This window comes from Stenotrophomonas sp. CFBP 13724 (assembly GCF_014841975.1).
GTDB lineage: Bacteria > Pseudomonadota > Gammaproteobacteria > Xanthomonadales > Xanthomonadaceae > Stenotrophomonas > Stenotrophomonas lacuserhaii.
The window spans coordinates 56537-114207 of sequence record NZ_JACYUW010000002.1 but is presented as its reverse complement, the minus strand read 5'-3'; the positions used below and the strand labels follow the sequence as shown (position 1 = coordinate 114207).

Here is a 57671-nt window from a genome sequence, read left to right as displayed (position 1 = left end):
CGGCCGCCGACTCAACGTGCGGGAACTTCGCTGCGGAAGCCCATCGCCTCGCGGTAGCGCGCGTACAGTGCCATCACTTTTTCCACGTAGGCGAGCGTTTCGGCATACGGCGGCACGCCGTTGTAGCGGCTCACCGCGCCGATGCCCGCGTTGTAGGCCGCCGCCGCCAGAACGTGATCGCCCTTGTAGCGCCGCAGCAGCGCGCGCATGTGGCGGGCACCGCCATCTATCGACTGCGCGGCCGACAGCGGGTCCTGCACGCCGTAGTCGCTGGCGATGTCCGGCATCAGCTGCATCACCCCCTGCGCGCCCTTGGGCGACACCGCGGCCGCATCGAAGCCGCTCTCTGCATGGGCGATCGCACGCAGCCAGGCGTCCTCCACGCCCGTGGCCTTGGCCGCCGCCTTGAACTGTTTCGCATGCGGTGCCAGCTGTGCCGCGCCGACGCGCCCCAGCCCGGCATGCGCCGGCTCGCCAGGCGGGGTGGCCACGGTGAACTTCAGGTACACCCGCGATCCGGGCAGGTTGCGGGTGGAGTAGACCAGCCTGCCGTCCTGCTCGCGTTCGTACAGGGTGCCGCTGAACACCCCCATGTTTCCCCACAGGTTGGGCGCCTGCACGGCGCTGTCATCGATCTCTCTGGCCGTGCAACGCGATCCTGGCTCCGGCGCGGTTGCCATGCTCACCGTGTTGCCCTGCACGCAGCGGTACACCGTGCGCGCCTGCGCCGGCCCGCACGCAACGGCCAACAACAGCACACAGAAGCAGGCAGGCACGCGCATCGGCAGGAGCATCAGCAGGGAGGTCGGCGGCATGGTGTTCCGCGGACGCGGAATCCCCAGTGAAGACGCCGGCTGACGTTTCTGGCCGCCTTGGCCGACGCCCTGCGTGGCAGACAGCCCACACCGGGGGCGCGCCCGCCGGCCGCCCCCAATCCACCACAGCGTTCCGCTACGCTGGTGGGCAAGGCACACCTGCAGGCAGTGCCTGGCCCAACGCCTCCCCTTGGACACGGAGCTGTCGATGAACCGCCCGCGCATGCTGCTGTTGACCGCCCTGGTGGGACTGCTCGCCGCTGCGCTGCCGTTGGCGATGATGACCTGGCTGAGCTGGCATCACGCCGCCAACACGGCACAGGCCCAGCTGCGCGAAACCGCCGAACGCGCCCTGGAGCGGGCCGACCACTCCTACCTGCAGGCGCTCTCTGCACTGCAGGCCATGCAGCACACCCCGTTGGCGCCCTGCAGCCCGGAGCACATCCAGCTGATGCAGACCCGGGTGGTCACCACCTCGTCGGTGGACCAGATCAGCTATTTCCAGCAGGGGCGCGTGCGCTGCACCTCGTGGGGCCGTCCGGTCGCGGTATTCGCGCCCGGCCAGCCGGACCACACCACCGCCGACGGCGCCACCCTGCGGTTGGACCAGGAACCGCGCGCACCCTACGGACGGTGCATGTTGTCGTTGCGGCTGGGCGACTACGAGGCGTTGATGGATCCGTTCCATTTCGTCGACCTGATCGGTACGCGCGACATCCGCATCGCCGTCGCCACCCCGGACGGACGGTTGATCGCCCAGCAGTCACTGCCCGACCAGGCGCTGCTGCAGTCGCTGCTGCGCGACCCACGCACCGGTGATGACGGCACGCTCCTGTTCGCCAGTGCACGCAGCGAAGCGTGGCTGGCCATCGTGACCACGCCACGCACCGGGATGGCAGGGATCTTCCTGCAGCAGGCCTGGGTGCTGGTGCCGATCAGCCTGCTGCTGGGCGCAGCGGCGATCGCATGCACCATCGCCCTGTCGCGGCGGCGCTATTCCCTCAAAGGCGAGCTGAGCCATGCCATCCGCCGCAACGAATTGTACGTGGTCTACCAGCCGATCATCGAGCTGGAAACCGGCATCTGCGTGGGCGCCGAAGCCTTGGTGCGCTGGCGTCGCGCCGACGGCAGCGAAGTCCAGCCGGACCTGTTCATTCCGTTGGCCGAAGCCAGCGGGCTGGTGGGGGCGATCACCGACGAAGTGATCCAGCGGGTGATCGTTGACATGCGCGACCTGCTGGTCGGCGACCGCAGCGCGCACATCGCCATCAACCTGGCACCGGAAGACATGATCAGCGGCCGTGCGCTGAAGGTCATCGCCGCCAAGCTGGCCGGCACCGGCATTGCCAACCAGCAGATCTGGCTGGAGGCCACCGAGCGCGGCTTCATGGACATCGAAAAGGCGCGTGCGGTGATCTCCGCGGCGCGACATTCCGGGCACGCGGTGGCCATCGATGATTTCGGCGTGGGCTACTCCAACCTGCAGTACCTGCAGCAGCTGCCACTGGACGCGCTGAAGATCGACAAATCGTTCATCGATGCAATCGGTACCGACAGCGCCACCAGCCCGGTCACCGGCCACATCATCGACATGGCCAAGACGCTGGGGCTGTTCGTGGTGGCCGAAGGCGTGGAAACCGAAGACCAGCTGGCCTACCTGCACAGCCGGCAGGTGGAATTCGCCCAGGGCTGGCTGTTCGCCAAGGCACTGCCGCGCGAGGAATTCATCGCCTTCCACAAGCGCCGCCAGGAACTGTATGGCGCGGCACGCGAAGACATGCAGAACACCCAACGCCAGCCCGGACAGTAGCCGTCTTCATACGGTTCATGCGGCCGTCCTATAATCGGCGTATCCATTTGGAGGCTTACGCCAATGCGCCACTGATGCCGCCGTCTTCGTCGACGGCCTGATTCTTCTCCCGCCCCTGTACGCAGGGGGAGTCGATGGCATCTGTTGGAGGTCTGCATGACCACGCATCCGCTCACGCTTGAACGCGTGACCTGCCGCCTGCCTGATGGGCGTGCACTGTTTACCGAGCTGTCTTTCACTTTCGATCCTCTTGCCACCGGACTGGTCGGCGCCAACGGGGTCGGCAAGAGCGTGCTCGCGCGCGTGCTCGCCGGCAGCCAGGCGCCCACGTCCGGCCGCTGCCATGGCGGTGGGCGGGTGTTCCTGCTGCCCGCGCTGAGTGGCGCACCCCAAGGACGCGTGGCCGACCTGGCCGGTGTCGGCGATGTGCTGGATGCGCTGGAGCGGATCGGCGCAGGGCAGGTCGACATCGAAGACTTCAACCGCGTCGGGGAGCGCTGGGACCTGCGCGAAGAACTGCGCCTGCAGTGGCAGCGCAGCGGGCTGCCCGCCGACCTGCAGCCGGAGGATCCCGCCGCGCGCCTGAGTGGCGGGCAGGCGATGCAGGTGGCGTTGTCCGGCGCATGGGCCAGTGGCGCAGACTGGTTGATCCTGGACGAACCCAGCAACCACCTTGACGCACGGCGGCGTGCCCAGCTGCGCGAAGCACTGCAGCGCTGGCGCGGCGGGCTGCTGGTGATCAGCCATGACCGCGAACTGCTGGGCCAGATGGCCTGCATCGTCGAACTGGATGCGCACGGGCTGCAGCGTTTCGGCGGTGGCTACACAGACTACGTCCACGCCAAGGCCGTGCAGGAAGCCGCCGCGCAGGCGCAGCTGGACCATGCGCGACAGCAACACCGGCAGCAGCAACGGCATGCGCGCGCACTGCACGAACGCGCCCAGCAGCGGCAGTCGCGCGGCGCACGCAGCGCACGCGATGCCAACCAGGCACCGATCCTGCTGGGACTGCAGAAACAGCGCGCACAAGCCAGCGCCGGACGGCATGCGCAACTGCAGGCGCAGCGCCTTGCCGACAGTGCGGACCGCCTGCGCGAGGCCAGCGCCGGCGTCATCCCGGGCACGCAGCTGGTCGCCTTCGCACCGCCCAGCCCGCACGCCAGCCAGCAGGTCGTGCGGCTGCAGGGCATGCAGCTGCCGCACGGCTGCCGCGCACCGCTGGACCTCATCCTGCAGCGCGGCCAGCGGCTGGCCGTGGTGGGCGACAACGGCAGCGGCAAATCGACCCTGCTGCGGGTGCTGGCCGGCCAGCTGGCGCCGCGTGCCGGCAGCTGTGATATCGGCGTACCGGCGGCCCTGCTGGACCAGGCGCTGGTGACGCTGCACGCGGGCAGCAGCGCGCTGGCGACGCTGCAGGCGGCCTGCCCGGCCACGCCGGTGGCCGAACTGCGCACCCGGCTCGCCCTGCTGGGCCTGGATGCCGCGCGCATCGAACGGACCAGCGCCACGCTGAGCGCCGGCGAGCGACTGAAAGCGGCGATGGCGTGCACCCTGTATGCCGACCCCGCCCCCGGCCTGCTGCTGCTGGACGAACCGGGCAACGCGCTGGACCTGGACGCGCTGCACGCATTGGAGACCCTGCTCGGCCAGTTCACCGGCACGCTGGTCATGGCAAGCCACGACCCCGCGCTGCTGCAGGCCATGCAACCCACCCACGTGCTGCAGATGAACGAAACCGACTGGACCCTGCGGCCGTGGTGAGAGGAGGCTCGTCGGCACAGTGTTACTATGTAACACCAAGTTCCTGTTCCCGCCTCCGATGAAATCCAGCCAAGCCGCCCTGCTCGACGCCAGCGCCGTCGCCCTGTCCAGCCTGTGCCTGCTGCATTGCCTGGCCCTGCCGCTGCTGGCCGCCGCGCTTCCGCTGTTCGGTGCGTGGGCCGAAGCGGAGTGGGTACACGCCGTGTTCGTGGCCATCGCCCTGCCGGTCACCGGCTTCGCACTGTGGCGCGCCCACCGCCAGCACCCGCTGCCGGCCACGGCCTGGTTGGCCGCAGCAGCCGGCCTGGCGCTGCTGCTGGCGGGCGCTTTGGAGTTCCCCAGCCACGACAGCGAAACGGTGGTCACGGTGATCGGCAGCCTGCTGCTGGCCGCCACCCACCTGTGGAACGCGCGCCGCCGTCACCGCCAGTGCTGAGCAAGCGGTTACTGTAGGCGGCGGCCATCCGGCCGTGCAGGCAACGGAGCGCAGGCGATGTCAGCAAGAGGAAGTGCGATCAAACGCGGCGTGGTGCCCTGGTTCGGGCTATGCAGCTGGCTGGGCATGGTGATCGGCGTGCTGATCGAACAGGCGGCCCGCGCGATGGGCGCCAGCGGCAACAGCGCCACCGCGGTGGGCGTGCTGGCTGCGGCCATGTGCGGATTCTGCGCGGTGTTGGCCTCGCGCGTGCGCGATGAGCGCTGGCCGTGGCTGGCACTGGCCGGCGCGGCCTTTTCCGCGGTGCCGCTGGCGCTGTTCCTGGTGTCGATGATCCTGCACTGAGCCCCGCACCGGTAACGCGATCACCCGCTGCGTCCTACACTAGCGGCCCTGATTGCCACGCGAATGCCCCGTGCCCCACTATTCCGGCCCCCTGTTGACCCGCGAATCCGCCATTGCCCTGCAGCGCGCGGCCGATGCCGGCGCGCCCAGCTGGGCCGGTTCGTTGGACCTGGGACGCAGCGAAGAAGACGTCGGCCTGTCTGCCGATGGCTTCGTTTTCCGTGGCCAGTCCTACCCGTGGCCGGGCAAGGTAAAGGACCGCACGCTGTATTACTGGGACGGCGAGGAGTTCCTGCCGATCTCGCGCTTCAGCGCATCGCTGATCAAGCTGGTGCCAACTGAATGGGGCGCGCCGACCTTCGAAATCGACGGCATCAAGATGCTGCCCAGCGCCAAGTTGTCGCCGTTCGACGATGCGCGCCGCAAGGTGGACCTGATCGCCCCGGCGGGCAAGACCGTATTCGATACCTGCGGCGGACTGGGTTACTTCGCTGCCTGCTGCCTGGACGCCGGCGTGGCGCAGATCCGCTCGTTCGAAAAGAACCCGGACGTGCTGTGGCTGCGCACGCTCAACCCGTGGTCACCGGATCCGGACGCGGCCCGTGCCGGTGGCCGCCTGCAGTTGGCGCAGGGCGATGTATCCGAAGAAATCGCCGCGTTGCCCAGCAACAGCGTGGACGCCATCCTGCATGACCCGCCGCGCTTCGGCATCGCCGGTGAACTGTATTCGCAGGTGTTCTACGACCAGCTTGCACGGGTGATCCGCAGCGGTGGCAAGCTGTTCCATTACACCGGCGCACCGAACAAGCTGACCAGCGGCCGCGATGTGCCGCGCGAAGTCGCCAAGCGGCTGGAAAAGGCCGGTTTCAAGGCCGAACTCGCGCTGGACGGCGTGCTGGCGACCTATCGCGGCTGAGCCTTTGGGCCGCGTTAACCTCGCTGTCGGATCCTGCCGTAATCTTGGCAGGACACCATCGCTACAGAGCACGCCATGACCGACGCCCATGCCCAGCCCGCCGATGAAGCCGAACGCCAGCGCGCGCTGGACGCGCTGCACATCGTCGGCAGCCTGCCCGAACCGGCCTACGAAGACATCGTCAAGGTCGCGGCGGCGGTGTGCGGCACGCCGATGGCGCTGGTTACCCTGATCGATCGCGACCGCCAGTGGTTCAAGGCGCGCACCGGCGTGGAGGGCCACCAGACCGAGCGCAACGTCGCCGTCTGCGACCATGCGATCCGCCAGCCCGAACACCTGATGGAAATCGGCGACCTGCAGCAGGACGCGCGCTTCGCCGACAACCCCGTGCTCAAGGAAATGGGTGCGCGGTTCTACGCGGGCATGCCGCTGGTCACCGACGACGGCGCTGCGGTGGGCAGCGTGTGCGTGGTCGACCTGAACCCGCGCGAGCTCAACGAAACCCAGCGCGAGGCGTTGAAGGCGCTGGCGCGGCTGACGATGGCGCTGATGGAAGCGCGCAGCCGCGAACGCGAGCAGGCAGTGGCGGAAATCCTCAACCAGGGGCTGGAGATCGAAGCGGGCTCGGCACCGGAAGCGGCGGGCCGGTATTCGGTGGTGATCCTGGAGCTGCAGGACCTGGATGCGCTGTCGGCGCGGCTGGGCGAACGCGCACTGGAACGCCAGCTGCAGCAGTTGGACCAGCAGCTGGAGCAGTGCCTGCAGCCCGCACGCGGCGACAGCATCAACCGGGTCACCGGCAGTGGCGAGTTCATCGCGGTGCTGGGCGTGGAGCAGGACGCCGATACGCTGGCCGCGCTGCAGAAGGTGGCCCAGGACCTGCGCCGCACGCTGGGCGCATCGCTGCTGATGGGCAGCGCCGGCACCGACAGCGGCGAGCCTACGTCGGCGGTGTTCCTGCGCGCGGACAAGGCGCTGAGCGCGGCGAAGGACAGCGTGGCGGTGTCCTGATGCTGCATGCCTGACACATGCCGCGCTGCGCGCTCGCCGAGCGTGGCTCGGCGCTACCAGAGCCACGCTGCCCGGCTCGGCGGTTATTCGTAATTTACCTTCGCCAACGTCTTCACCCACGCCGGCACTTCCGGCTCACCCGCGTAGAAGGTCTTCGGCTGCTTCTCGGCCATCGCCCAGCGGTGCAGCCAGCTCGGCCCGTAGCGGCCGTCATACCCGGTGGTGCCGCGCGCGTACGCAGCATCCTGCATCGCCTCGTCCAGGCTGACGAAGCGATAACCACGCCGCTGCGTCGCCGCCACCAGCTCGGCGAAGGTCGCCGCGTTGAGCTCATTGGCATGCATCAGCCACACCTGCGGCAGCGCATAGTCCAGCAGCGCCACCGACTGCGCCTCGTAGTAATCCAGCTTGTTCAACATGTACGGCACGTAGCCGCGGCGCAGCTGCCGCAGCACGGCCTCGCGCGCCGGCGTGTCGGCCTGCTCGTTGAGCACGTTGGCATAGGCGAAGGCCCATACCCACTCTCCGTTGTCCACCGTGACCGGCGCGATGCGGTAGCCATGTTCGGCGAAGAACACGTCCATGCGCGCACGGTCTTCCGCCGTGCGGCCGGCGCGCAGGTACGGGTGGCGCATCCACGTCGGCACCTGCCCGCGCTCGGCCAGCAGCGGGCGCAGCACCCGCTCACCGCGAAGGAAATCCTGCTGGAACGCCTCCACGCCCTCGGCATTCAAATCCATGTGTGACCACGTGTGGTTGCCCAGCGCATAGCCCGCATCCAGCCAGTCGCGCAGCATCTGCACCCGCTGCGGCTGCACCACGCCGTCCACTTCCAGCTTGTTCTCGTTGACGAAGCCGACCACCGGCACGTTCGCCTGCTTCAACTGGCCCAGCAATGCCTGATGGCGCGCCTGCAGGTCCGCCGGCTGGATCTCGTCCAGTCGCGCCCATGGCAGGTCATCGATGGTCACCGCAATACGGCGGTCGATCCCGGCCGCATGGCCGACACCCGCGATGGCAAGCAACAGCAACGCAAAGAAACGTGAGGTCATCAAGGTCATCGGGGCCACGGCGCACGGGTAGTCGAGCAGCCCATGACTCTACCGCTGTTTGGCCGCCCACATGTTGTCCACCAGGTTCGGATACGGTCGCCCGTTCTCCTCCGCCCGCTGCCGCGCGGCGGCCTTCTGCGCGTCCGTCAGCGGGCGCGAGGCCTGCCCCTTGGGATTGGGCTTCTTCCAGGGCGGCGTGGTCGACTTGCGCATGACAGGTTCCCGTGGCGTGGACGCAACAACGCCCGGCGTTGCGGCCGGGCGTCATCGCAGGCAAGGGGCAAAGCTTACTTCTTCAGGAAGTTCAGCAGGGCCAGGTTGAAGTCATCTGCATGGCTGACATTGCAACCGTGCGGGGCATCTTTCAGCACCACCACTTCGCTGCCGGCGATGGCTTCGTGGGTGCGCTTTCCGGAGCCTTCGAACGGTACCGTGCCATCGCTGTCGCCATGCAGCACCAAGGTCGGCACGGTGACCTTCTTCAGGTCTTCGCGGAAGTCCGTGGTGCCGAAGGCCTTCTGGCAGCCCAGCGCTGCGGTCTGGTCAGACTGGTGGGCCAGCGCCACCGCTTCCAGGCGCTGTGCCTCGGTGACCTTCAGCTTGCCGTTGGCACTGAAGAACTTCTTGGTGAAGTCATCGAAGAACGCCTCGCGGTCCTTCGCCAATGCGCCGGCCATCTCATCGGCGGCTTCCTTGGTCAGCGGGCCGTCCGGATTGTCACTGGTCTTCAGCAGGTACGGCGGCACCGCAGCGGCAAATACCACGCTGTGCAGGCGGTCCTGGCCGTGGTTGGCGATGTAGCGCGCCACTTCGCCACCGCCCATCGAAAAGCCGACCAGCGACACATCCTTCAAGTCCAGATCTTCGATGACGCCGGCCAGGTCAGCGGCCAACGAGTCGTACTCGTAGCCGTCAGCCGGCTTGTCCGAACGGCCGAAACCGCGACGGTCATAGGCGATCACCCGGTAACCGGCATCGCGCAGCACCGGCACCTGGGCCTTCCAGGATTCAGCCGACAGCGGCCAGCCGTGGATCAGGACGACCGGGCGGCCAGTGCCACCGGAATCTTCAACGTGCAGACGGACGCGGGACGCAGTCATGGCAACTCCATGGAAGGGGAAGGAGGGTCAACGCTAAGGGGCCGGGGCTTGGGCCGTCGTGAAAGATCGCGGCGCCGTCGTGACATGGCCTGCACGGCGCGGACCGGCGCACCTGATCGCCCGCACCGCGCGCATGCCCCCACGCTGCCCTATCATGACAACACCGTTGAAACACCGATCCCGCAGGACCGCAGTACGCATGACGCAGCACTGGACACCTTCGCGCCTGGCCCTCGCCCTGCCCCGCGCTGCCGCATGGGAACTGCACCTGGACGGCGAGGACGTGGTGATCCACCTCGGCGACGCCGTCCACCGGCTCACCCTCGGCTTCGATGCGCGATTGACCGTGAAGCGCGGCCTGCTGTGGGCCAGCGTAGTGATGCAGCGCCGCGAAGGCCCGACGATCACCCTGGACGGCCTGTCCCACGCCGACGCCGGCACCCTCAGCAGGGCCCTGGACACTGCCGAACAGGCGCAGGAACAGCGCGAGCGCGGCCCCGCCTTCCTGCATATCCTTGACCTGATGCGCCAATGGAATGGCGATGCCGAGGAACTGCTGACCGAACGCCGCGCGCAACGGCGCTGGATCGGTCACGACGACCAGCAGGCGTTGCTGGACGCGCGCCCGCCCATGGGCCTGTCATCCACGGAACTGCATGCCCTGTTCCATGACGCCGACTTGCCGCTGGACGACGAAGAACGCGAATCTGCCCTGATCGAACTGGAGCTGTGGGAACAGGACTGGAACGCTGCCTGCGAAGCCGTCAACGCGCAGATCCTCGCCACCGAACGCAACGCAGCGCGCCCCCTGCTGGACCGCGTTGAAAGCCGCCCGCTCACCGACGAACAGGCGCACGCGGTGATCTGCTTCGACAACCGCGTGCAGGTGGTGGCCGCCGCCGGTTCCGGCAAGACCTCCACCATGGTCGCCAAGGCCGCCTATGCCATCCAGCGCGGTTACGCCGAGCCCCGTCAGATCGTCATGCTGGCCTTCAACAAGGAAGCCGCCGGCGAACTGCAGCAACGCACCGACCGCGCGTTCGCCCGCCTCGGCATGGGCGACAGCGTGGTGCAGGCGCGCACCTTCCACGCGCTCGGCCTGGCGATCATCGCCAGTGTCACCGGGCGCCGGCCGGAGGTGCCCGACTGGGCGGTGGATGCCACGCTCGGCTTCCATCGACTGGCCGACCTCATCGACCAGCTGAAGGACCGTTCGCACGCCTTCCGCACCCGCTGGGACATGTTCCGGCTGGTATTCGGCCGCGACCTGCCGGCGCAGGGCGGCGCGATGGATGCCGACGGCTGGGACAAAGACGGCAGCGGTTACGTCCGCACCCTGCAGGGCGAGCGTGTGCGCAGCGTGGAAGACTGCATCCTGGCCGACTGGCTGTTCTACAACGGCGTGCGTTATGCGTACGACCGCAGCCAGCGCTTCGACGCACGCGATGAGGCTTTCCACGCACCACCCACGCAGTTCTATTACCCGGATGCCGGGCTGCATCACCGGCATGGCGGCGCGGACACCGATCCGCTGCCGCACACGGAAGGCCGTCATCTGGACACCAGCTCGCACGACCTGCGCATGGGCTGGGCGTTCGATGATCTGGACCAGGCACTTGCCGCCGGCGGAGTAGTGGTCGATCCCAACCCGGATCGCGACATCCCCGAAGAGGGCCAGAAGCCGATGCCCGACGCCGAGCTGATCGGCCTGATGCGCACCTTCATCAGCCATGCCAAGAGCAACTGCCTCAGCCTGGATGACATGGCCGCACGGCTGCGCGAAATGCCCGACGACCAGTTCAAGGAACGCTACCGCCGCTTCCTGGAGATCGCCGGACCGGTGCTGCAGGCGTGGGATGACGCGCTGGATGCCGAGCACGCCATCGACTTCGAGGACATGCTCAACCAGGCCGCCGAGCACCTGGAACAAGGCCGCCATGCATCGCCGTATACGCTGGTGATGGCGGATGAATTCCAGGATGCCTCACGCGCCCGTGCACGCCTGTGTCGTGCGTTGGTGCAGCAGCCTGGCAGCTATTTCTTCGCGGTGGGCGACGACTGGCAGTCGATCAACCGCTTCGCCGGTGCCGACGTCTCGGTGATGACCCGCTTCAGCGAATGGTTTGGTCACGGGCAGGTGCTGCGACTGGAGCAGACCTTCCGCTGTCCGCAGGCCCTGTGCGATGTCTCCAGCCGCTTCATCAGCGCCAACCCGGCGCAGATCCGCAAGCACGTGTGGTCAAGCACCCCGAGCCATGGGCCGGTGTTGCAGGCATTCCAGGTTGCCGCGCGTGATCAGCTGACGGATGCCGTGGGCCAGTACCTGCAGCAGCTTCACCAAGCGTGCCTGAGCGGTGCGATGCCAGCGGGCCGCGACGGCAAGCTCAGCGTCTTCGTGCTGGGCCGCTACAACGCCGACCGTGCCTACCTGCCCGGCAACTGGCGCTCACGCTTCGGCGCCACGCTGGAGGTCAGCTTCCTTACCGCCCACCGCAGCAAGGGCATGGAAGCGGACGTGGTGATCCTGCCGGCGCTGCTGGACCGCGCCTTCCCCAACCTGCGCGCGGACGATGACGTGCTGTCGCTGGCGATGCCCCGTGGGGACCCGTTTCCGCTGGGCGAAGAACGACGGCTGTTCTATGTGGCGCTGACACGGGCACGACGATCGGTGGCGATGTTCACGGTTTTGGGCAAGCGCTCGGCGTTTCTGGACGAGCTGGAACGGGATGGCGCGGTGCAGGTCACCACGCTGGATGGAAAGCCGGTGAAAGAACAGCGATGCCCCGCGTGTGGTACCGGCGTCATCGTGAAGAAGACCGGAAAGTACGGTGACTTCCATTCGTGCTCCGGCTATCCGCGCTGCGAGCACAAGCCGCGGCTTACCGCGTAGAAACGACGGCGCGGTAGAGCCGACTTCAGTCGGCTGGGGCTTTGCGCGAAGACTCCTTCGTTTGGGAGAGTGCGGACTGAAGTCCGCACCTACCAAAGCCCGGGTGTGATGGGAACGCCATCAGTGACGACCAACGGTCGTCACCCACCCCCGCTTGCGGCATCACGCGCAGAAGCTTGACGGCCAGCGGCCGTCACTACCGGGTTACAGGGCGATGCGGGCTACGCTTTCCTGTGCGCCCTTCTCTTCCTTGTCGCCATTCTTGATGCTTACGTACAGCACGTTGTTCGTGGCATCCAGTGCCAGGCTGTTCGGGTGCGTGGGCACCGACCACTCGCCGGTCTTCTGGTAGCTGTCGCTGTCATAGCCGGTCACCGTGCCCGCTTCGCGGTTGGTTACGTACAGGCGCTTGCGCGGTGCATCCAGCAGGATGCCCAGGGTGCCGGCGTCGGCCGGGATGCTGGCCAGTTCCTTGCCGGTGGCGCGGTCCAGTACCAGCACGCGCTTGCCGGGGTGCGTGGACGCGAAGCCTTCGATGCTGCTGCCCTGATACTTGCGGATCATCTCCGAACCCTGGTCGGTGATGAACAGCCGCGGGCCCGCCGGGTCCAATGCGATGTTCATCGGCTGCTCGGCGGTGACCTTGTAGCGCTGCTCCACCTTGCCGGTATCGGTACCGACCACCACCACTTCACCCAGCAGGTTGCTGGTGTACACGCGCTTGTTGGCGGCATCCAATGCCAGGCCAGGTGCCTTTGCGTTGCCCAGGCCGGGGATTGTGTCCAGCAGCTTCAGCGACTGCGTGTCCACCACGAACAGCACGCTGCCCTCGCCGGAGTGCCCGGTGACGTACAGGCGGTGGTTGGCGCCGTCCACCACCAGCTCGCGCAGGTCGTGGGTGTAGCTGGCCTTGCCGTCCTTGCCCACCTTCTTTTCCATCAACTGCACGATGCCGAGCGCCTTTCCCTGCGCGGTGTCGACCACCGTCACCGAGGTGTCCACGGTATTGCCCACGTACAGGCGGTCATTGGCATCGTCCAGCACCACGCCGAAGCCCTTGCGCTCCAGCGGGATAGTGGCCTGCACGGCCAACGTGACCGGGTCCAGCTTCAGCACCTGGGCGGGGCCGGCACCATCGCCGAAGCCGCCCGAAGAGGCCACGTACACCGCGTTCTGCCGGGCGCTGTAGGCCAGCTCGTACAGGCCCTGCGCCACGGCACTACGCTGCACGGCAGCAGCACTGCTGACGGCCGGCGTGGCGGCGTAGGCAGCGGGTGCGCCCATGCCGATGGCAATCGCCACGGCAAAGGCAGCAACCGTGCAGCGACGGGCCATGCCCGGGGCTTTGGAGGAGATCGAATTCATTGCAGCGTCCTTGTGTGAGTCAGGAAAGATCCTTGGCTCGCGCGGCCGCGTATGCAGTGCAGAAACACCGAAGCGGCCGGCCACACGACGACGGCGTGGGCAGGCTGGCTGAGATGACATGGTAACCCAGCTCCGTGGACGCGGCCTCCCCTGCGGCGGCCGACTTTAGTCGGTCCTCGGCACATGCGCGACACCCTTATTCCTGTGACCAGCGCCCCCCTTGAAGTGAGGCAGGGCGCCAATCGCACCGCGAGACACGCGTTGAAGGTGCCTTCCACGACGCTTCCCACGCACCTGTTACGCCTATCGATGACCAGCAGGTTTTCGTCCATCAAGCGATCTCCATAGTCCATCGGACCAACCTGAGTGGAGATTTCCCATGGCACGTCCGTCAGTAAATCCCCAAGCGCTGCTGATTCCGATCCTTTTCGCCGGCCTGCTTCCCTGCGCGTACGCGGGCAATCAATCCAGTAGCGCCGTGGTGGTGCTGGGCACGCAGGCCTACCGTTGGCCATTGAGCCAATTGGCAGGTGACGAAGCACCGCCCGCGCGGGGCCCGGTGGAGCTCACGCTCATCGCGCCGACCATGGGTCCACGCGTCACTGCCTCGAACCTACAGGGTGCGGCCGCGGTGCAGGCGATGCTGGCCGAGGTACCGATCACCATCGAGTCTCCCGAGGGCGTATCGGCGACGGCGATGCTGGAACGCAAGCTGGTCAATGACGGCAGCAGCGCAGCGGGTTCCCTGGAGCGGCGCGACCCACGCGAGCGCCTGGAACTGCGCCTGCAACAGCCACCGCAGTGGGGACTGGCGCCCTACACAGTCAACGAACAGCTGATGGCAGCCTACGCCCACGATTACCAGGCCCGCTACAAAAAGGCGCTGACACGCACGCCCGGGCATGAACCGGACTGGTACATCGCCAAGTCCACCGATGGCAGGTTGGGCACCTTCATCTCATGCGATCCCGCCAGGGCCCTGCAGCCCTCGCTCAGCGGCCGCAACGACCCCACCATCGCCGCAATGGACCCCGCGCAGCTCGCCGGCTGCATCCACTACTTCACCGATGCCAAGCGGAATCTGTTCATCCAGATGAGCTACCAGCACACGTGGCTGAAGGACTGGAAGCAGATGGAGGACGGCGTGCGTGCCCAGATTGGCCGCGCAGAAGTGAAGTAGTTGACACGAAGCAAGGCGTCCCCTGACGATCAGCGACATCAGCCGCAGATACGAAGGAACGTGCATGCCTTGGTCAATCGAAGTTTCCATGGCGGGCTCAGGTTCTCCGTGACAGCAAGATGGATCTCTTGCAGCGCAGTAACGTAGATACGTTCAAGGCGAACCACCGATGACCACCCACGGCAGGCGAAAGGCGATCATCCATCTATTCTTCTTCGCAATCTTTCTTGGCGGCGGGATGCTGTCCTGGATGCTTCCCGCGTCGCTGTCAGGACTTTCGCTGATCTTTACGCTGGCCCGGTTCCCAGTCTGCCAATGGATCTCAGCCAAGCTCGTCGCAGCACTGGGATGGAACGATGACCCGAATGAGCATCGGCAGCGCCTGTAGTGCCGACCTTGGTCGGCACAGCTTGAAGAACCTAAATACAGCGGACTGAAGTCGCCTCTACATGACCCCATTCGCGCAGGCGAACCTCACCCCATCCGCTGCACGGCGGCCAGCTGTTCCTGCACCTGGCTCTGTTCCTGCATAGCCACCTGATGCTGTGACTGGTTGATGTGCTGCGCCTGTTCCATCGATTCATGCACGGGCGTCTGCGCGGCGACGGCGGTGGGCATGCTGGCGCGCAGGTGGGCGGGATCTGACGGATCACCCTGGACCACGAACACATTGGTGCCTGCATGACCCTGTTCGTTGGCTTGGCTGAGCAGCACGTGGTCCACGCGGGACAGGCCGTTCTCCTTGGCCAGGCAGAACAGGCTGCCACACATGCGTTCGCTGTTCTCATCCGGCGTGCGGCCATGGGCGGCATCCAGGGAGGCCACACCGCGGTTCACCTGATCCATCATCGCGCGGTCATTGTCGGACAGCAGGAACTGCTTCCAGTCGCGTTCCGGCATGGGGTTGCGTTCGACCTTGTTCAGATCGCTGTCCGGGAAAGGCGCCTTGATGCTTTCGATGGCGGGGATGTTCTTCGCGGGCTGCATGATGCCCTCGAATTCTTTGAAGGGAACCGGACCCACGTTCGCGTGAAGTCCTGCGTGATTCAGTGCGCCCCAGGTGAAATCCGTACAGCCGTTGGAGAAGGCGTTGTAGCTCGGGTCGAAGCCGAGACGCGTCGGCGCCCTGCCAAACTCCTGAATCTTCTCGTACTGCTCTCGGGTCACCTCGATCGTACGTGCGTAGTACGGATCTACGTAGGTGTCCACGTCGTCAGGAGATACCCTACCCAAGTAACCCTCCGGCGTACGGCCGCCAGGCTGCCAACCCATGCTCCGAGCTTCTTCGCCATGCGACACCTTCAGGTACATATGGCCCGTCAGCGAAGTTTCACGAGGCGCATCTGGTCGCTCGGGATTGATCAGCGGAGTGCCGGGGGCGGCCGCGTAGATGGTCACGGTGTAGCGATCGTTCTGGTCCATTGATTACTTCGCTCTTGCGTTGTAGCCGATTATCAGTTCCGCCGGTCGTCCCTGCAGCAGGGGCCGCGGCTCCAGAAGTTCCAAGCGCAGGTGATACCTACCAGGCGCAGGCGCCGAGGCTCGGGCAAAAGACAGGACGTCATAGAGGACATCCGGTCGTTCCAAACCTGCCTCGTACAGCATCGTGCCGTCCAGGCCCGCTGCCCTGACGCCCGGCGTGAATCCGTCCTCGCCAAGGGGAATGCGCTCCTTCAGGTCAGGTGCAATCCGGATCAGCGGTACATCAACCCGCTCCTCACCCTCGATGCGTTGTAGATGGACCCGAGCCGGTAGGCCGCCGCGGACGATCAGGTCGGAGTGGGCAATGAAGGATTTCACCTCCGTCCCCTCGATGCGGACCCCGATGATCAACGACGACCAAGCGAGCTCTCCAGGCGGCGGCAGATCAAACTCCAGATCCGCGATCACACCCGGCTTATCCAGCGCCACTGGTCGCGTCAGCGGCACCTGCGTGCGCGCAGCGGCTTGTGCGGCATCAAGAGGCGCTACCGGCGGCGGCGCAGGCGTCGGACCACTGCAGGCTGCGAGCGCTGCCAATGCCGCAGCCAGCGCGGCATTTCGAAGACGTCCAAGTGTCGGGTTCAGCATGATGCATCCCTGTTCGAGCCGTGCCCGCACGGATTGGCGGACGGTCTGATTTCCTTACTCTGCCGAGAATAAGGGAAGCGCCTCAGCACCAAGTGATGAAGGTCTCAACCCCTACCACTCCAGATCAGGACCGACCTGGCTGGGGCCGGCACAAGGCACACCGTAAAGCCCCCGATGCTAGGATCTCTACAAGCTCCTCATCCAAGGAATGGCATGAAGTTCAATCTGTTCAAAGGCGGTCAGTGCATCGCACCGCTGGTCACGCCGGTGGCCGTAGTTGTCCCAGTGGGAGTTGATGAGGCGACGTCCCGCCTGCGCACGCGGGGCTGCCCACGTTCAAACGGAATGTTCGCAAGAAAACGCCAGGAGGCTGTTTAATGACCACGATCTCACCCTTTGACGCAGACACACGCGACTTCCCCGGTGAAGAAGCGCTGGATACCCTGCTCGCCAGTCACCTCGCTCCCGGCATCCTGCTGCAGCGACCCTACCCTCCGGGCGCCTTCCCCAACGTGCGAAGCCGTTTGGGCGGGAAGCCACAGTTGCCGGCAACGCTGGACTGGCCATTGGGCATGCATTATGGCGAGGAAACGCCCATGCATTTCCTTGCGCAGATCGACTGCTCTGAACTGCCGCGCGTGGATGATGCAATGCCGGACAGAGGGATGCTGTTCTTCTTCGCCGTCAACGCAGAGGAGCAGATCTGGGACGACGACGAACCTGGCACCCGCGTGCGCGTGCTCTATGCCGAAGACGTGCCGGCCGATACGCCGCCCACGGATCCGCCAGCAGCACTGCAGCCCATCCTTTCGGCCGTGGCGAGCGACCGGTCTTCGACCTTTCCCCGGCCGCAACTGGCAGGCGAGGACGGACCGCGCCTGCATACCGAATGGCCCCTCATCGCGCATCGGCTGGACACCTGGCCGGAGTGGGACATGATTCCTGAAGGCGACGCCGACCCGGACTATGACGCGTACAGTCGCAGGGTCAGCGCGCTCCGGCTGGGCGCCGCTGCTGCGGCAATCAGCCAGGTACCCGGCGCTCAGTCCGCCAAGCCGTGGGAACGCCCCGCGCCCATGCCGTGGAACTTTCCCGTGGCGTGGCTTCGCATGCAGAAGGATTTCCCGTACGCAGGGATCATGATGGAAGACATCGGCCGCACGCTGGCGTGTCGCTGCGCGCGACTGGAGGATAGCGAGGCGCTGATGCACGATGCCCTGCAGTGGGTGCAACGCGGCAGGCAGATAGGACCAGAACAGGCTTGCCCTGCCGACGACGCGCTGGCGTTCCGCGAATGGATCGTGGGCCTGGTTGGGGAGCACGGCGAGGGGCCCGTGACGGGCGATATCATGGCGTCTGCCTTCACCCGGGGCGCGCTGTCGATCGTGGCACTCGCAGGCGGATCAAGCGTCCTTGCCCAGCGGATTCCGCGAGAGCTTTACCAGGCAATGGAATCGAATCATCTGCCCTTCGAAGAGGATTCCCGCCATCGTGCTGCAGGCTATGGTTCAAGAAGCCGAGCCGTGATTCACCAGATGCTGGGGCATGGGGTGCTGCTGCAGAACACCGGTGCAATGATCGAGGAGGATCCGGTGTGCCTGCTGCAGCTGGCCAACGACGACGCGATTGATCTCAAGCTTGGCGACTGCGGGCAAGCGACGTTCTGGATCAGCCGCAGCGACCTGGCGGAGAGACGATTCGATCGGGTGGAAGGCGTGGTGGAGTCGCTCTGATGGAAAACGCCCCCTAGCGCATCCCCATCGCGCGCGCCTGTGCATCTTCCTGCTGCGCCTGTCCCTGCTGTGCCTGCAGGCCTTGCTGCTGCTCGAGCGCCTTCTGCGCCTGCGCTTGGCTTGCCAGCTCGAACTGCTGCAGCGACTCCTGCACCTGCGTCTGCGCAGCCTGTTCGGTGGGCATTCCCGCGCGCAGGTGCGCGGGGTCGTCTGCGCTGCCCTGCACCACGAACAGATTCTTGCCGGCATACGCGTCGGGTGTGGCCTGACTCAGCAACACATGGTCCACGCGCTCCAGACCATTCTCCTTGGCCAACACCAGAAGACTCGCCGTCATACGCTCGCTGGTGGCGTCGAATTCGCGCCCGTGTTTGGCGTCCAGAGCAGCCACGCCTTGGCGAACTTGCTGGTACAGCGGGAAGTCGGGATGGCCTGAGTGCGTGGGATCCTGCGGCTGGACAGGTGCGGCGTCGTGCCGCGGCGCATAAGCTTGGGCAGCGGACTCCTGCGTAACCGCTGCGTGAGCAGAACGCGAGGCAGGATTTGACGTCTCGGCCAGGGTGGCTTGCGCCCATGCAGCAATGTCTTCCCTTGGCGCCGTAGCGCCATGCGTGGCCTGGTCAGCAGACGGCGTACGCTCGGCTCGCTGCCCCTCCTGCAAGGCAACCAGCGGCACGCGGTCAGTGGCATCCGGCTGCGTCACTTCAGCAATCGACACAGCATCCCGGGCGCCCGCCATGGGCACCTCCGCAGACCGCCTCGAGCGCTGCTGTTCAACTTCCGCCTGAGTCGCCTGCGCCGACGTATCACGCACCGCAGCAGGCACGTTCTCAGCTTGCATGGACGCGCGCTCCCTGTCCGCCTCCTCGTGCCTTTGGGCAGGCTGCTCATCCTGGCGCTGTCGCTCTGCACGGCCTGCTTCGGCGGGTGATGCCGCAGCACGCTGCGGCTCTGCTGGCGTCTGCGTCTGCGTTTGCGTTTGCGTCTGGGCCTCCTTCGGTACAGCCGCAGGCTCCACCGGCGGCACTGATGCCGCAACTGCACTGGCCGCAGCCATCTCCGCAGCCTGCGCCGATGCCATGGAAGGCTGATGCACGGCCGGCCCCGGCGCCGCAGTGCGGCCTACCTCGCGCTCGCGCTGCACGTCCATTTCCACCGTAGGCGTGCGCACCGGGTCTGGCTGCGCACCATGGGCCATCAGCGCCGCCACGGCTGCCGCCTGTTGTGCATCGGCCGTCGTAGCGCCCTGGCGGTTCGCCTCATGAAGCGCCTGGCGATGCGCGTCCTGCTCCTTCGGCGACAGCGCTTCGATGCGCAGCTCTGGCGTGTCCGGGACGGGCGCCGGTTGCTCCGGGCGCACGCTCACCGTGTCCAGCGTGGGAACGCCTCCGTCCGCCCGCGCAGGCACCACGGATGCCTGCTGCTGGGTGGACTGGACCCGGGCAATGTCTTCAACCGTGGTAGTCGCGGTAAGCACCATCCGGTTGCCGCCCGCATCGCTGAAGGCGGCAATCGCGCTTTCCGCACCCGGCGCGTGCGTACGCGGATCTGGCATCAGTTCCAGCACCACGTCGGGCGGCCGGCCGTTGCTGGCCAGGCTCTGCTCCACGGCAGCCGATGTGGCACTCAGCTCGGCCTCACTGCGTTCGATACCGTGCTTCTGATACAGCGCCGCCACCTGCCCGCGGATGCCCTCCGGTGCCACTTCCAGGTTGGACCGGATCCCGTCGGCCATCGCGGTCATTTCCGCGACACCGGCGTTCTGGCTGCGCCAGGTAACGTCCAGCTGCTCGGTCATGTTGCGATTGGCCGTACTGTCGAAGATCAGGCCTTCGCTGATCCACCTGCCGTCCGCCTGGCGGGTGTAGTCATTGCCATCGCTGGCCCTGAGCGTATTTGCGTTGTCGCGGGCCTGTTGCACCGCCTGTGGAATGGACGGGTTGTCCGCTCCACCGAAGTCGCTCCAGCGCCCTTGGGCATGCGCCACCATGTAACGCGCGGCCATCGCAGCGGGCGTATTGGCAGCGTTCTGGGCGATCACCGTCCGCGATTGCTCATCCAGCGCCAGTGCCCGCTCGGGCGAGACCGCCTCGTGCCGTGTCACCGGTACGCGGCCGTCCAGCGTCTCTCTGATCTCAAGCTGCCATTCGCGCGATTGCGGATCGCGGACGAACTCCCGGCCACTCTCGAAGGGGGCACGCGGCGGCTGGTCCACGCCGCTGGCGCTGAGCCGATACGGATCCTGCGGCGTCGGCGGATTGGCCAGCCCCAGCTCGTACGAGGCCCGCGCTGCCTGCCAGTTCAACTGGCGTTCCAGCGTGCCTGATGCCACGTAGGCGGCGCGGAAGGTGACGTCCTGCCCCTGCGCATCCTGCACCGGGCGCACCTCTACCCCGCTGCCGGTATCACTGCTCTGCACCTGTTGCTGGTGCGCGCCACGCAGCCAGCGGCCCTCGGCATCGGCCGGGTCGCGCGTCCACGTACGGCCCATCGGGTCGACCTGGGTGTAGATGCGTTCGATATCTTTCTGGTCGGCCCAGCGCTCACCAAGGTAGGCGCCGACCGCGCCGCCGCCGATGCCCGTGGCGAGCGCGCCCGGCCCTGTCCACGAACCCGTGGCGAGCCCAACGCCGGCCCCGGCGACGAAGCCGCCCAGCGCGCCGCCCACGTTGCGGCCCATGAAGTGCGCAGCGGTGGAATCAGCGCCCGCCGCATTGCCCTGCGCGTTCAACTCCACCCACTTGTGGCCCGACGTGGCGAAGTCGTGCGCCAGCAGCGCAACACCGGCCACGCCTGCGGCCTTCATTCCCGGGCTGACGCGCGCACCGTGTGCGGCGTCGCCTGCCATCTCGGCTGCGGCAGCGGCCCCCGGTGGACCACGCGGCGCGCCAGGTTGCCCGGGTGCGTGGGGCGTCATTTCCGCCACATCGGCATACAGGCGTGGGCCTGACCCAAATTGCGGACGCGCAGCGACCCACTCCGCGCGCACGCGCGTCATGTCGGCCAGGTTCAAGGCATGGAACTCATCCACAGGCCGGCTGAAGAGCGTCTTGTTTACCGCATCCCAGCCTTCGATCGGCGTGAGGTGCCGGCGCACGTGCGCCACGTCGACGGCGTGGCCGCTATTGATGGTGGCCTGCTGCGCAATGGTGCGCTCCAAGGCCTGGTACTCCGCAGCGGATGCGCTGACGAAGGCAAGTGGATCGGGGCCGAAGGCACTTACCGGGTAGCCGTTGATGCGTACGTCCGGGTGCTCGAGTGCGGTGCCGAGTTCGAAGTTGCTGAAGCCGCGATTGGGTGGTGCATTTTCGACGAAGGCAAGCAGGGGCTTGCCGGTGGCGATGGCGTTCTCGAAGTACTTTGAGCTACCGGCGTTCCACATCATGTCTCGAAGGGCGCCGGCATGGTCTCTGCCAAAAGGCTCTACTCCCTGAGAGGTCATGAAGCGCTCGAATTTGTGCTGCATCACTGAGAATTCCGGATGCTGCGAAGGCGACTCAAACACCTCCCGTATGTACTTCCCCCATCGCGTGTCACCTATTATCCCAGCCGTTGGACCCACATCCCTCTTGTAGTCCAGCGCATTCTGGTAGTTCCCTACAGCCGAGCTATCGACTCCCGAGAAAGCGAGGTAATCGACTCCGGCTGCAAGCTCCGGGGGATGGAGGCGCAACTTCGCTTCCAGGAATTCTGCGTAGCTCGTGGTTGCATCCGGACCGGACCCTGGGGACTGAAGATAGTTGACTACCCTCTCCATCTTCTCTACTGAAATGGACGATCTGTCAGCCGTATCCTTGGCGCCACGCAATGTCGTCTGAGCAAAGTCGGCAAATTTGAAATCAGCCATCCGTTTATCCTCAGGCCATACGCGCCGGGACTAAGACATCGGCAAGTATTACCTCATCCTCGTATGGCGAGGCATTGCCCAGGCGATCAACCAACCCCTCCTCGATCAGGGTTTCGCGCCTCGTAAGTGCCACATACCGCAGGTCTTCTGAATTGGTAGTCTGCCCTGCAAAAGACATCACAAGCCCACGAGCGATACTTTCCAAGAAAACGGGATCCGCCTCTTCGCTTCCGAATATTGGCTTCAGCCGGAGTATGTCACGCACCACCCGCCCCGGCGTTAGGTTCAATGTATAGGTCCAGACGGGGTGCCCGGAGGTTCGGTCCACATGTTCATCACCTAGAAGACCCAGTCCGCCAACCAGGTCGCCTTGGCGACTGAACTCATACTGGTACTCGATGGAACCGACGCCCTCCGGCTGCTCACAAGGAAGCATCCTGGGACGCAGGATAGAGATCCCACTTTCCTCATCGAACGCCGAATACTCTCGAATGACAAAGTTGACCGCCATGCCTGTACCTCAGAAGATTCTATGCAATGCTAATCTCAACTAATACTATCTTACGCTCTGCTGAAACGGGGCATTCGTCTGAAGCGCATTTTGACCCTCTATTGAATCCTCTTCGGAATCTCGGAGGACTCCCGCATAGCTCCTGATAGCTCCGCGACGCACGCAGAGAGATGTCCGGTCCGCCACACCAACTAGCCGCCGCTTGAACTGCGCAACATCGCACTCACCGGATACCCATTGATGACTCCGTTCGGAAGCGTCAGCAGGGTAGCCAGCTCAAACCTGCTGAAGCTGCCGTCACGCGGAGCGTTCTCAACCAATGCCAGCAGTGATCCCCCAGCAGCTACCGCGTTGGTGATGTACTCCGCACACCCGGCGTTCCACATCATGTCATGGAGCGCACCGGCGTACTTTTCATGGAAGGGCGCGATGCCCTGCTCTTTCATGAAGGCTTCAAGGGCCTGCTCCATCAGCAGGAAATCAGGATGCTGGTCTGCATTGATGCGCAGGTCTCCGATGAACATTCCCCAGGGCGTGTCACACATCGTGCCGTAAGCCTCTGGTGCATCTTCCACGTACGCCAGCGCGCTCGCATAGTTGCTCGTTCCCGCACCATCGATGCCGGAAAAGCTGATGTAGCGCATGCCATCGGGGAGCTTGGCTGGGTGCTCCTTCAGCTTTTCCACGACATACGTGGCGAAGCTCGCACCGGGAGCAGGCCCTGAGCCCGGCGAGGTCAGGTACTGAATCGTCCGCTCAACCTGCTCGCTCGACAAAGCGCTCTGATCACTGACGTTATGCGCGCCTTCCAGCGTCCCGCGCGCGTAGTCACTGAACGTGAGGTTGGCCGTACGAACCGTCTCGGCCGGCACTGGAGAGAATTGTTTCTTCAGCCAAGACCAGATTGCCATTGTGGGAGATCACCTCAGGATTAGGAACTACGAACCCTGACTGGATCAGAGTGTCGACAGTTGTCAGTGCCACGTAGCGCAGATCGCACGCATTTTTTGGCTTACCGGTGTGGGCCTTCACCAGCCCTCGCGCCATGCCAAACAGGAATCTGAGGTGATCTTCCGGATTTTCTATCGAAGCTCTCGGCTTCAGCATCGACAAGATCATCTGGCTATTAAAAAGCTCGAGGCCCAGCAGCGTCACGTCATGCCCCCCAAGGTTGATCGTCGTGTTGTGGCCCCATACCCCCAAGCCGCCAATCCGCCGACCGTTCTGATAGAACGCATATTGGTACTCCGTTCCCGGGCTGCCATCGGGCATCGTCATGGGAAGGGTGCGCGGTTCCGGAATGGTGATGCCACTGGCGGCATCGTAGGCAGCGCCCCTGCGTGACTGGAAATCGAGCGGCATGCTTCCTCCTTGAATAGAGCTGAACGCGTTGAGCCATGCCACTCAGGGCGGCACCCCAACTCTCCCCACCTCAGCGCAGCTTGTAAAGCACCGCCGCGCCCGGGCGCGCCTCAAATGCAGGCACGGTCTGCTGGGTCAATGCATTGCCCTTGGCGTCCCAAACCAGCGTCTCGACCGGGTAGTCGTCCTTACGCGTCATCTCACCGATCTTGCTGACGATCACCGCCGGTGCGTCAGCGGCGTCCGGGTTCCAGGCGAACACGCCCACGCGGCCATAGAAGACTGCCGGGGCGGAGGCATCCAGGCTGCGGTCCGGGCACATCACTAGGCCGCGGTCGATCATGACGCGCAGCGCGCCGACCGGCACCTTGTTCACTGTCGGCGTGGTGCGCTCGGCGCTGTGGCCGGGGCAGACGTTGGCGGCGCGGGTGACCATGTTTGCGGCAACTTCGCGATCGGCCTGCGCGAAGGCCAAGGCGGGGCTGAGGCAGAGGGCGATCAGGGCCAGGGCAGACGTCCGGGTCATCGCAGGTTCCTTGGGTGGCCATGGGGCGAACTTAGCAACGGCCGGGGGATGAGTTGCAAAAATAATGTGAGGCCGGGTGTCGCGCTGGGCTGCCATCGCGTTCGTAATAGACCACTGCGGGGAGCCTCGGGCTCCCATGCCGGGGACGGGCGTGGACGACGCTTGCGAGGCTTGTGGGGAATCGCCGCCCTGTCACTTTTGCAGATTCGCCCATGTACGCAATGGCCTATGGCTGATGGTATGGACGCGCTGGCGACGAAGAGCGTCAGCCGGGATTGGCATCCTGTTTGTGACTGAATATTTTGCTCTGTTTTGCCCTCTGGGCACGGCGGAGAATGCACTGCATCGTGCACCGGTCATACGGTGGGCGGTGCGTGGGGATCCCTGATCCGCCGGCAATTTTTGTTCAGTCACCCGGTATGCCAACCCGCATCGCCCGCCACCTGACGCTTCGGCGCAGGTGGCCTCAAGCCTTGTGAGGTACGCCGATGGATTCGCACTACCCTCTTAGCGCAAAGCGTCTGTACGCCCTGATGGGCGACAAGATGCTCGACTTCCCACCGCAGTTTGTCGAGCGCCTCGAGCGGCGGCTGGAAGCGTTCGAAACCTCCCGCACCAACAAGCACGTCGTGGTGCCGCTGCGTCTGGTTTCAGACATCCAAGATGATGCAGCGCCGACGGATGGCGACGGCGGTGAGGAACCTCAACGCGCCGCACTGGTCGCGGTACCCATTCGCAACCTCCAGGCGTTGGCATCGATCCTCGAGATACTGCATTCGGTGCATCTGGGCAAACAGGATGTGCAGTCCGAAGGTGGCTTCAGCAGCCTGATGGTGGAGGGCCTGATCGTCTCCGGACGGGACCTTGTGCGGTCATCGGCAGACGCCATGTGGAGGCAGGAATGACCACTTACGAACATGACAGCACCCGCGTCACCAATCCGCGGGCCACTGTGACGGCCGAGCAACTGGACAGCTACCTGCGCACGGCCGAATACGATGAAGCCGCCCTCGTAAACACGTTGCTGCTGGCATGCGAGCTGCATGGCATTCAGCACGCCGCGCGGGAGTGCATCCTGAGCGAGGCCATCCTGCGGCGGCATTTGAACGGCAAGCGCCCTTTGTATCTCGACACCTTGCTGGGCGTAATGCGGGCGCTCGGTCTGCAGTTTCGGGTGGAGGTGATCTGAGTGGGTGCGTCGTGCCTGGATCCGGCGTGGCTGGCTGCGTTTGACGCCACGCTGGTGCGCTACTTCGCCCTGGATCACGCGGGTGCAGGCGCGGATACGGCCGTGCTGCAGCGGTATGCGGATCTGCCGGGGGATCAGGCGGCGATGGCGTTTGCGGAGGACTATGAGCTGGCGCGGTTGGACTGGTGGTCGTGGGGGCGGGTCTGAACCGTGCCATCACGTTGCGAGCGTAATCAGTGAAGGTGCGCGAGCAGATTCGAAGAAAAGGTCCTCTCCGCTCCTGCTGATCAATGGGCCGACACCCCTTGTCGCCACGAGAAGCACACTGTCAGTGATGGATCGCCAAACCGGCACGGAAGCCGCTCCTATCACCCACTGACACCGAGGGAATGAATGTTCAGGATTATCGGCGCAACTATCGTCTATGGATTTGCGATCTACGGCCTTCGCCGTTGGCTCACGGACAGCCACGACATCTCCAATCGCATCTGAGGGTGGCACCCGATGAGCCTGTCCGCACGTGCGTGGATTTACTACTGCAGGGATTGCGATTGGAAGCGGACGGCCACTCGGCCAACGATTTCCGGAGGGGAGCCAGATACCTGGCTCCGCTCCTGCCCGCACTGCCGATCTGCGGCCTTGGCGTGCGTGCGGTCGGGGGACCCCGCCATGAACCCGGGTGACCTTCCCCGCGCGTGGCGCAGAACCGAGGGCGAAATCTAACCCCTGCTATCAGGCAGCGCCTGAAGCATTTCACAAGCCCTGACATTCAGCGCGACGAAGTCATACCAGGACATGCTGGAAGCATAGCGCTGCGCAAACTGGCGATCGACCCGGCAGATGTCCGGTCGGTCCTCGTAAATTCCGCAGGTTCTGGTCAAATCGACGAAGTGACGGCAGGTCCCATCACCCCGGTCGAAGCCACGCGTCTCCTCGGCCTTGTCGACATTGCGACAGCAAAGGCCACACCTGTTGCAGGGAAACGGCTCTATCACGGAGTGCCCAGTCCCGCCAGCCACTTGCGGGTGCTGCCTGCATCGCCCAATGCAAACGGCAACACGATATCGCGCTTCTCGACTTCGAACTTCAGCACCATAGCCCGCTCCAGCTCCGAGTTGCACGTCGACAGCTCAGCTGCGAAATCAGTCAGTGCACCAGGGTCAACAGCCAATTCAACCTGCGCCAGCTCAAGCAGGTAGGAATCTAGTTGTGCATTCACTGCGGTGAACTCAGCCAGCGTCTGCACGTGCTTACTGCGCGCCATGAAGTCCCATAGGCCTGCCGCCAGTGAACTATGCAGCAGCGACCATGTCAGGCCCATCGCCACCAAGCCGCTGACCAGCGCTGACAGAAACGAAGCGAGAGCTCCGCCAACCACCGGTGTGGTCAGCAGCGGCGCCAGCTTGGCCAGAACCAAAGAGCCGGCGACTGCACCCGCCCCCACCGTAAGGGCAGCGATGACCGCACGGTACTTCTCGGTTTCGTTCAAGCCTTCCGGGTTGAACATCATCACCTTGAATGCAGCGACCAGCGATCCCCACATTTCGCGGATGATCTTCCCTGCGCCACGCGTAGTAGTAGCGAATACGTTGATCAGGACAGTGGTGAGGTTGGCCGCCACACCGCCCGAGAACCCGGTTACAAACTCCGAGATCAAGTCGCGGAAGCGCGCCTGCACACGGGTCCAGATGCCTTTGAGAAGAGAGCCGATCCGACGCATGAAGCGGTCAAAACTGAAGCGCTTGCGCAGCCCCTTCATCGCCTTGGGAAGTTTGGCGCGGAGCTCGAACCAGACTTCAGCGGCGATCATCCCCAGCACCTGTCGAAGTCCCATGCGGACACCGGTATCGAGCGAGGTGACTGCTGTGTTCTTCAGGAACTTACTGCCTGCGTAGTAAGACTGATTGATCTCCCTCTCGTACTCGCTGCGGGCCTCCGCATCACGTGCACGCATACCGTCGGCATCAATGGACTTGAGCACGTCGGTGCTCTCGCGAATCTTGCGAATGCCCGCTTCAACCTGCCTGGCTTCGTGCTGCTGCTGGGGCGTCTCGCGCGGCATGCGCTCGAGATCCGCCTGCATACGAGTCAGCTTGGTCTCGTTGAGACCGATGGTCCTGGACACATCACGCAGGTAAGCATCCGCGGGCTTGTCCTGCTTTGAGCAGTTGATAGTGTTGTGGGTGGACTGCAGGTTGCTCTGCTTGTTCGCCAGCTCCACACCATCCAATCCCGCCAGCACGCGACCGGGGTCATTATGAATCTCGTTCGCGGATATCACGTGGTCGAGGGCGCGCTTGTCTCCTGCCTTCATGGTGATACCACGATAGGGATCGAACAGCGTCCCGGCGGCGTGCGAGTCCTTGTCCGCAGCGCCCTGAGCCTTATACCCGGCGTGCTTGTGATAAGGACCCGGATCGTAAGCACCCCGCGCTTCAAAACGCGCTTTCTCTGCAGCACTCGAAACGCCTGCACGTACGTGGTGGATCGTATCCACGTTCCCGCCCACCTTGTCTTCCAGCACCAGGAAGTCCAAGCCGAAGCTGGTGGCAAGGCTCTGCACCACGGTTTTTTCGAGCTCAGGGAGCCAGTTGAATTCGTGCTCTGCGTAGGATTTGATCATGGCTGGCAGAAGGTCCGGAATGAGAAGGTGGGGTGCCGTTGGCCGACGCGCCGCGTCGGCCAACGGTTTGGTCAATCAGGCGTTGAAGCGCATGGCACTGTTGAGGCCGGTCGCAACAGCTGCCCTTACGCCTTCGGTGTTCAGGATCATCGAGCCGTCGGTGTCGACCTCCATCGTCGGCATACCATCCGGGCCGACAACCACGTCGCCGTCCTTCATCTTTACCTTGAAGAGCGGCGTGGAGATGATGTCGGTCAGGATCGAAGCGAGAGCGTATCCGTTGCCGATGGCTGACATGATTTCGTCCTCGAACTTGGCCAGTTCCTCGTCCACATCACGGCCGAAGCGGCGCACGCTGCCGATGAAGGTATCGATGCCTTCCAAGGTGTCGAGGTAGCGGTCAAAGTTGACGCGGAGCTCCTCCAGCGCAGACCTGACCTGGCGCGCAGCGACGTCCGTGCTTGCCAGCGACGTCGTTGCCGACTCAAGCTTCCCGATCGCCAGGTCGACCTTGATCCGGGCGTCCTTCGCATTCTTGAGCGCCTCCGAAGCGTGACTGTCGTAGGCCCAGCCGGCGATGGCAAGGATCGGCGCAAACACCGCCGCACCCAAGATCGCGGTGCCACCGGCAATACCCAGCCCGCCCGCTGCCAAGGACCCGCCGCCGATCGCGGCCAGCGTCGCATTGGTCGCTGCCGCACCGGCCAGCGATGAGATCGCTGTGCCAGTGGATGCGGCCGCAAAACTCATCACGCCGCCATAGACGGCGAATCCGGCTGCAACGCCAGACGCGCTGGCCCCAGCTACACTGCCCAATACGCTCACGGCGGAATATGTGTAGGCCTCCACCTTCTGAAGCGTGTGCCGGGGCAGCTTCACTTCCAGCTTGATATCGCGGCTTTGGTTCAACTGCTGCAGCAGCGCGGCGGACAGAGTCGAGAAACGCTCGAACTCCTTACCGATGTTCAGTTCCAGCTTGCCCAGCTCATCCAGCGCGGCCAACGTCTTCTTCTCCTGGCGATCGAACTGCTCACGTCGCACGTCATAGCGTGCGCGTGAGTCGTCGACGATCTCATTGGATTCACTCTGCTTCTTATAGCCGTCGTAACCTTTCTTGGCACCGATGGCAGCCGCGGCGGCAACGCCGAGACCGATGATGATTGGGATGGGCATGTCATTTCTTCCTTGGTAGTGAGTAATGCAACAGAGGATTCAGACAACGAGTACCTGAGAGATCAGGCGGCGCCACACGCATACCACCGCGCAGCAGGTTCAAGTCGGGACGCGATCTGCTCGCGAAGGGCAGCGGGCGCGCTGATGCGGATGCGTTCGGCCTGCGCCAGAAGCCAGGTCGCCATCTCCTGGTCATCTGGCACCTGCACCTGAAGGCGCAGCCATTCGCTTCCCGCAATGGGTAGAAGCTGCTGGCCATGTGCCAATGGTGTCTCAGCCAATGCCCAGCCGAGTTGCGGATGCACTTCTGCGTCAAGCGCGAGCTCGCCTCCGGCGCTCCGAGGGCTGAAGGCTGCAGATTTCAGGTAGTCGTCCATGTCGAAGCCGTGGTCGTCTGCCACCTCGTCCAGCACGGTGACACCGTGCAGCCGGTGCAGGGCGAAATGACGAAAGTCGGCGAAGCCGGCTACGCGAGCGATCAGGTAAGTGCTGGCCCCCCTCGACGCCAGCCCTGCGGGATGCAGGTCCATTTCCCTGGGTACTGTCTTCGTCCGGCTGAGGTAGCGGACCCGCAGAACGTGACCACGAAGCAGTCCCTGCGATACGCCATCCCACACCTGCGGCTCCACTGTGGCGGGGACGAGCGGCTTCACGGACGGTACCGCACGAACGCGGCGGGCCCATTGCGAAAGTTCGTTCTTTTCGAGGGTCTGCAGTAGCTCGCGCGCTTCGGTGAACTGGGGGTCGAGCAGGTCCATGACGGCAGGCGGAAGTACCTGGCGGAGATGGGCCTCGGCCATGTTCATCGCCAGCGCCGCAGCCGGGCTGATGGCCGGTACGGTTGTCTGGGCAGTGGCCGCGAACGACCACCGATAGGGCCGTATCCTGCGTATGGCAGGATCGCTGTCCTCCGAGCTGCAGACCAGCTGGAACAGGGTGCTCAGCTTGCCAGCCAGGTCGCGCTGCAGCGAGCGCACGTTGATCTGGAAACCTTCTGCTTGGAGTGCGTCGCGAAGCTCCACCGTGGACACACTGCGCGGGTACCTCGGAATCAGGCGCAGCAGTACCAGGTTCCTCGCCAACGGATCTTTGTTTGATCTTTCAGTCATGGGATCAGGCTTTTCGCTGAGACGGCAGGACACCGCCTTCAAGGGTCGACCTAGCCTGCCGCCACCACGCGACATTGCATGTCGCATGACCCCTTATCGGAGTCGGATAGCCACAGGACAGCCGTTCCCCGCCATTTCGGCGGGAACATGGGATCAATCCTGTAGTGGCTTCCGGGAAGCTCGTCGGCCCGCATCACGCGCGTCGCCGGACACCGTGAGAAACGCGCTGCATGAGCGTCTGCACATCACTTGTCGCTGCGGCGGCATTGACCACGCCGCAGTAAAGAATCCGTTCATTACACGCCCCCCTGTGGGCATTCCATTACCTGCAAGTCTACGTGATGCAGTTATCGTTTTGGCAAGGGCGGGTGTCGGGATATTCCTGACACTGGCGAGGCTTCTGTCGCGGCGACGGATTCGTACTACCTCACCAAATGCAACGATTCGCTGTGCTGTAAGTCGCTGTATATTCGTCGCGCCTCATCCCATGACGCGATAAATCATGCGGGGCTTTTGGATCAGCCATTGCGTTGCTGCAATGGGGTACAACAGATTACTTACAGGGGACTTACAGGATGGCTCTTGATCTTACCGACACCGCGGACCTGAAAAAGGCCAGCGCGAACGCGATCGAACTGCATCGCAAGTTGCATCGGCTGGATAGTTGGATCGAGCGCCTATCCGACTGGCTACGGCACGTCGAGTCGGTCGACCACGACACCTTCGTCGGCACGGCCTTTCAGCAGCAGCTTTGGGACAGCCAGACGATTGCTGCGACGGGTCAAGGGCATATCGATGTGTCTGCCATCATTTCCAACGTCGCGATCGCGGAGCGTCTGTGGACGTTGAAGGAGACTCTGCTACCCCAATCAATCACTGAACGGATTGCGTGGTTGGGCGAGGTGTGGGAGGAGATCTCCACGCTGTTGGAGCCCCTGACCACGCGAAAGCCAAGGCTCAAGATGTATCGCGTTTTCGCCTCGCTGTGGCCCGAGCAGTTCACCACGGTTGCGCACTACCAGAAGCTACAGATGCTGGGTAAGGCGATGGGTCTTCCGAATAGTTCCGACCATCGAACAGAGCTGCACCAGCGAATCCTTGAGCGACTGGATGACGCAGGCGTCGTCACTTCAAGCCGCGAGGAGCGTATGACCTTGCCATGGGTCCTTCTCGTGCATCACGTACAGGACAACGGCGGTGGAGCGACCGAGCTTCCAAGCGAGTCAGCCGGAGACCTCAGGCTTAATCCGCTGCCCGCGGGGCGGCGTCGGCGCGGCATGCTTGCCATCAACGGTTCGGTCGCAAGCGTGCTGGCAATGCTCGAGTTCGCCAAGGGTGGACGCAAGCGCGCTGATTTCCTCGAGCACATCCGATCAGTGAATCCCAAGCTGGCAACGAACTCGCTCGGCACCAATCTACATGCGCTGATCGCCGAATGGGGTGCCCTGCGCTCATCGGGCGATGATCTCTTTCTGACGCCTCGCGGTGAAGCCTTTTTGGAGTCGGGAGAACCGGAAGAAGTCTCTGATTGGTTGCTCACCCAGGTGCTGGGATTCGACAACCTGTTGCATATGCTCAAGGACGGGCCCTTGCAGCACAAACAGGTCATCACTCGCCTCCAAGGGGTCAATCCGGGCTGGACGAGCAACTTTGCGCCAACCGTCCTCATCAACTGGGCCAAGGGGATGGAGCTGGCCGAGCTCGATTCAGCAAAGATCCTCCGTCTTACTGAGCGTGGACAACAATGGGCGTCACGCATCCATTGGACCCCGGGGGCGCTAGCACCCGTCGTCAAGCACGTCATCGATGCGCCCGTAGCATCGCGTACAGCCCAAGTGGACGATCTTTGGTCCCAGCTGCCAACGCTGAAAGAGATCCGTACGGCATTTCCGGAGGACCTGGTATTTGATGCCAGCCTCATCGCACAGCTGCACGCCGGCCTGTGGAACCGCCGCCATCAACGTCGTCATTTTGCGGTACTCACCGGCCTGAGCGGTGCGGGCAAGACCCAGTTGGCAATTGGCTATGCCAAGGCACTTTGGGCTGATCAAGCCGCAGAGGATCCAAGCGAGCGCGGCTGGCACGTGGTGGCGGTGCAACCTGGCTGGCACGATCCGAGTAGCCTACTTGGATACGTCAACCCCATCGATAGCGACGTCTACATGCGGACCGGCTTCCTTGAGTTCCTGCTACGCGCGAGCGCTGATCCCGATCGTCCTTACGTTGCCCTGCTCGATGAGATGAACCTTTCGCACCCAGAGCAGTATCTGGCACCGCTGCTATCGGCGATGGAGAGCGGTGACGATATCGAGCTGCACGCACTTGGCGATGAGGTGGGAGACGTACCCGGTCGCATTCCCTATCCCTCCAATCTGGTACTTATTGGCACTGTGAACATGGATGAGACCACGCACGGCCTGAGCGATAAGGTCCTTGATCGAAGTGCGGTCATCGAGTTCTGGGACATCAATGTCATTGATTATCCAGGTTGGGAGAAGGAGACCAACCTGCCAGCTCACGACGTTGCCATGGTCCGCGACGTACTGGTCGCCCTGATGGCGCCGCTGCGCGCGGTTCGACTGCATTTCGGTTGGCGCACTATTGCTGATGTGCTGGGCTATGTCGAGGCAGGTGTCGAGGGTGGGGAGCTCTCCGCAGCGGAGGCACTGGATCACTCCGTGTACGCCAAGATTCTGCCCAAACTTCGTGGAGAGGACACCAAGCGTCTGCGCGATGCTTTCGATGAAGTGGCGCGTATCCTTGTCGATAGAAAGCTGAACCGCTCTGCTGCCAAGGCGCAGGAGATGTGCTCGGATCTGCGCGAGCAGGGCAGCGCACGATTTTGGCGATGATGCCATGTTGATCTTGACGTGCACCGATCAGTTCGATGCCCATTTCGAACTCACGCCGGGAGCGCCATGCAGTGGGTTCCGCGAGAATGGCGTGTACCGGTTCGCCGGACTCCCGCCCGGCGCCTCGCTGTACATCGACGAAGCGCGTGTGGATTCGGAAAGCACTTCAGGTGGCACACAGTTACGCTGGCAGCCGGGTTTCTACGCTGGCGAAGTGTCGGTGGAAGTCCTCGATGCCTACGGCGAATTGCTGGCCTCTTACCGCCTTGACGTCGGCACAGACGAGAGCAAGTTGGGTGGAGGCTTGTTTCAGCAGATGCTCGATGCCATTCATGCCTATGATCCCGAGCTGGTATTCGGCACGGAGTCGGCTCAATCGAGTATCGGCAAAAATGGTGACGTGACCAGTCTATTGCTGCAGTACGCCCGACTTCGTAGATACGCGGACGATCTGGTCAGGTCGTACCATGCGATCTCTGCACAGCCACTCACGCGGCTCCGGCATCAGCGCCAGCGGACGTCGTTCCAGCGCGTGCGACGCATCGACGTCACTTCGGCACGGCGCTTCATGCGCCAGCCTGGCGCCGTGTCCATCCTGCGAAAGGGGCCTGTACTGGAGTCCCATGCCAGCCCACCCGCGTTCGATGTCATGCATGGAATCGAGGACGTCAACAACCCGGCCAATCGTGCCCTTGCCGGGGCCTTGGCCCTACTTCGGCTCCGCTGCAGACTCGTGGCCGATGCGCTGGTCAGGCTCTCCGCATCCGAGAGGCAGGACAGTGCCCGCGCTCCGTTGGCGAATCGGCTGGATCGCAAGCTGATGTTCGTGGAGGCATTCTCGCGGCAACTGGCCTCGATAGCTAAGCTACCGCCGTTTTCGACGATCACGCGCGCCGCGATGGATTCAGCTGGCTTAACCGCCATCTCTGCCCACCCGGTCTATGCGCGAGCTTACCGGCTCGCGTGGGCGTCGCTCAGACCAGGCGTCGAAGGTCCCGCCATCGATGAGAGCCTTTGGCTCAGTCCGACATGGGAGATCTACGAACGCTGGTGCTTCATTAGTGTCGTTATGGCATTGCGCGAGTTGTATCCGCGGCTTAAGTGGACATGTCAGCGACGTCGACGGGTGGATGTCATCCGCCACGTTGGCACTGGCGACGGCACCCGGATAGAGGCGTCGCTACAGCGTACCTTCCTGTCTGCCAGCAAATCTATGACCGGGATGCGCAGCGCATCCCTCCAACTGAGACCTGACATCGTCGTAACGGCCGAAGTAAGCGGCCAGCGACGCATGGTTGTGCTTGATGCCAAGTACCGCACGTCAAGGCGCAACGTACTGGATGCCATGCAATCTGCGCATCTTTACCAGGACGCATTGCGATGGGATGGACGACGGCCCGATTGCTCGTTGCTGCTTGTTCCGCGTGGCGGTGGGGCGCCTTGGCTGGAAGAGCCCGCTTTTCATGAGTCGAACCGGACCGGGATTCATGTTTTGTCCCCTGAGGATGATGCTGAGGGTTTGCGGGTACTGCTTGGTCGCTGGCTTGGCGTGAGACCGTGACCGCTTACCGGAATGTTGACGGACCTGCTTTTATAGTTTGGCCGGTCAAAACCAAGGGAATGGCTTCATGAGCGTCATGCCACCAAGCCGATGCCTCGCCTTGGCAATGGCCGCGGCCCTCAGCGCTACGGCCTGCGCCAAGTCCGCCACCGCTGAGAAGGGTGAAAAGGAAGCTGCCATGTCAGAGAACAGTGCCGAAAGCCGCACATTGGATGGTTACACGTATACGACCAAGCCCGTGGAGGCACGCATCGGGCCACACCGGTTCGCGTTCCCCGCCAACTACTACGATGACCAGATCGGCCCTGCCGTCGGCGGTGGCGTAGGACTTACCCTCATGTGGCCAAGCCTGCAGGCGGCCCCGCCCGGAACACGCCCTACCCGCTCCATGGCGGATCACTACCGCGCTATCAGCGTCTCGATCGACTACGTGGACAAGGTTCCGATATCTGGGCTGCTGCAGCGCATGGCCAGTAACGAGGCGACGACTGTAGACGGCGCGATCGAGCGTACAGACCCCCGACGGCGGCTGGATCTACGGACTCCCGGAACTCCTCAGTTCGGCCTCATCCCATACGCCATTGATGAAACGAAAATGGAGGCCTACGCCGAGGTGTATTCGACGCAACGCGGCGAGGCGCCAGCGCGGAATCCGCGGACGGAGAAGGAGTGGTATGTCGCCCGCTCAGGGGACGATGAGCTCACCACGTTCATCCGGTGCGACCAACCGCTGAACGGTCTGAACGGCCTGGTCATTGAGGGTGAACTGCTGGTTCCCGACGATGCACCCGAGGTCGCCAGCTGTACCCACAACGTGGTCGATATTCCTGACAGTCTCGCGATGACGATCCGCTACCCGCGCGTGCTGCTCAAGGACTGGAAGGCAATCGAGGATGCCGTACGAGCAATGATGGCTCGCTACAGGCTTCGGATAGTGGGCACCGTGGGCTTCGCCAGCGTGAGCTAGCAGTTCACGGCATCGTAGAACCACAGCCCATTCGACTCTGTGGCGGTGACAATCCCGGCCTGCTCAACGGCATCCTTGAAGAGTCGATCGCAGAAGACTCCTCCGTGGAACCTGAGCCTGAAGACGTGCGAAGGACCCAGCACTTCAGGCTTGAACGCCAACCGCACGTCGCCAGTCAGCCCATAGAACTTGCCATTCTCGAACTCGTCGCTGATTTCAACGTTGAGCTGAGACGCGTCTTCGTCCAAAGCATCCAACGTACGGACCACGTCACAGAGAAATCGTGAGGGTCCTTTCGAGCCATCTACGAGGCGATAGTCAGTCTCTACGAAGGCGAAGGCACCGGCATCCACTGTTTCCATTACGTGGCGAAGCCGGTCGGACACCAACCAGTAGCCGCTCATTCCGCCCTCAAGGTCCCCTGGCAACACGCCTTCGCGGGGGTCGTACACCAGCCGTGGCTGCTCGCGCAGCGGAGGAAAGCCTCCAGCCTTGGGCCGCAGGACGATCCTTGGCAGAGTCAGTAACGCCCGTTCGTTGGCAAAAAAGACGCCATGGCCTTTACCGCCTCGAAGGTCATCCGGCCGCAGCTGGAAGAACTCTCCCTTCCGTGGCTGATTGGTGTATGGCATGCAATGCGTCCTGTTTAGGTGGGCGCGGGCTCCAAGTGCCAACAGGTTAACCTGCATCAGCGGTGAGCGAGTCGATTGGCGCTTGGACGGATGGGGTTCTAGCAGTGTCGCTTGCCTCACTGGAGCTGCGAGGCAACCATCACCTGCGACTATATGGAATAGTGACCGTGAGGTTGCAGGGCAATTGCGCCTGTCCATGTCGTATCCGGCATACTTCTACCTATCGAGTGGACGATTAGCATAGGGAAGGAGGTAGGCGCCATGGATGATTGGAACCACGAGCAGCTGGCCGCATCTGTTGAGGCATACCGTTGGATGCAGGGCCGCGTAGACGTCGGTCTCAAGGTCAACAAGGCGCAGCTCTATCGTGAGCTTTCCCTGAAGCATGGTCGTACTCCCAAAGCTTGGGAGTACCGAATGCAGAACATCTCGCATGTTTTGCAGCTGCTCGATGAGGATTGGCTCACTGGCCTGACACCAGCGAAGAATGTTGGCTCAGGGATTATTGAGGCTTTGATCAAGATCCTTGACGTCAGGCCTCCCACAGCTGTCTCGGGCGAAACGCTGAGCCGTCTTGAGGAGCAGCGCCAGCTCGTCGACCAGTCTGGATTCTTCCTCCCTGGCACAGTTGAAGATCAAAGAGACCGCGTGCTTGCTTCTGTTGTGCAACGCCAAGGGCAGCGGGAGTTTCGGCGAGCGCTTCTGCAAGCGTATCGAAACAAGTGCGCCATAACGGATTGTGGGGTGGTCGATGTCCTTGAAGCGGCTCATATTTATCGTTACATGGGAAGAGAGACAAACATCGCCTCCAACGGACTACTGCTCCGGGCTGATGTTCATACGCTCTTCGATCTTAGGCTGATTAGCATCGACTCGTCGGCGATGCGAGTCTGCGTTGCACCCACGCTTGCGGGATCTGAGTACTGGGCACTAAGCGGCAAGCCCTTCGCAGGGCCATCCGCCGAAGGGTTTCTGGTTGATCAGGGCCAGCTTGCGAGGCATCGAGCGAGCTGCAACTGGTAGTCAAGATTTCGAAGGCTTCTTTGATGCGTCATCTTCCAAAACCTGCTCTGCCGACAGTTTCTTCAGGCGGGTGTTTTCAGGCTTAAGCTCCTTGAGCCACTTGGCGTCTGGCACGCTCATGCCACCGGATTTAATGCGCGAGAGGTAGCACGAGCGTCGGTGAAGCCAAGCTGGCCGCACAGATCTTCAGTCGGCATACCGGCCTCACCTTCGCGTAGGAAGCCAATGACCTGTTTTTCGGAGAATCACTTCTTCACGTTCAATCCTTGTCACTGAGGATTGGACTGCAAACCGTTGTGCTACTCAATCTCGGGGATAAGTTGGGAGGATCAGCGCGTCCGAGTCTCAAGGAAAGCCTGTCCTGGGATCCTGCAGCTCTCTTCAACCAGGACGCAGGTTCACATTCAGTCGTCCTCGTGATAGAAGGAGCAATGATGAACTCCCTCTTCGCTGAAGCTGTGCCTATCGCTGATGACTCCGCCTTAGCTGGGGTGGCCGCTGTGCTTTTAAGAGACGGGGACCTTCTAACTAAGGTTGGCAGGGCCCTTAGGACTGCGTTCGACGAAGTCATCGATGCTCCTCGCACGGGGCGTTATTGCATTGAGCAGCTCGAGAAAACGGAGAAGACCTACATTGGGACGAAGGTGGAAATCCTCCTTCGGAAGGCACTTTTTCTGGAGCGCGGCAGGTACCTGGACAACCTCATTGCGGGTCAAGAGGTAGACACCAAGTTCACGATCAAGAACGACTGGATGATTCCCCAGGAGGCGATGAATCAGCTTTGTTTGCTCGTCCGCGCAGATGACTCCAAAGGCATCTGCGAGCTAGGCTTACTAAGGATGACGCCTGAGGTATTGGGGGCAGGCAAGAATCGAGACGGAAAGAAGTCCGTTTCAGCGGCAGGGAAGCGCCAGATTCGATGGTTAGTTCAAGGCCCCATGCCTCGCAACTTCATGCTGGACCTGGAAGACACGATTCGTACCAGAGTTCTATCTCAGACAAGCGGACGTCAACGGGTCCGATCACTGTTTACGAACGCAACGGGCGTTTTGATTCCACGCAACGTCATTGAACAGTTGGCCCAGCAGAGAGATGCCGTCAAGCGAGCACGCGAGATGAAGGCTACGCTCGCCGAAGAGGGTTTTCAGGTCCTTTGCGCGACCTACCTCGTCGATCGCGAGGTCATGATAGCTAACGGGTTCTACCCTACTGAGCGCGATGAGTGGCTGAGCTTGCGAACCGGCTGATGGGCCGTGCCTGCGGAGGGCGCAGCAGCGTCGTTGCATATAGATGAGCCGGAGCTGCGCACGGCCAGATCCCTGGCTACTCTAGTCACATCTCTGGCGATTGCTGCGCTGTGGTCAACGGCCCCCAGGACTGAACCTAGACTACTTGCACTCGGTCACAAGCTTGGTACGCTGGCGTGCGTCGGACGCCGCCCGGGCGCACGAGGCGTGACGAGCAGCAAAGACGCAGGTTGTCAACCCTCCTAGTCTCAGCGCTTGATACCGTGCCAGTGTGTACTTGCCGGTGACACCCCCATCCAAACACCTTATGCGGCCTACAAGAGGCAATTGCAGCATTCGCTGCAGTCATGACCTTTAACCCGCCGCATTGCGATCTGAGAGTTACATGAGTCAATTCACTTCCCTAGAAATGTGCGCTGGAGCCGGTGGTCAAGGTCTCGGCCTGGAGATGGCCGGCTTCGAGCATTCCGCGCTCGTAGAGTGGGAGCCGGCAGCGTGTCAGACGCTTCGGTTCAATCGTCCCGCTTGGAACGTGATCGAGGGAGACCTTCGCGAGTTTGATGCATCCCCGTACATAGGTGTTGAGCTTGTGGCCGGCGGCGTGCCCTGCCCCCCGTTCTCCAAGGCAGGGAAGCAGCTCGGCGCGGACGACGAAAGAGACCTGTTTCCAGAAGCGATTCGAATTGTCGACCAAGTTCGTCCCCAAGCGGTCATGCTTGAAAATGTTCGCGGGCTTCTTGATCCGGTCTTTGCTGACTATCGAAAGAACGTAGAAAAGCAGCTTAAGAAGCTCGGCTACGTTGGTGACTGGAAGTTGATACAAGCCTCGGACCATGGAGTGTCACAGCTGCGGCCACGCGTGATCTTTGTCGGGATTCGAAAGGAGTTCGCCTCTGATTTCTCCTGGCCCGAACCCAGTGAAATGCCCCCCAAGACGGTGGGGGTCCTTCTTCACGATCTTTTGGGGGAACGAGGTTGGAAGGGCGTCGATGCCTGGCGTGAGGGCGCCAATGCTATCGCGCCAACCTTAGTGGGTGGCTCGAAGAAGCATGGTGGGCCAGACCTTGGGCCGACGCGCGCCAAGAAAGCGTGGGCGGCGCTTGGGGTTGATGGTATGGGCCTTTGGGATCAGGCGCCGGAACCTGACTTCGTGGGAATGCCTCGGCTCACTCCCAGGATGACTGCTCGCGTACAAGGTTTTCCTGATAGCTGGCAGTTTTCAGGGAAGAAGACTGCAGCTTATCGACAGATAGGTAACGCTTTCCCCCCCCCCGTAGCAGCGGCTGTAGCAACAAAAATTCGAGCAGCGCTATCGCGCCAGACAATCTTTAAGGTGGTATGACGTCAGGTATGGACACACTTTTTACTGCTGAAAGAGCTTCGTTCCATGCAGCGCTTCTTCGGAAAACACTGACTCTCGATGCAGACGGCGTTCCTTCGAATGCAGACAGGGGGAGCGTAGTCAGCAAGAACATCGCTAAGAGTATTGCTCGGCAACTGCGAGTTGAGACGCAGGCAGAGAAGATCGCCGGCCAGACGTCCGGCGCAGACTTTGAAAGTGCATGTACTAGCTTCATCGGCAGCACTTTTAGACACCTTCAGCATCTCAGACCCGGCGAATGGGACATTCGGCAGGTCGGGGGTAGAAATCGACGACAAATTGCTTCGTATGAGCAGTATGCGCACCTTGTCGCGCTTGATCTCGCAGCAAAAAATGACAGAGAGCTGGCCGCCGCACTTGGAAGTGATTACACCATTACCCCGGACATCATAATTTCCCGCGGACTTGTATCTGACGAAGAAATTAACTCTTTGGCGCCACTCGTTGACACCTCCATATCCCGGCAAACGTCATTACGTAAGGCCAATGGAGGACGGCCGCTGCTCCATGCAAGCATTTCATGCAAATGGACAATTCGCAACGACCGCGCTCAAAACTCTCGATCAGAAGCACTGAACTTAATCAGGAATAGAAAGGGAAGGCTGCCCCACGCGGTAGTGGTGACCGGCGAGCCTAGCCCTAGCCGAATCGCATCGATCGCCCTAGGAACTGGCGATATAGACTGCACTTATCACTTCGCCCTGAGAGAGCTAATCAATGCGGCCGCGGAACTGAACCTAATTGACGCGATGGAAATGCTGGAGGTTATGGTTCAAGGCAAACGACTTAAGGACATAAGCGACCTACCGCTAGACCTTGCGGTGTAAACGTTACGCCCCCTCCCCAGCGTAAGTAGCAGGCCGTTACAGCCGAGGACATTTTGTCAATTCAATTACCCATCAGCGGGGCATTCGTCCCGCCTGGTTCGATAACTGAAGGGCCTGCCTAAAGCAAGATGGAATCTCCCAGCTCACTCCGAGATCACTAGCTCCGTCGGCGAGCAACGATGGCTCATCGAAGAATGAGTAGTGCCTGTAATCGCCGCCAACAAAGTCCCTGCGAGCGGTAATGAAACCAACCTGAAACAAGAATCTAATAATCTCTGTTTCGGATGGTCGGCCCGAAAGACCAGCAATTCGGACGTCCTTTCCGCTGACGTTGTTCTTCAAGTGCCGAACTATCTCATCGGTTTTGAAGATGTTGGATTTTCCCTTAAATGAATGAATGATAAGCTCGATTCTTTCACACTGGGCGCGGAACTCTGCAATTAGATCATCAATCCTAGTTCGACCAAATCCTTCAAGATTTTTAGTGAGATCGTCCAGACCTATCTTGTCACTTCGCCGCTTTACGGCGCTCTTTGCAGCAGCTTTGCATAGTTCAACCATCCATCGCGGCCGGTATCTGCACAAAGAAGCGATTACAACCGCAGGAGCACGATGTTTATCAGAATCCTCTATATCGGCGCCCGCTTTCTCCACCTCTTTCTTCCCCCAAGGCATCGGATCGTCAAATCCTATGGAGACGGCTTGACGGGGAGACAAACTGTCAATCTTCCCACTCGCAACCGCCACTCCACTATTTCGCCGGAGAAACGCCTTTACGCGAGCCGCCAGCATTCCTTCAAGTTCATCTTTTGTCCATTGGAGATCGACGACATAAGGTTCGATCTTGGATAGCGCCTCAAATTTACGTTTGATGATCGCCCACGTACTGGGGCGTATCGATGTTCGAAATCTAACTTCTTTCACCTCATTACTAAGCTGGCGCATCGCAACAAGTGCGGTGGCGATTCGAATTCCATCCTCTTCTGTGTCACGAAAATTTTCGTCCAAATCATCGATGACCAACCAGATCTGGACATCATTGGCTCCGGCAACTCTCCTTAGCGCCTGCAATGGGTCAGCAAGCCCCGCCAATTCGGGCTTTCCTGGAATGTCCTTTAGACGCGCTAGAATTGCAGAGACAAATCCTCGCTCGGCAAATCCACCACGGTCCGCTTCTTCGCGCAATCCGACGACGTCGTCACTAAACTTAAAATCAATCCTAGCGCCAAGCGCACCAGCGGCGACGCGGATGAACGCCTCCTTCCATAGGCGCACACATAATGGTTCGCTAGTACTGAGTGCTGAAGGAACAAGTGAACTAGCGTAAGCGCTGTGCGCAATTACATTTTTGAAAGTCTTAAGCCGGAGAAATGTCCACCTCAGTAGGGCTGATTTTCCTTCACCCTTATACGCCCGAACGACTTTCAGTTTCGCACTTGAGTCGATAAAAGATGTGAATTCGCTTCGCTCGTATGCGTATGCTGAGAAGAGTGACTCTTCTTCATCCTCCGCCATCTCATTACCAAACAACTGTTCATCAGATAGATCAACCTTCCAGGTTTTCATCCCCCCCCCCCCTTTTGTCTTCCGGACAAAAAAGGGCGACCAGAGGGCCGCCCTTTCTATTCAATCAAACCCCAACAGGGTTCGACTTCTCCACATCAATCTTGTACTGCTTGATCGCCCGGGCCACATCCTTACCCGTCATCTTCCCTTCCTTGGCCAGCGCCGCAATCGCAGCATGCGCGATGTAGTACCGGTCAACTTCGAAGAACCGACGCAGGTTCGCACGCGTATCCGAACGACCAAACCCATCCGTACCCAGCACCGTGTAGTGCCCCGGGATGAACGCACGGATCTGGTCCGCATACGCCCGCACATAGTCGGTCGCGGCAATCACCGGACCCTGGCGGCCTTCCAGCAGCTCGGTCACGTACGCCTTGCGCTGTTCGCCTTCCGGGTGCATGCGGTTGTAACGCTCCACATCGAAACCATCGCGACGCAGTTCGTTGAAGCTCGGGCAGCTCCAGATATCGGCGGTCACGCCGAAGTCCTTGTCCAGCAGCTCGGCCGCGGCAATCGCTTCGCGCAGGATCGTGCCCGAACCCAGCAGCTGCACGCGCAGCTCGTTCTTCTTTGGCTTGCCGGCGTCGGTCAGCAGGTACATGCCCTTGACGATGCCTTCAGCCGCACCTTCCGGCATTTCCGGATGGGTGTAGTTTTCGTTCATCAGGGTGATGTAGTAGTACTCATCCACCTGGTCTTCCATCATCGCCTTGGTGCCGTGCTGCAGGATCACCGTCACTTCGAAGCCGAAGGTCGGGTCATAGCTGCGCACGTTCGGGATGCCACCAGCCGCCAGATGGCTGTGGCCATCTTCGTGCTGCAGGCCTTCACCGTTCAGCGTGGTGCGGCCGGCGGTGCCACCCAGCAGGAAGCCGCGGGTACGCATGTCGGCAGCCTGCCAGGCGATGTCGCCCACGCGCTGGAAGCCGAACATCGAGTAATAGATGTAGAACGGCAGCATCGGCACGTTGGAAACCGAATAGCTGGTACCGGCGGCCATCCACGATGCGATCGCACCCGGCTCGCTGATGCCCTGCTGCAGCACCTGGCCGCTCTGGTCTTCGCGGTAGAACATCAGCTGGTCCGCATCCACCGGCTTGTACTTCTGGCCGAACGGGGCGTAGATGCCGATCTGCCGGAACAGGCCTTCCATACCGAAGGTACGCGCCTCGTCGGCCACGATCGGCACGATGTGCGGGCCCAGTTCCTTGTCACGCAGGGTGATGTTCAGGCTCTGCACGAAGGCCATCGTGGTGGAGTACGAACGTTCGCCGCTGCTCTTCAGCAGGCGCTCGTAGGTTTCCAGCTTCGGTGCGTTGAAGCTCTTGCTGGCCTTGCGGCGACGCTGCGGCAGGTAGCCACCCAGCGCGGCACGACGCTCCTGCAGGTACTTCACTTCCGGCGAATCCGGGCCGGGGTGGTAGAACGGCACCTGGCCGTCCTTCAGCTGCTCGTCGGTCACCGGAATGTTGAAACGGTCGCGGAAGTGGCGCACCGCTTCGTCGTCCAGCTTCTTGGTCTGGTGGGTCGGGTTCAGTGCCTCGCCGGCGCTGCCCATGCCGTAGCCCTTGACCGTCTTGGCCAGGATCACCGTCGGCATGCCCTTGGTGTTCACGGCCTGGTGGTAGGCGGCGAACACCTTGTGCGGGTCGTGGCCACCACGGTTCAGGCGCCAGATGTCGTCGTCGGAAAGGCCCGAAACCATCGCAGCGGTTTCCGGATACTTGCCGAAGAAATGCTCGCGCGTATACGCGCCGCCGAAGGCCTTGCAGTTCTGGTATTCGCCGTCGACGGTTTCCATCATCAGCTTCTTCAGGACGCCATCGGTGTCCTTGGCCAGCAGGGCATCCCAATAACCGCCCCACAGCAGCTTGATCACGTTCCAGCCGCCGCCACGGAACACGCCTTCCAGTTCCTGGATGATCTTGCCGTTGCCGCGCACCGGGCCATCAAGGCGCTGCAGGTTGCAGTTCACCACGAAGATCAGGTTGTCCAGGCCTTCGCGGCCGGCCAGCGCGATAGCGCCCAGGGTTTCCGGCTCGTCGCTCTCGCCATCGCCGATGAAGCACCACACCTTGCGGTCGGACTTTTCGATCAGGCCACGGTTTTCCAGGTAACGCAGGAACTGCGCCTGGTAGATCGCGGCGAGCGGGCCCAGGCCCATCGACACGGTCGGGGTCTGCCAGTAATCGGGCATCAGCCACGGATGCGGGTAGCTGGAAAGGCCGCCGCCATCGACTTCCATGCGGAACTTGTCCAGCTGCGCTTCGTCGATGCGGCCTTCCAGGTAGGAACGCGCATAGATGCCCGGGGCGCTGTGGCCCTGGATGAACAGCAGGTCGCCGGGGTGGTTGTCGCTCGGCGCGCGCCAGAAGTGGTTGAAGCCCACGTCATACAGCGTGGCGCCCGATGCGAAGCTGGCGATGTGGCCGCCCAGGTCGCCCGGCTTGCGGTTGGCGCGCACCACGGTGGCCATCGCATTCCAGCGGATGATCGAACGGATGCGCCATTCCAGGTCGGCGTCGCCCGGGCTCTTGGCCTCCAGGTTCGGCGCGATGGTGTTCACGTATTCGGTGGTGGGAGAGAACGGCAGGTACGCACCCGAACGACGGGTCAGCTCCACCATGCCTTCCAACAGTTGATGCGCGCGCTCGGGGCCCTCGACATCAATCACGGCCTTCAACGACTCGATCCACTCCTGGCTTTCAACCGGGTTCGGGTCGTTGTTCAGCAGCTCGTTCAACCAGTTCATTAGCGCTCCCATTACCGCACGCACGCGCGCGACTGTTATTGATTTCTAGACCGCAAAGTGTAGCGCACCAGTGGCTTCCGTCACTTGGCTACGCCTGCGTATGGTCGTAAATGGCCTGTGTCCCTGCGGACTGTCCGAAGTTGTCCCGGCCAATGTTTCCAAGGTGTTACGCGTGTGGCGGACCGGGTTCCTTGCCCTACCCGCCCCGGCCATGCCATTGATCCGGGACGGAAAACCAAGGATCACCCCATGGTTGGTCGCCCTACGCCGCTTGCCCCCACCCGGCCCGCTGGCCGCAGCCTGCGCACGCGGCTGATGCTGTGGTCAAGCCTTGTGCAGGCCGCATTGTTGCTGCTGCTGGTGACACTGTTCTATCTGGGTGCGCGAACGCTGGTGCACCAGCAGGCCAGCGAACAGCTGCGTTCACTGGCCGACCAGACCGCCCGCAGCCTGGGCAATTCGCTGCGTTCGGCGGAAATCACCGGCGACATGCTGCTGTCCCCGCTGGGCCGCCAGGCCTTCGATGCCATCCAGCTGGATGGCCTGCTGCGCGCGGCGGTGGTGGCCGACCCCAACGTGGACGGGGCCACGGTGATCATCGAACCGGACCGCGTGGCCGGCCTGCCCGATGGCTACGCGTGCAATGACATGCTGCACGATGGCAGCGTGCACCGGTCCTGCAGCGGCCAGCTGGGCTTTGAGACGCACCAGCGCGGTTGGTACCGCGATGCGCTGCGCGCCAGTGGCCCGTGGTGGTCGGCGCCGTACACCAACCCGCAGGCCGAAGGGCGTCTGTTCATCACCTACAGCAATCCGCTGCGGCTGGCTGGCGAGCTGCTGCCGGCCGGGCTGGTCAGCGTGGACGTGCCACTGGCGCGGCTGCAGCAGGACCTGGGTGAACTGCCGCGCAGCGTCGGCCTGCGCGCCACCCTGCTCGGCCCGGACCACCGCGTGGTGCTCAGTTCGGTGCCGGAAATCGAGCCGGGCATGTCCTTGCAGCAGTACCTGCAGCTGCGTCCGGACCTGGCGCCGCTGTTCGATCTGCGCCGCCCCCTGCTCCACCCGGAACGCGGGCTGGAACACCGTGGCAGCGATGGCACCCGCTTCCTCAGCCGGGTCGCCCCGTTGCAGCAGCCCGGCTGGCAGGTGGTGCTGTCGGCGGACCGCGCGTTGCTGCTGGCGGACCTGCGCCGCGTGGCGCATTGGGCAATCGGGCTGGGCTTGCTGGGCGTGGTGGTGTGGCTGCTGTTGGTGCGCCGCCATGCGCTGCGGCTGCTGCAGCCGATGGAAGCGCTCACCGCCGCCGCGCGCCGTTTCAGTGCCGGCCAGTTCCACGAACCGCTGCCGGTACCGCGCCACGATGACGAGGTCGGCGAGATGACCCGTTCGTTCGAAAGCGCGCGCCGTTCGATCCTGCAGCAGATGGACACCATCGCGCGGATGGCCAGCGCGCGCGAACGCACGGAAAGCGAAATGCGCATCGCCCATGGCATCCAGCAGGGCATGCTGGCGCCACCGCCGCGCCTGCAGGCCGATGGCTTCCAGCTGCGCAGTGCGGCGCTGCTGGTGCCCGCGCTTGAGGTCGGTGGGGATTTCCAGCACATCGCCCAGCTGGACCGCACCACGCTGTGCTTCGTCATCGGCGATGTGTCCGGCAACGGCGTGCCGGCGGCGTTGTTCATGACCCGCGTGCTGACCGTGCTGGAAGCTTCGATGCTGCGCCATCGCCATCCGCCGACGATCCTGGCCGAAGCCGGGCGCCATATCGCCGAGCGCAACCAGGCGTGCATGTTCGCCACGGTGTTGTGCGGGGTGGTGGATGTGTCCAGTGGCCGCTTCGAACTGGCCAGCGCCGGGCATGAATCGCCGCTGCTGCGCCAGGCCGATGGCCGCGTGCGGGTGCAGGCGATGCACAGTGGCCCGGCGCTGGGCATCAGTGCGGATGCCTCGTACCCGTGCGCGCGCGGGCTGCTGGCACCGGGCGACTACCTGCTGGCCTATACCGATGGCATCAGCGAGGCGCAGTGTCCGCGCCAGCGCTGGTTCGGGCTGGACCGGCTGCGCGAGGTGCTGGCGGCCGAGCCCGACGACCGCCGCGTCTGCGCCCGCGTGGTGGATGCCCTGCACGCGTTCTGCGAAGGCGCCGGCAACCCGGACGACCTGGCGCTGGTCAGCGTGGGGCGGCAGGCGCTGGTGCCACCGCTGCGGCTGCGCGCTGCGGCTACCCCCGATGGGCTGGCCTACCTGCTGCAGCGGCTGGTGGCGGGATTGCACGGGATGCACCTGGACAGCACGCGCATCGGCGTGGCGCGGCTGATCGTGGAAGAGCTGGGCACCAATGCCATGGCGTATCAGCGCGTTGTGTCGGATGTGACTCTCGACGTCCTCGCCACCCTGGATGAGGATGGCCTCGCACTGGACGTGTGCGATGACGGGCAGGCATTCGACCCCACCGTTGCGCCCGTACCAGACCTGGACGAGGCGATGGAACGCCGCGCCATCGGGGGTTGGGGCCTGCACCTGGTGCGCTCGCTGAGCGACCACATCGAGTATTGCCGTCGCGATGGCAGCAATCACGTCCATCTTCTGCTGCTGCCGCCGGCAGCGCGTACGGAGTAGTTGCCCATGTCCCGCCTGACCCTGCGAATCGACCCCGGTGACAGCCCGTACCAACGTGTGTTCGTGTCCGGCTGGCTCGATGGCAGCACCCATGCCGAACTGGACGCCGCACTGGCGCCGCTGCTGCACGATGGCACCCACATCCTGGAACTCAACCTGGCCGGGCTGGAGTACATATCCAGCGCCGGGCTGCGCTCCATCTTCCGTGCCCGCAAAGCCCTGCACCCGCACGCCGGCCGCGTGCTGGTGATGCAGCCCCGCCCGGGCGTGCGCAAGGTGTTCGAGCTGGTCAAAGCCGTCCCGGTGGAAGAAGTCTTCGCCTCCCAGGAAGAACTGGACAACTACCTGTCCGTGATCCAGCACAAAGTAGCCAACGGCGAACTCTAAGCCGCTACACCCACCCCTGGTGGGTGACGACCGTTGGTCGTCACAGCCCAACCCCTTGCACCCAACCCCCTATCGATATATCGTTTCGCCACCCGATACCGATATATCGAAATGACCCCGCCGCGCCCCACCCCCGCCACCACCCGTCTGCTCAGCCGCGGTGACCTGCGCCTGCTGGTGCTGGCGCTGCTCGGCGACCAGCCGCGCCACGGCTACGAACTCATCCAGCACGTCAGCGAGCTGTTCGTGCGCGCCTACACGCCCAGCGCCGGCACCATGTATCCCTTGCTGGCCAGCTTCGAACAGGCCGGCTGGGTGCTCGCCGAAGACGACGCCGGGCGCCGCCGCTTTCGGATCACCGATAGCGGCCGCGCCGAACTGCTGGCCCGACGCGATGAAGTGAAAGCCGCCCAGCATCGCGCCTGGCACCGTGCCCGCGAGATCGCCAAAGCCGACATGCCGCCGGACCTGCGCGATGCCCTGCGCCAGTTCAAGAGCGCGCTGGTGCGCCACCACGGACGCTGGCAGGAAGGCGAAACCACCCAGGTGTCCGCCCTGCTGCTGCAGGCGGCCGCGCTGTTGAACGGCCAGCCGCCCGCGCCGGCCGAATCCCCCGAACCTGCGACCCCGCCCGCCTGAGCCAGCCCGGTCGCCCCGCGCCTGTCGCGTCCCCTCCCTCTTCAGGAATCCCCTATGTCTTCCCATGAAAACAAGCGCCTGCGCCTGGATGTCCGCTTCCGCGAACTGACCGTGCTGCGCATCGAAGAAGTCACCCCGAACATGCGCCGCGTGGTGCTGGGTGGCGCCGACCTGGCCGGCTTCGATTCACCCGGCCCGGATGACCACATCAAGCTGTTCTTCCCCAACCGCAGCGGCGAGATGGTGCTGCCGACAATGACCCCCGAAGGCCCGCGCTACCCGGAGGGCAAGGAACCTTCGGTGGCGCGCGATTACACCCCGCGCGGCTGGGACCACGAAGCCGGCGAGCTGGCGATCGACTTCGTACTGCACGGCGACCACGGCGTGGCCGGGCCATGGGCCGCACGCGCGCAGCCAGGCGACACGCTGGCGGTCGGCGGTCCGCGTGGTTCGTTCCAGGTGGCCGATGATTACGATGGCTATGTGCTGATCGGCGATGAAACCGCGCTGCCGGCGATTGCCCGCTGGCTGGATATCCTGCCGGAGGAAGCCGAAGTGCAGGTGCTGATCGAAGTGGCCGACGAGGCCGAACGCCAGGACCTGCCGCAGGGCGACAACGTGCGCATCCAGTGGCTGGAGCGCAATGGTTTCCCGGCCGCAAGCAGTTCGCTGCTGGAAGATGCGCTGGTGGACTTCGAGGCGCCGGAGGGCGATGTGTTCTATTGGATCGCCACCGAATCACGCCGCGCGCGGATGATGCGCAAGTTCTTCGAAGGCCACCATGCGGTGCCGCGCGATTGGATCCGGTCCACCGGGTACTGGAAAGCGCACGCGGACGAGACTGACGGGGATTGAACGGTCCGGTAGTGACGGCCGCTGGCCGGCAATCCGCCTTTTGACGGCCAGCGGCCGTCACTACCGAATTGACGCGATAATGGCCGCATGACCGACCTCTTTGCTGCCACCGTCGCTGCGGCGCTTTCGCGCCTGCAGACCGACCCTTCCGCCTTCGACACCGTGCTCGCCCCCCATGGCGAGGCCGGCGCCCTACGCCCCACGCTGCGCGACCTGCTGGAAACCCGCCAGCTGGCGCTGAAGGCCGATGCCGATGTCGGCCTGGTCGCCGACATGCTGCGCCGCGACCAGAAATTCGCTCCGCCGGGCCGTCCTTCCATCCACCTGGTGCAGCTGCGCAAGCAGCAGGCCAGTGCCAAACAGGCGGCGTTGATCGCGCGCCAGGCGTATGGCCGCGCCGCGCAGGATTTCGTGCGGGCGCTGTCGTTGAAGATCACCCCGCGGCTGACCCCGATCGCCGTGGCCGACCGCTGGATGCAGACGCAATTGGGGTGATTGCCCGCAAAAAAAGACCCGCCGTCACCGGCGGGTTTTTTCATTCAACACCCCGTGGATCAGGCAGCCGGCTTTTCGCCGGTAGCTTCGGTGGTGATGCGGATCTTCACTTCGTCGCTGACGTTCGGGGCGTACGCGCCGACGCCGAAATCGCTGCGCTTGATGGTGGTGGTGGCATCGAAGCCCGCCGCCGGCACCTTGGCCATCGGGTGCTCGCCGCCGCCATTGATGGTGACGTCCAGGGTGACCGGCTTGGTCTGGTCCTTGATGGTCAGGTCGCCGGTAACGGTCAGCTTGTTGGTGCCGGCCGATTCCACCTTGGTGCTCTTGAACGAGGCCGCCGGGAACTTGGCGGCATCGAAGAAGTCGGCGCTCTTCAGGTGCTCGTCGAACTTGGCGGTGAAGCTGTTCAGGCCGGTCAGCGGCAGCTTCACTTCCACGGTGGACTTGGTCACGTCGGTCGCGTCATACACCAGGGTGCCTTCGGCGCTGCCGAAGTGCGCGGTCGGGTTGGAGAAGCCGAAGTGGCTCCACTGCGCCAGCACGTCGGTGTGCGACGGGTCCAGCTTGTAGGTGCCCGAAGCGATCTGGATCGCGTCGGCAGCCGGCGCAGCAGCGGCGGCATCAGCGGCCGGGGTGGTGGTCTGCTCGGTCGCGGCCGGGGTCGCGGCGGCATCGGCGGCCGGGGTGGCTTCGTCGGCCGGCTTGGAGCAGGCGGCGATCGCCAGGGTCAGGGCCAGCGGCAGCAGCAGCTTGGTGGTCTTGGTCATGTTCAGGACTCTCTCTCGATTGTTTCGCTAAGGGAATGGACTGCAAACATCGACCCGTCCACGGGACCGGCCGATTCAAACATAAACACGGTTCAGACGATGCGAGCGGCTTCGTCGAAGGACAGGCGCGGCGAACGCGGGAACAGGCCGGCGGTGTCGCCGTAGCCCAGGTTGACCAGGAAATTGCTGCGCAGCGCGGTGCCGGCGAAGAACGCTTCGTCCACCTTGGCCGGATCGAAACCGGTCATCGGGCCGGCGTCCAGGCCCAGCGCGCGCGCGGCCAGGATCAGGTACGCACCCTGCAGGCTGCCGTTGAGGAAGGCCGGCTTCTGGCGGTTTTCCTGCGGGCCGTCGAACCAGCTCTTGGCATCGGTGTGCGGGAACAGGTAGGGCAGCTTTTCGTGGAAGTCCAGGTCGTGGGCGATGATCACCGTGACCGGGGCGGCCATCGTCTTGGCCAGGTTGCCTTCGGACAGCGCCGGGGCCAGCTTGGCCTTGCCTTCCTTCGAGGTGACGAACACGAAGCGGGCCGGGCTGGAATTGGCCGAGGTCGGGCCGAACTTCACCAGGTCGTACAGCGCGCGCAGCGTGGATTCGTCCACCGGCTTGTCGTGGAAGTCATTCGCGGTGCGGGCAGTGCGGAACAACTGGTCAAGCGCGGCAGCGTCGAGTTCGTGCGACATGCATCCTCCAGGTAAAGAGCGTCAGCCCGGTGCTGCCTGCCAACAGGCCTGCAGCCGGGTCCATGCGGGGCAGTGTAGAGTGTCGCGTCTGTTGCAACACCCAGCAGGGCTGAAACGAATTAATGCCAATCGTGAAACGATCGAGTGCGCCCTCGACGATTACCGATGGCCGCGCCGGCAACGTCCGGCAGGCCGTGGCGCTGGCCGGCGCGCTGCGTCTGGGCACCCACCAACCGCTGATGCTGGTGCCGCAGGCGCCTTGGCGCTGGCTGTCGCCGCGGCGCCTGCCCGGCGACGTCCAGCACGGGTACGGCGAGGCATTCGCGACTCTCGCTGATCGGCCGCCTGCGCTGGCGATAGGCTGTGGCCGACAGGCCGCCGGGGCATTGAGGGTGCTGCGTGCGCGGGGAAGCCGGGTGGTGCAGATCCTGGATCCGCGCATCAGCGCGCGCCACTGGGACCTGGTGATCGTGCCCGAACATGACCGCCTGCGTGGCGGCAACGTGCTGACCCTGCTCGGCAGCCTGAACCCGGTGGACGATGACTGGCTATCGCTGGGGCGGGCCGCCTTTGCCGATTTCCGCAGCCTGCCCGGCCCGCGCACCGCGCTGCTGGTGGGCGGGCCCACCGCCCATGCGGCCTGGGACGAACAGGACATGCGCGGGGTGTTCGCGCAGCTCGCCGCGCAGATCCGTGCAGAGGGCGGCAGCCTGCTGGCGACCACCTCGCGGCGCACGCCGCCGGTACTGTCCGATGCGCTGCGCGACACCTTCGCCGACATCCCGAACGTGATCTGGGGCGATGGCGGCGACGGGGTGAATCCGTATGCCGGGCTGCTGGGCTGGGCCGACCGGGTGGTGGTATCACCGGATTCGGTGAACCTGTTGTCCGAAGCCAGCGCCACGCGCGCGCCGGTGATGGTGGCGCTGGCGGCCACCGCGCAGGGCCGCATGCAGCACTTCCAGCAGGCGCTGCACGAACGCGGCCGGCTGCAGCCGCGCTGGCTGGACTGGGGCCATGGGCCCATCGAACCGCTGCGTGAAACCACGCGCGTCGCCGCCGAAGTGAAGCAGCGCCTGGGAATGTGACGTTGGTAGCGCCGAGCCATGCTCGGCGAGCGCAGCGCAGCACCCACCCAGCACGGCTCGGCGCTACCGGGTTCGGTCTATGATGCCCTCGACATGGACCGTCCTTTCTTATCCCTCGCCCTGCTTCTGCTGCTCGCTCCGGCCACCACCCGGGCCGACAGCGGCACCTGCCGCGAACGCTATCCCACCCCCGCCGCCGAAGCGGCGATGTTCGACGTGGCCTGGACCACCGCCGAGCGCCTGGACACCCTGCCGGACGTGGACGTGGTGATCGCCGCGCGCGGCGGACAGGACCTCAGCCGCTACGGCCTGCGCCACAGTCACTTGGCTTTCCTGCTGCGCGACGACGACGGACGCTGGCGCGCCGTGCACCTGCTCAACCGCTGCAAGACCGACCGCTCGCTTCTGTATTACGAAGGCCTGGCCAACTTCATCGGTGAAACCGGCGGCCATACCGACCTGCGCATCGGCCTGCTCCAGCCCGCACTGGCCGCCCGCCTGAAGGCGATGCTGCAGTCGCCGGCCACCGCCGCGCACGCATTGCACGAACCACGCTACAACGTGGTCGCCTACCCGTACCGCACCGATTTCCAGAACTCCAACGGCTGGGTGCTGGAAGTGCTGGCCGCCGCGATGGCCAGCGCCGATGGCGCCGCGCCGCTGCAGGATCGCGCCGGGGTGCAGGAGTGGCTGCGCGCCAACGGCTACCTGCCCAGCGTGCTGCATATCAGCCTGGGCAAACGCGTAGGCGCGCGCGTGGCGGTGGCCAATGCCACTACCACCGACCATCCGCTGGCCGAGCGCGTGTCCGGCAACTATTCGGTGGTGACCGTGGAATCGGTGTTCGACTTCCTGCGCGCACGCCAGCAGCTGCCGCAGGAACTTTCCATTCCGCATGTTCCCGTGGCCGGTGCCACGGCCGCTACGCCCTGACCCCATTCCGCAGGAGACACGCATGTCCCGTTCCTTTGCCACGCCGGCCCTTGCCCTGATCCTCGCTTCGTCGCTGCTGGCCCCGCCTGCACGCGCCGGCGACCTCAACAGCAGCGAAACCACGATGCTGATCTCCATCGTGTTCACCGTATCGGTGCCATTCGCCGCGTCGGTGGGCCTGGCCGAACTGTCCGCCGCCCCGTTCAAGGCCAGCGCAAAGCGCAACGCCGCAAAGCGGGTGCCGGCCAAGCCGCTGCCGGAAATGGAAGTCAAAGCGGTCACCACCAACACCGAAGGCGGCCGCACCGTGCAGCTGCAGGTGCCGGGCAAGGACGACCAGACCGCCACCCTGGAATGGCCGGCGCGCGCGGATGATCCCGGTGCGGGTTTCGCGGTCGGGCAGACGGTGGCCTTCGTGCCGACCCCGGCCGGCGCCGGCTGGAACGTGCACGATGCCGCCGGCCGCCAGCTGGCCTACGTGCCTACCGCCTACGCCGCGGCAGACAGCGCCAGCACCACCTGGTAATGGCTGCCGGCTGAACGTTCCCGGTTGGCCGCGCGCCCTGCCGGGGCGGATAATGCGCGTCTTCCTTTGAATCCGTGGCTCGCCATGCCTGTGCGTCCTGCCCCTGTGTTTGCCCCGATGACCCTGCGCGCGCTGCTGCTGGCGGTGCTGGCGATGGGCGCGGTGGTGCTGGGTTCGAACGTGCTGGTGCAGTACCCGATCAACGACTGGCTGACCTGGGGTGCCTTCAGCTATCCGGTCGCGTTCCTGGTGAGCAACCTGATCAACCGCCGCTTCGGCCCGGGCCCGGCCCGCCGGGTGGCGTGGGCCGGCTTCGCGCTGGCGGTGGTGCTGTCGTTCTGGGTGGCCACGCCGCGCATCGCGGTGGCGTCCTGTTCGGCGTTCATCGTGGCGCAGCTGCTGGACATCACCGTGTTCGATCGGCTGCGTCGGGGCAGCTGGTGGCGCGCGCCGATGGTGGCCACCACCTGCAGTGCCACGGTGGATACCGCGATCTTCTGGAGCATCGCGTTTGCCGGTTCGGCGCTGCCATGGATGAGCTGGGCGCTGGGCGACCTGGCGGTGAAGCTGGCGATCGGCGTGTGCCTGCTGGCCCCGTTCCGCGCGTTGTTGTGGAAGATGGCGCCGGTGCCAGGCGCGAGGTAACCCGGTAGCGCCGAGCCACGCTCGGCGCGCGCAGCGGCAAAGCAACAGCGTGACGACCAACGGTCGTCACCCACCAGCGCCGGGCGCCGTAGTGGCGACCTTGGTCGCCACCCACCAATGCCGTCATTACCCCGGCGTCAGGCGTCGAACGGGAGGCCTGCTTCCACGCACGCGGCGCTGATGCTCGCGCGTGCCTGTTCCAGCGCGTCACTCGGCGCGGCCATGCGCGGGCGGCGGTCCAGCGTGCAGGCCAGTCCCAACTCCAGCAGGGTGGCGTGCGCGGCCTGCAGTGCAGTGGCCCGTTCGGAAGGCAGCCAGCCGCTGGCCGCCAGTGCGTCGATCAGCCCCCGCGTATCACGGGGTTCAAGCAGCGCCGGATGCGCGGACGCTGCCCCCAACACGCCGGCCTGCAGCAGGAACTCCAGGTCCACCACCCCGCCCGCGCCCTGCTTGAGGTCCATCCGCGCGGCATCGCTGCGGTCCAGTTCGGCGCGCATGCGCTGGCGCATCTTGACGATGTCCGCGTGCAGCACCTGGCGGTCACGCGCGCGGCCCACCGTCTGCGCGCGTACGTCTTCAAAGGCTTCCAGCAGGTCGGCATCACCGGCCACGCCGCGCGCGCGCACCAGCGCCTGGTGTTCCCAGGTCCATGCGCGTTCGCGCTGGTACTCGCGGTAGCTCGCCAGCGATGACACCAGCGCGCCCTTGCCGCCATCCGGGCGCAGCCGCACGTCGATGTCATACAGCCGTCCGCCGGCGGTCACCGCGCCCAGCAGGGCCATCACCTTCTGCGCAAGCCGTGCATACCAGCGCCCGGGCTCCAGCGGACGGGCGCCATCACTGGCCTCCACGTCGGCTGGATTGTCGTGCAGGAACACCAGATCCAGGTCCGATCCGAACCCCAGTTCCAGCCCGCCCAGGCTGCCGTAACCGATGATCGCAAAGCGCCCACCGGGGATGTCACCGTGCGCGCGGCGCATGTCCGCCTGTGCCAGCTGCAACACGACATCCACCACCACCTGCGCCAGTTCGGCCAGCTGGCGGGTGCTGTCCACCGCGCCCTGGCGGCCATCCAGGCTGGCCATCGCCATGCGGAAGCTCAGTGCCAGGCGGATCTCGTTGAGCCAGCGCAGCGCCGATTCGGGGTCTTCCACCGCCAGTACCTGCGCGCACTCGGCCTGCATTTCCTCGCGGCTGGGCAGCGGCCCGGACACGCGCACGTCCAGCAGTTCATCCAGCAGCAGCGGGTAGGCTTCCAGCCGTTCGGCCAGCAGCGCGCTGCGTGCCAGCACGTCCACCAGCCGCGCCATCGAACTGGGTTGTTCATCCAGCAGCGCCAGGTAACTGGTGCGGCGCAGGATCGCCTGCAGCAGGCCCAGCACGCGCTTGAGCGCGGCATCGGGCTGCGGTGACCGGGTAGCGGCATGCAGCAGCGCCGGCAGCACGCGGTCCAGTCGCGTGCGCGCGCCATCGGACAGCGACTTCACCCCGGATGACTGCGCGAAATCACGCAGCATCTGGTCCGCGCCGTGGGCATCGGCGAAGCCGGCTTCCACCAGCAGTTGCGCGTCGCCGTGTTCGGGCAGGCCGCGCCAGTAGCTGGCCACCGCATCCGGCGCGGCCTTGCCCTTGCGCGGGGCCAGCAGCGCGCCGAATTCGGTACTGACGCGCTGCTGCTGCACGGCCAACGCATCGCGCAGGCTGTCGAAATCCGGATAACCCAGCCCGATCGCAATCCGCAGCCGGTCCAGCGGATCGGCCGGCAGGGTATGGGTCTGCGCGTCGCGCAGCATCTGCAGCCGGTTTTCCAGCCGGCGCAGGAACAGGTAAGCCTCGTGCAGCGCCGCCCCGTCTTCGGCGGCGATCTGCCCCGCGTCCACCAACGCGGCCAGCGCATGCAGCAGCCGCCGCTCGCGCAGCACGGGTTCGCGGCCGGCACGGATCAACTGCAGCGACTGGCACAGGAACTCGATTTCGCGGATGCCACCGGCACCGCGCTTTATGTCCTCGTGCATGTCACGCCGCGCCACTTCGGCGGTGATCGCCGCCTTCATGTCGCGCAGTCCATCCAGCGCGGTGAAGTCCAGGTAGCGGCGATACACGAACGGGCGCAGTGATGCCAGCCACTCCTCGCCCGCTTCGATGTCACCGGCCACCGTGCGTGCCTTCAGCCAGGCATAGCGTTCCCAATCGCGGCCTTCGCGCTGGAAATACTGGTCCATCGCCGCGAACGACATCGCCACCCGGCCGGCCCGGCCGAACGGGCGCAGGCGCAGGTCGACGCGATGGCTGAAGCCATCGGCGGTGGTGTCATCGAGCAGTTTGGCCAGCCGCTGGCCGAGCCGGGCGAAGTATTCATCGGCATCCAGCGGGCGCGCGCCATCGGATTCACCGCGCTG

General features: G+C 63.9%; 50 protein-coding genes and 1 pseudogene (1 of these 51 cut by a window edge). 29 read left to right on the top strand and 22 right to left on the bottom strand.

The features are described from left to right. Window positions 1–11 precede the first annotated feature (11 nt). Entirely contained in the window at window positions 12–782 is a 771-nt protein-coding gene (locus IFT63_RS11545) for a lytic transglycosylase domain-containing protein (RefSeq protein WP_192084589.1), read from the bottom strand. A gap of 241 nt (window positions 783–1023) precedes the next feature. Here IFT63_RS11545 and IFT63_RS11540 point away from each other — a divergent pair, with 241 nt between their 5' ends. The 6 genes from IFT63_RS11540 (at window position 1024) to IFT63_RS11515 (ending at window position 7094) form a co-directional block, all read left to right on the top strand. Next, complete coding sequence (locus IFT63_RS11540; protein ID WP_192084276.1) at window positions 1024–2625, top strand: EAL domain-containing protein; 1602 nt, start codon at window positions 1024–1026, stop codon at window positions 2623–2625. 156 nt (window positions 2626–2781) lie between these two features. Beyond that, on the top strand, window positions 2782–4386 hold the full coding sequence (locus IFT63_RS11535) for an ATP-binding cassette domain-containing protein (RefSeq protein WP_192084275.1): 1605 nt from the start codon (window positions 2782–2784) through the stop codon (window positions 4384–4386). A gap of 58 nt (window positions 4387–4444) precedes the next feature. Further along, a complete protein-coding gene (locus IFT63_RS11530; RefSeq protein WP_192084274.1) occupies window positions 4445–4822 on the top strand; it encodes a MerC domain-containing protein in 378 nt (125 codons plus the stop codon). Between the two features lie 57 nt (window positions 4823–4879). Next, on the top strand, window positions 4880–5167 hold the full coding sequence (locus IFT63_RS11525; RefSeq protein WP_197974362.1) for a hypothetical protein: 288 nt from the start codon (window positions 4880–4882) through the stop codon (window positions 5165–5167). 70 nt (window positions 5168–5237) lie between these two features. After that, complete coding sequence (locus IFT63_RS11520; RefSeq protein WP_192084273.1) at window positions 5238–6083, top strand: MnmC family methyltransferase; 846 nt, start codon at window positions 5238–5240, stop codon at window positions 6081–6083. A 75-nt stretch (window positions 6084–6158) separates the two neighbouring features. Further along, window positions 6159–7094, top strand: coding sequence for a GAF domain-containing protein (locus IFT63_RS11515; RefSeq protein ID WP_042612752.1), 936 nt, complete (start codon window positions 6159–6161; stop codon window positions 7092–7094). 83 nt (window positions 7095–7177) lie between these two features. Here IFT63_RS11515 and IFT63_RS11510 read toward each other — a convergent pair whose 3' ends face one another. The 3 genes from IFT63_RS11510 to IFT63_RS11500 form a co-directional block, all read right to left on the bottom strand. Beyond that, window positions 7178–8146, bottom strand: coding sequence for a polysaccharide deacetylase family protein (locus IFT63_RS11510; protein ID WP_192084272.1), 969 nt, complete (start codon window positions 8144–8146; stop codon window positions 7178–7180). A gap of 48 nt (window positions 8147–8194) precedes the next feature. After that, complete coding sequence (locus IFT63_RS11505; protein ID WP_182657244.1) at window positions 8195–8359, bottom strand: hypothetical protein; 165 nt, start codon at window positions 8357–8359, stop codon at window positions 8195–8197. A gap of 74 nt (window positions 8360–8433) precedes the next feature. Next, on the bottom strand, window positions 8434–9246 hold the full coding sequence (locus IFT63_RS11500; RefSeq protein WP_192084271.1) for an alpha/beta hydrolase: 813 nt from the start codon (window positions 9244–9246) through the stop codon (window positions 8434–8436). Between the two features lie 199 nt (window positions 9247–9445). Here IFT63_RS11500 and IFT63_RS11495 point away from each other — a divergent pair, with 199 nt between their 5' ends. Next, window positions 9446–12136, top strand: a complete 2691-nt coding sequence (locus tag IFT63_RS11495; protein WP_192084270.1) for a UvrD-helicase domain-containing protein — start codon at window positions 9446–9448, stop codon at window positions 12134–12136. Between the two features lie 204 nt (window positions 12137–12340). On the opposite strand, the gene IFT63_RS11490 is transcribed toward IFT63_RS11495, so the two are convergent. After that, complete coding sequence (locus IFT63_RS11490) at window positions 12341–13501, bottom strand: YncE family protein (protein WP_249404456.1); 1161 nt, start codon at window positions 13499–13501, stop codon at window positions 12341–12343. Window positions 13502–13880: 379 nt separating this feature from the next. Between IFT63_RS11490 and IFT63_RS11485 the strand changes: the two genes are divergently transcribed. Then, a complete protein-coding gene (locus tag IFT63_RS11485) occupies window positions 13881–14681 on the top strand; it encodes a hypothetical protein (RefSeq protein WP_192084269.1) in 801 nt (266 codons plus the stop codon). Between the two features lie 169 nt (window positions 14682–14850). Continuing rightward, on the top strand, window positions 14851–15069 hold the full coding sequence (locus IFT63_RS11480) for a hypothetical protein (RefSeq protein WP_192084268.1): 219 nt from the start codon (window positions 14851–14853) through the stop codon (window positions 15067–15069). 86 nt (window positions 15070–15155) lie between these two features. On the opposite strand, the gene IFT63_RS11475 is transcribed toward IFT63_RS11480, so the two are convergent. Together IFT63_RS11475 and IFT63_RS11470 are read right to left on the bottom strand one after the other, a co-directional pair. Beyond that, window positions 15156–16103: an XVIPCD domain-containing protein gene (locus IFT63_RS11475; RefSeq protein ID WP_249404455.1), complete on the bottom strand. Its 948-nt coding sequence runs from the start codon at window positions 16101–16103 to the stop codon at window positions 15156–15158. Between the two features lie 3 nt (window positions 16104–16106). Beyond that, a complete protein-coding gene (locus tag IFT63_RS11470; protein ID WP_192084267.1) occupies window positions 16107–16751 on the bottom strand; it encodes a hypothetical protein in 645 nt (214 codons plus the stop codon). Window positions 16752–17128: 377 nt separating this feature from the next. On the opposite strand from IFT63_RS11470, the gene IFT63_RS11465 reads away from it, so the two are divergent. Beyond that, the gene (locus IFT63_RS11465; RefSeq protein WP_192084266.1) at window positions 17129–18484 is read left to right on the top strand and encodes a DUF1963 domain-containing protein; all 1356 of its coding nucleotides are present in this window, start codon (window positions 17129–17131) and stop codon (window positions 18482–18484) included. Window positions 18485–18497: 13 nt separating this feature from the next. Here IFT63_RS11465 and IFT63_RS11460 read toward each other — a convergent pair whose 3' ends face one another. The 5 genes from IFT63_RS11460 to IFT63_RS11440 form a co-directional block, all read right to left on the bottom strand. After that, a complete protein-coding gene (locus IFT63_RS11460; RefSeq protein ID WP_192084265.1) occupies window positions 18498–22331 on the bottom strand; it encodes an XVIPCD domain-containing protein in 3834 nt (1277 codons plus the stop codon). A 10-nt stretch (window positions 22332–22341) separates the two neighbouring features. Continuing rightward, window positions 22342–22842, bottom strand: coding sequence for a hypothetical protein (locus tag IFT63_RS11455; RefSeq protein WP_192084264.1), 501 nt, complete (start codon window positions 22840–22842; stop codon window positions 22342–22344). Window positions 22843–23033: 191 nt separating this feature from the next. Continuing rightward, on the bottom strand, window positions 23034–23753 hold the full coding sequence (locus IFT63_RS11450; protein ID WP_192084263.1) for a hypothetical protein: 720 nt from the start codon (window positions 23751–23753) through the stop codon (window positions 23034–23036). After that, window positions 23671–24204 (bottom strand): hypothetical protein, encoded by a 534-nt coding sequence (locus IFT63_RS11445; protein WP_192084262.1) that lies wholly within the window; start codon window positions 24202–24204, stop codon window positions 23671–23673. Before IFT63_RS11445 ends, IFT63_RS11450 begins: the two co-directional genes overlap by 83 nt. A 70-nt stretch (window positions 24205–24274) precedes the next feature. After that, window positions 24275–24730 carry a hypothetical protein gene (locus IFT63_RS11440; RefSeq protein WP_192084261.1) on the bottom strand — a complete coding sequence of 152 codons (456 nt, stop codon included), beginning with the start codon at window positions 24728–24730 and terminating at the stop codon, window positions 24275–24277. Window positions 24731–25218: 488 nt separating this feature from the next. Between IFT63_RS11440 and IFT63_RS11435 the strand changes: the two genes are divergently transcribed. From IFT63_RS11435 to IFT63_RS11425, 3 genes are read left to right on the top strand one after another with little or no spacing between them, the layout of a single operon-like run. Beyond that, complete coding sequence (locus IFT63_RS11435) at window positions 25219–25635, top strand: hypothetical protein (RefSeq protein WP_192084260.1); 417 nt, start codon at window positions 25219–25221, stop codon at window positions 25633–25635. Continuing rightward, window positions 25632–25919, top strand: a complete 288-nt coding sequence (locus tag IFT63_RS11430; protein ID WP_192084259.1) for a hypothetical protein — start codon at window positions 25632–25634, stop codon at window positions 25917–25919. The genes IFT63_RS11435 and IFT63_RS11430 overlap by 4 nt, the downstream gene beginning before the upstream one ends. Further along, a complete protein-coding gene (locus IFT63_RS11425; protein WP_192084258.1) occupies window positions 25920–26126 on the top strand; it encodes a hypothetical protein in 207 nt (68 codons plus the stop codon). A 784-nt stretch (window positions 26127–26910) separates the two neighbouring features. Here IFT63_RS11425 and IFT63_RS11420 read toward each other — a convergent pair. The 3 genes from IFT63_RS11420 to IFT63_RS11410 all read right to left on the bottom strand — a co-directional run bounded on the left by IFT63_RS11420 (window position 26911) and on the right by IFT63_RS11410 (window position 30824). Further along, on the bottom strand, window positions 26911–28542 hold the full coding sequence (locus IFT63_RS11420; protein ID WP_192084257.1) for a hypothetical protein: 1632 nt from the start codon (window positions 28540–28542) through the stop codon (window positions 26911–26913). Between the two features lie 75 nt (window positions 28543–28617). Beyond that, on the bottom strand, window positions 28618–29715 hold the full coding sequence (locus tag IFT63_RS11415) for a chemotaxis protein (RefSeq protein ID WP_192084256.1): 1098 nt from the start codon (window positions 29713–29715) through the stop codon (window positions 28618–28620). Window positions 29716–29777: 62 nt separating this feature from the next. Beyond that, on the bottom strand, window positions 29778–30824 hold the full coding sequence (locus IFT63_RS11410; RefSeq protein ID WP_192084255.1) for a WYL domain-containing protein: 1047 nt from the start codon (window positions 30822–30824) through the stop codon (window positions 29778–29780). 575 nt (window positions 30825–31399) lie between these two features. Here IFT63_RS11410 and IFT63_RS11405 point away from each other — a divergent pair. The 3 genes from IFT63_RS11405 to IFT63_RS11395 all read left to right on the top strand — a co-directional run bounded on the left by IFT63_RS11405 (window position 31400) and on the right by IFT63_RS11395 (window position 36204). After that, a complete protein-coding gene (locus IFT63_RS11405; RefSeq protein WP_192084254.1) occupies window positions 31400–33676 on the top strand; it encodes a hypothetical protein in 2277 nt (758 codons plus the stop codon). A 4-nt stretch (window positions 33677–33680) separates the two neighbouring features. Then, a complete protein-coding gene (locus tag IFT63_RS11400; RefSeq protein ID WP_192084253.1) occupies window positions 33681–35237 on the top strand; it encodes a nuclease domain-containing protein in 1557 nt (518 codons plus the stop codon). A 178-nt stretch (window positions 35238–35415) separates the two neighbouring features. Next, complete coding sequence (locus tag IFT63_RS11395; RefSeq protein WP_249404454.1) at window positions 35416–36204, top strand: hypothetical protein; 789 nt, start codon at window positions 35416–35418, stop codon at window positions 36202–36204. Here the strand turns inward: IFT63_RS11395 and IFT63_RS11390 are convergent. Beyond that, window positions 36201–36836 carry a DUF1629 domain-containing protein gene (locus tag IFT63_RS11390; protein ID WP_192084251.1) on the bottom strand — a complete coding sequence of 212 codons (636 nt, stop codon included), beginning with the start codon at window positions 36834–36836 and terminating at the stop codon, window positions 36201–36203. The genes IFT63_RS11395 and IFT63_RS11390 overlap by 4 nt on opposite strands. A 261-nt stretch (window positions 36837–37097) precedes the next feature. Between IFT63_RS11390 and IFT63_RS11385 the strand changes: the two genes are divergently transcribed. Beyond that, window positions 37098–37859 (top strand): HNH endonuclease, encoded by a 762-nt coding sequence (locus IFT63_RS11385; protein ID WP_192084250.1) that lies wholly within the window; start codon window positions 37098–37100, stop codon window positions 37857–37859. 27 nt (window positions 37860–37886) lie between these two features. Here the strand turns inward: IFT63_RS11385 and IFT63_RS17585 are convergent. Beyond that, a pseudogene (locus IFT63_RS17585) lies at window positions 37887–38056 on the bottom strand (IS3 family transposase); the annotation flags it as partial. A 237-nt stretch (window positions 38057–38293) separates the two neighbouring features. On the opposite strand from IFT63_RS17585, the gene IFT63_RS11380 reads away from it, so the two are divergent. The 3 genes from IFT63_RS11380 (at window position 38294) to IFT63_RS11370 (ending at window position 41314) form a co-directional block, all read left to right on the top strand. Further along, a complete protein-coding gene (locus IFT63_RS11380) occupies window positions 38294–39106 on the top strand; it encodes a NaeI family type II restriction endonuclease (protein ID WP_192084249.1) in 813 nt (270 codons plus the stop codon). A 385-nt stretch (window positions 39107–39491) separates the two neighbouring features. Then, entirely contained in the window at window positions 39492–40448 is a 957-nt protein-coding gene (locus tag IFT63_RS11375; RefSeq protein WP_192084248.1) for a DNA cytosine methyltransferase, read from the top strand. Between the two features lie 8 nt (window positions 40449–40456). Then, window positions 40457–41314, top strand: a complete 858-nt coding sequence (locus IFT63_RS11370; RefSeq protein ID WP_192084247.1) for an NgoMIV family type II restriction endonuclease — start codon at window positions 40457–40459, stop codon at window positions 41312–41314. Window positions 41315–41386: 72 nt separating this feature from the next. Here IFT63_RS11370 and IFT63_RS11365 read toward each other — a convergent pair whose 3' ends face one another. Both IFT63_RS11365 and aceE read right to left on the bottom strand, forming a co-directional pair. Next, on the bottom strand, window positions 41387–42880 hold the full coding sequence (locus IFT63_RS11365; protein WP_192084246.1) for a hypothetical protein: 1494 nt from the start codon (window positions 42878–42880) through the stop codon (window positions 41387–41389). Between the two features lie 64 nt (window positions 42881–42944). Beyond that, window positions 42945–45632 carry a pyruvate dehydrogenase (acetyl-transferring), homodimeric type gene (gene aceE / locus IFT63_RS11360; RefSeq protein WP_192084245.1) on the bottom strand — a complete coding sequence of 896 codons (2688 nt, stop codon included), beginning with the start codon at window positions 45630–45632 and terminating at the stop codon, window positions 42945–42947. A 249-nt stretch (window positions 45633–45881) separates the two neighbouring features. Here aceE and IFT63_RS11355 point away from each other — a divergent pair, with 249 nt between their 5' ends. The 5 genes from IFT63_RS11355 to IFT63_RS11335 all read left to right on the top strand — a co-directional run bounded on the left by IFT63_RS11355 (window position 45882) and on the right by IFT63_RS11335 (window position 50627). Next, the gene (locus tag IFT63_RS11355) at window positions 45882–48251 is read left to right on the top strand and encodes a SpoIIE family protein phosphatase (protein ID WP_192084244.1); all 2370 of its coding nucleotides are present in this window, start codon (window positions 45882–45884) and stop codon (window positions 48249–48251) included. A gap of 6 nt (window positions 48252–48257) precedes the next feature. Then, on the top strand, window positions 48258–48638 hold the full coding sequence (locus IFT63_RS11350; protein WP_192084243.1) for an STAS domain-containing protein: 381 nt from the start codon (window positions 48258–48260) through the stop codon (window positions 48636–48638). A gap of 111 nt (window positions 48639–48749) precedes the next feature. Then, window positions 48750–49277: a PadR family transcriptional regulator gene (locus tag IFT63_RS11345; protein ID WP_192084242.1), complete on the top strand. Its 528-nt coding sequence runs from the start codon at window positions 48750–48752 to the stop codon at window positions 49275–49277. Between the two features lie 54 nt (window positions 49278–49331). Further along, a complete protein-coding gene (locus IFT63_RS11340; RefSeq protein WP_192084241.1) occupies window positions 49332–50132 on the top strand; it encodes a siderophore-interacting protein in 801 nt (266 codons plus the stop codon). Window positions 50133–50219: 87 nt separating this feature from the next. Next, window positions 50220–50627 (top strand): hypothetical protein, encoded by a 408-nt coding sequence (locus IFT63_RS11335; RefSeq protein WP_192084240.1) that lies wholly within the window; start codon window positions 50220–50222, stop codon window positions 50625–50627. Window positions 50628–50686: 59 nt separating this feature from the next. Here IFT63_RS11335 and IFT63_RS11330 read toward each other — a convergent pair whose 3' ends face one another. Together IFT63_RS11330 and IFT63_RS11325 are read right to left on the bottom strand one after the other, a co-directional pair. Beyond that, window positions 50687–51397 carry a YceI family protein gene (locus tag IFT63_RS11330; RefSeq protein WP_192084239.1) on the bottom strand — a complete coding sequence of 237 codons (711 nt, stop codon included), beginning with the start codon at window positions 51395–51397 and terminating at the stop codon, window positions 50687–50689. Window positions 51398–51489: 92 nt separating this feature from the next. Continuing rightward, entirely contained in the window at window positions 51490–52080 is a 591-nt protein-coding gene (locus tag IFT63_RS11325) for a malonic semialdehyde reductase (protein WP_192084238.1), read from the bottom strand. A gap of 128 nt (window positions 52081–52208) precedes the next feature. Here IFT63_RS11325 and IFT63_RS11320 point away from each other — a divergent pair, with 128 nt between their 5' ends. The 4 genes from IFT63_RS11320 to IFT63_RS11305 all read left to right on the top strand — a co-directional run bounded on the left by IFT63_RS11320 (window position 52209) and on the right by IFT63_RS11305 (window position 55272). Continuing rightward, window positions 52209–53168, top strand: coding sequence for an ELM1/GtrOC1 family putative glycosyltransferase (locus tag IFT63_RS11320; protein ID WP_192084583.1), 960 nt, complete (start codon window positions 52209–52211; stop codon window positions 53166–53168). 93 nt (window positions 53169–53261) lie between these two features. Next, entirely contained in the window at window positions 53262–54101 is an 840-nt protein-coding gene (locus tag IFT63_RS11315) for a DUF2145 domain-containing protein (protein WP_192084237.1), read from the top strand. 22 nt (window positions 54102–54123) lie between these two features. Further along, complete coding sequence (locus IFT63_RS11310; RefSeq protein ID WP_192084236.1) at window positions 54124–54627, top strand: hypothetical protein; 504 nt, start codon at window positions 54124–54126, stop codon at window positions 54625–54627. Between the two features lie 84 nt (window positions 54628–54711). Further along, on the top strand, window positions 54712–55272 hold the full coding sequence (locus IFT63_RS11305; protein WP_192084235.1) for a queuosine precursor transporter: 561 nt from the start codon (window positions 54712–54714) through the stop codon (window positions 55270–55272). 137 nt (window positions 55273–55409) lie between these two features. Here IFT63_RS11305 and glnE read toward each other — a convergent pair whose 3' ends face one another. Next, window positions 55410–57671, bottom strand: partial view of a bifunctional [glutamate--ammonia ligase]-adenylyl-L-tyrosine phosphorylase/[glutamate--ammonia-ligase] adenylyltransferase gene (glnE, locus tag IFT63_RS11300; protein ID WP_192084234.1) — the 3' portion only. 537 nt of this gene lie beyond the right edge of the window; 2262 of the gene's 2799 nt are visible here — the last part of the coding sequence; its start codon lies off the right edge, out of view; it ends in the stop codon at window positions 55410–55412.

Coding starts and splice junctions, on each gene's coding strand:
- IFT63_RS11545 (WP_192084589.1), bottom strand. CDS start 782: ATGCGCGTGCCTGCCTGCTTCTGTGTGCTGTTGTTGGCCGTTGCGTGC.
- IFT63_RS11540 (WP_192084276.1), top strand. CDS start 1,024: ATGAACCGCCCGCGCATGCTGCTGTTGACCGCCCTGGTGGGACTGCTC.
- IFT63_RS11535 (WP_192084275.1), top strand. CDS start 2,782: ATGACCACGCATCCGCTCACGCTTGAACGCGTGACCTGCCGCCTGCCT.
- IFT63_RS11530 (WP_192084274.1), top strand. CDS start 4,445: ATGAAATCCAGCCAAGCCGCCCTGCTCGACGCCAGCGCCGTCGCCCTG.
- IFT63_RS11525 (WP_197974362.1), top strand. CDS start 4,880: ATGTCAGCAAGAGGAAGTGCGATCAAACGCGGCGTGGTGCCCTGGTTC.
- IFT63_RS11515 (WP_042612752.1), top strand. CDS start 6,159: ATGACCGACGCCCATGCCCAGCCCGCCGATGAAGCCGAACGCCAGCGC.
- IFT63_RS11510 (WP_192084272.1), bottom strand. CDS start 8,146: ATGACCTCACGTTTCTTTGCGTTGCTGTTGCTTGCCATCGCGGGTGTC.
- IFT63_RS11505 (WP_182657244.1), bottom strand. CDS start 8,359: ATGCGCAAGTCGACCACGCCGCCCTGGAAGAAGCCCAATCCCAAGGGG.
- IFT63_RS11500 (WP_192084271.1), bottom strand. CDS start 9,246: ATGACTGCGTCCCGCGTCCGTCTGCACGTTGAAGATTCCGGTGGCACT.
- IFT63_RS11495 (WP_192084270.1), top strand. CDS start 9,446: ATGACGCAGCACTGGACACCTTCGCGCCTGGCCCTCGCCCTGCCCCGC.
- IFT63_RS11490 (WP_249404456.1), bottom strand. CDS start 13,501: ATGAATTCGATCTCCTCCAAAGCCCCGGGCATGGCCCGTCGCTGCACG.
- IFT63_RS11485 (WP_192084269.1), top strand. CDS start 13,881: ATGGCACGTCCGTCAGTAAATCCCCAAGCGCTGCTGATTCCGATCCTT.
- IFT63_RS11480 (WP_192084268.1), top strand. CDS start 14,851: ATGACCACCCACGGCAGGCGAAAGGCGATCATCCATCTATTCTTCTTC.
- IFT63_RS11475 (WP_249404455.1), bottom strand. CDS start 16,103: ATGGACCAGAACGATCGCTACACCGTGACCATCTACGCGGCCGCCCCC.
- IFT63_RS11470 (WP_192084267.1), bottom strand. CDS start 16,751: ATGCTGAACCCGACACTTGGACGTCTTCGAAATGCCGCGCTGGCTGCG.
- IFT63_RS11465 (WP_192084266.1), top strand. CDS start 17,129: ATGACCACGATCTCACCCTTTGACGCAGACACACGCGACTTCCCCGGT.
- IFT63_RS11460 (WP_192084265.1), bottom strand. CDS start 22,331: ATGGCTGATTTCAAATTTGCCGACTTTGCTCAGACGACATTGCGTGGC.
- IFT63_RS11455 (WP_192084264.1), bottom strand. CDS start 22,842: ATGGCGGTCAACTTTGTCATTCGAGAGTATTCGGCGTTCGATGAGGAA.
- IFT63_RS11450 (WP_192084263.1), bottom strand. CDS start 23,753: ATGGCAATCTGGTCTTGGCTGAAGAAACAATTCTCTCCAGTGCCGGCC.
- IFT63_RS11445 (WP_192084262.1), bottom strand. CDS start 24,204: ATGCCGCTCGATTTCCAGTCACGCAGGGGCGCTGCCTACGATGCCGCC.
- IFT63_RS11440 (WP_192084261.1), bottom strand. CDS start 24,730: ATGACCCGGACGTCTGCCCTGGCCCTGATCGCCCTCTGCCTCAGCCCC.
- IFT63_RS11435 (WP_192084260.1), top strand. CDS start 25,219: ATGGATTCGCACTACCCTCTTAGCGCAAAGCGTCTGTACGCCCTGATG.
- IFT63_RS11430 (WP_192084259.1), top strand. CDS start 25,632: ATGACCACTTACGAACATGACAGCACCCGCGTCACCAATCCGCGGGCC.
- IFT63_RS11420 (WP_192084257.1), bottom strand. CDS start 28,542: ATGATCAAATCCTACGCAGAGCACGAATTCAACTGGCTCCCTGAGCTC.
- IFT63_RS11415 (WP_192084256.1), bottom strand. CDS start 29,715: ATGCCCATCCCAATCATCATCGGTCTCGGCGTTGCCGCCGCGGCTGCC.
- IFT63_RS11410 (WP_192084255.1), bottom strand. CDS start 30,824: ATGACTGAAAGATCAAACAAAGATCCGTTGGCGAGGAACCTGGTACTG.
- IFT63_RS11405 (WP_192084254.1), top strand. CDS start 31,400: ATGGCTCTTGATCTTACCGACACCGCGGACCTGAAAAAGGCCAGCGCG.
- IFT63_RS11400 (WP_192084253.1), top strand. CDS start 33,681: ATGTTGATCTTGACGTGCACCGATCAGTTCGATGCCCATTTCGAACTC.
- IFT63_RS11395 (WP_249404454.1), top strand. CDS start 35,416: ATGTCAGAGAACAGTGCCGAAAGCCGCACATTGGATGGTTACACGTAT.
- IFT63_RS11390 (WP_192084251.1), bottom strand. CDS start 36,836: ATGCCATACACCAATCAGCCACGGAAGGGAGAGTTCTTCCAGCTGCGG.
- IFT63_RS11385 (WP_192084250.1), top strand. CDS start 37,098: ATGGATGATTGGAACCACGAGCAGCTGGCCGCATCTGTTGAGGCATAC.
- IFT63_RS11380 (WP_192084249.1), top strand. CDS start 38,294: ATGAACTCCCTCTTCGCTGAAGCTGTGCCTATCGCTGATGACTCCGCC.
- IFT63_RS11375 (WP_192084248.1), top strand. CDS start 39,492: ATGAGTCAATTCACTTCCCTAGAAATGTGCGCTGGAGCCGGTGGTCAA.
- IFT63_RS11370 (WP_192084247.1), top strand. CDS start 40,457: ATGGACACACTTTTTACTGCTGAAAGAGCTTCGTTCCATGCAGCGCTT.
- IFT63_RS11365 (WP_192084246.1), bottom strand. CDS start 42,880: ATGAAAACCTGGAAGGTTGATCTATCTGATGAACAGTTGTTTGGTAAT.
- aceE (WP_192084245.1), bottom strand. CDS start 45,632: ATGAACTGGTTGAACGAGCTGCTGAACAACGACCCGAACCCGGTTGAA.
- IFT63_RS11355 (WP_192084244.1), top strand. CDS start 45,882: ATGGTTGGTCGCCCTACGCCGCTTGCCCCCACCCGGCCCGCTGGCCGC.
- IFT63_RS11350 (WP_192084243.1), top strand. CDS start 48,258: ATGTCCCGCCTGACCCTGCGAATCGACCCCGGTGACAGCCCGTACCAA.
- IFT63_RS11345 (WP_192084242.1), top strand. CDS start 48,750: ATGACCCCGCCGCGCCCCACCCCCGCCACCACCCGTCTGCTCAGCCGC.
- IFT63_RS11340 (WP_192084241.1), top strand. CDS start 49,332: ATGTCTTCCCATGAAAACAAGCGCCTGCGCCTGGATGTCCGCTTCCGC.
- IFT63_RS11335 (WP_192084240.1), top strand. CDS start 50,220: ATGACCGACCTCTTTGCTGCCACCGTCGCTGCGGCGCTTTCGCGCCTG.
- IFT63_RS11330 (WP_192084239.1), bottom strand. CDS start 51,397: ATGACCAAGACCACCAAGCTGCTGCTGCCGCTGGCCCTGACCCTGGCG.
- IFT63_RS11325 (WP_192084238.1), bottom strand. CDS start 52,080: ATGTCGCACGAACTCGACGCTGCCGCGCTTGACCAGTTGTTCCGCACT.
- IFT63_RS11315 (WP_192084237.1), top strand. CDS start 53,262: ATGGACCGTCCTTTCTTATCCCTCGCCCTGCTTCTGCTGCTCGCTCCG.
- IFT63_RS11310 (WP_192084236.1), top strand. CDS start 54,124: ATGTCCCGTTCCTTTGCCACGCCGGCCCTTGCCCTGATCCTCGCTTCG.
- IFT63_RS11305 (WP_192084235.1), top strand. CDS start 54,712: ATGCCTGTGCGTCCTGCCCCTGTGTTTGCCCCGATGACCCTGCGCGCG.